50 protein-coding genes (1 of these 50 only partly in view) are annotated in these 56,781 nt (G+C 71.3%); 23 read left to right on the forward strand and 27 right to left on the reverse strand.

What is annotated here, in order from left to right:
• Positions 1-69: 69 nt before the first annotated feature.
• Positions 70-1,422 (reverse strand): GH1 family beta-glucosidase, encoded by a 1,353-nt coding sequence (locus NBY69_RS32800; RefSeq protein WP_250305604.1) that lies wholly within the window; start codon positions 1,420-1,422, stop codon positions 70-72.
• 102 nt (positions 1,423-1,524) lie between these two features.
• On the opposite strand from NBY69_RS32800, the gene treZ reads away from it, so the two are divergent.
• Complete coding sequence (gene treZ / locus NBY69_RS32805; RefSeq protein ID WP_250305605.1) at positions 1,525-3,270, forward strand: malto-oligosyltrehalose trehalohydrolase; 1,746 nt, start codon at positions 1,525-1,527, stop codon at positions 3,268-3,270.
• 24 nt (positions 3,271-3,294) lie between these two features.
• Here treZ and NBY69_RS32810 read toward each other — a convergent pair whose 3' ends face one another.
• Positions 3,295-4,419 carry an aminopeptidase P family protein gene (locus tag NBY69_RS32810; protein WP_250305606.1) on the reverse strand — a complete coding sequence of 375 codons (1,125 nt, stop codon included), beginning with the start codon at positions 4,417-4,419 and terminating at the stop codon, positions 3,295-3,297.
• Between the two features lie 23 nt (positions 4,420-4,442).
• Entirely contained in the window at positions 4,443-5,054 is a 612-nt protein-coding gene (locus NBY69_RS32815) for a nucleoside/nucleotide kinase family protein (RefSeq protein WP_250305607.1), read from the reverse strand.
• Between the two features lie 151 nt (positions 5,055-5,205).
• Between NBY69_RS32815 and NBY69_RS32820 the strand changes: the two genes are divergently transcribed.
• A complete protein-coding gene (locus NBY69_RS32820) occupies positions 5,206-6,681 on the forward strand; it encodes a hypothetical protein (RefSeq protein ID WP_250305608.1) in 1,476 nt (491 codons plus the stop codon).
• A 165-nt stretch (positions 6,682-6,846) separates the two neighbouring features.
• Here the strand turns inward: NBY69_RS32820 and NBY69_RS32825 are convergent, their stop codons facing one another.
• Positions 6,847-7,506 carry a response regulator transcription factor gene (locus NBY69_RS32825; RefSeq protein ID WP_250305609.1) on the reverse strand — a complete coding sequence of 220 codons (660 nt, stop codon included), beginning with the start codon at positions 7,504-7,506 and terminating at the stop codon, positions 6,847-6,849.
• Positions 7,494-8,735, reverse strand: a complete 1,242-nt coding sequence (locus NBY69_RS32830) for a sensor histidine kinase (RefSeq protein ID WP_250305610.1) — start codon at positions 8,733-8,735, stop codon at positions 7,494-7,496. The genes NBY69_RS32825 and NBY69_RS32830 overlap by 13 nt, the downstream gene beginning before the upstream one ends.
• 167 nt (positions 8,736-8,902) lie before the next feature.
• Here NBY69_RS32830 and NBY69_RS32835 point away from each other — a divergent pair, with 167 nt between their 5' ends.
• Both NBY69_RS32835 and NBY69_RS32840 read left to right on the forward strand, forming a co-directional pair.
• On the forward strand, positions 8,903-9,580 hold the full coding sequence (locus NBY69_RS32835) for an ABC transporter ATP-binding protein (RefSeq protein ID WP_250305611.1): 678 nt from the start codon (positions 8,903-8,905) through the stop codon (positions 9,578-9,580).
• Positions 9,577-12,171, forward strand: a complete 2,595-nt coding sequence (locus NBY69_RS32840) for an ABC transporter permease (RefSeq protein WP_250305612.1) — start codon at positions 9,577-9,579, stop codon at positions 12,169-12,171. The genes NBY69_RS32835 and NBY69_RS32840 overlap by 4 nt, the downstream gene beginning before the upstream one ends.
• A gap of 88 nt (positions 12,172-12,259) precedes the next feature.
• Here NBY69_RS32840 and NBY69_RS32845 read toward each other — a convergent pair whose 3' ends face one another.
• Together NBY69_RS32845 and NBY69_RS32850 are read right to left on the reverse strand one after the other, a co-directional pair.
• A complete protein-coding gene (locus tag NBY69_RS32845; protein ID WP_250305613.1) occupies positions 12,260-13,123 on the reverse strand; it encodes a class II fructose-bisphosphate aldolase in 864 nt (287 codons plus the stop codon).
• Positions 13,124-13,126: 3 nt separating this feature from the next.
• Entirely contained in the window at positions 13,127-14,011 is an 885-nt protein-coding gene (locus tag NBY69_RS32850) for an SIS domain-containing protein (protein ID WP_250305614.1), read from the reverse strand.
• Positions 14,012-14,137: 126 nt separating this feature from the next.
• Between NBY69_RS32850 and NBY69_RS32855 the strand changes: the two genes are divergently transcribed.
• Entirely contained in the window at positions 14,138-14,923 is a 786-nt protein-coding gene (locus tag NBY69_RS32855) for a DeoR/GlpR family DNA-binding transcription regulator (RefSeq protein WP_250305615.1), read from the forward strand.
• A 53-nt stretch (positions 14,924-14,976) separates the two neighbouring features.
• On the opposite strand, the gene NBY69_RS32860 is transcribed toward NBY69_RS32855, so the two are convergent.
• From NBY69_RS32860 to NBY69_RS32875, 4 genes are read right to left on the reverse strand one after another with little or no spacing between them, the layout of a single operon-like run.
• Entirely contained in the window at positions 14,977-16,152 is a 1,176-nt protein-coding gene (locus NBY69_RS32860; protein ID WP_250305616.1) for a Gfo/Idh/MocA family protein, read from the reverse strand.
• Positions 16,153-16,193: 41 nt separating this feature from the next.
• Positions 16,194-17,843, reverse strand: a complete 1,650-nt coding sequence (locus tag NBY69_RS32865; protein ID WP_250305617.1) for an extracellular solute-binding protein — start codon at positions 17,841-17,843, stop codon at positions 16,194-16,196.
• A gap of 60 nt (positions 17,844-17,903) precedes the next feature.
• Positions 17,904-18,854 (reverse strand): carbohydrate ABC transporter permease, encoded by a 951-nt coding sequence (locus NBY69_RS32870; protein WP_250305618.1) that lies wholly within the window; start codon positions 18,852-18,854, stop codon positions 17,904-17,906.
• The gene (locus NBY69_RS32875) at positions 18,851-19,720 is read right to left on the reverse strand and encodes an ABC transporter permease (RefSeq protein ID WP_374211366.1); all 870 of its coding nucleotides are present in this window, start codon (positions 19,718-19,720) and stop codon (positions 18,851-18,853) included. The genes NBY69_RS32870 and NBY69_RS32875 overlap by 4 nt, the downstream gene beginning before the upstream one ends.
• Before the next feature lie 502 nt (positions 19,721-20,222).
• On the opposite strand from NBY69_RS32875, the gene NBY69_RS32880 reads away from it, so the two are divergent.
• The 9 genes from NBY69_RS32880 to NBY69_RS32915 all read left to right on the forward strand — a co-directional run bounded on the left by NBY69_RS32880 (position 20,223) and on the right by NBY69_RS32915 (position 31,572).
• Positions 20,223-20,684: a hypothetical protein gene (locus NBY69_RS32880; protein WP_250305620.1), complete on the forward strand. Its 462-nt coding sequence runs from the start codon at positions 20,223-20,225 to the stop codon at positions 20,682-20,684.
• Between the two features lie 126 nt (positions 20,685-20,810).
• Positions 20,811-23,030, forward strand: a complete 2,220-nt coding sequence (locus tag NBY69_RS32885; RefSeq protein WP_250305621.1) for a hypothetical protein — start codon at positions 20,811-20,813, stop codon at positions 23,028-23,030.
• A gap of 1 nt (position 23,031) precedes the next feature.
• Positions 23,032-24,297 (forward strand): TRAFAC clade GTPase domain-containing protein, encoded by a 1,266-nt coding sequence (locus NBY69_RS32890; RefSeq protein WP_250305622.1) that lies wholly within the window; start codon positions 23,032-23,034, stop codon positions 24,295-24,297.
• Entirely contained in the window at positions 24,294-26,801 is a 2,508-nt protein-coding gene (locus tag NBY69_RS32895) for a GTPase-associated protein 1-related protein (RefSeq protein ID WP_250305623.1), read from the forward strand. Before NBY69_RS32890 ends, NBY69_RS32895 begins: the two co-directional genes overlap by 4 nt.
• Positions 26,795-28,444, forward strand: a complete 1,650-nt coding sequence (locus NBY69_RS32900) for a TRAFAC clade GTPase domain-containing protein (RefSeq protein WP_250305624.1) — start codon at positions 26,795-26,797, stop codon at positions 28,442-28,444. The genes NBY69_RS32895 and NBY69_RS32900 overlap by 7 nt, the downstream gene beginning before the upstream one ends.
• A 20-nt stretch (positions 28,445-28,464) precedes the next feature.
• Positions 28,465-28,587, forward strand: a complete 123-nt coding sequence (locus tag NBY69_RS37465; RefSeq protein ID WP_284349978.1) for a hypothetical protein — start codon at positions 28,465-28,467, stop codon at positions 28,585-28,587.
• Positions 28,588-28,665: 78 nt separating this feature from the next.
• Positions 28,666-29,328: a tellurium resistance protein gene (locus NBY69_RS32905; protein WP_250305739.1), complete on the forward strand. Its 663-nt coding sequence runs from the start codon at positions 28,666-28,668 to the stop codon at positions 29,326-29,328.
• 11 nt (positions 29,329-29,339) lie between these two features.
• Positions 29,340-30,218 carry a protein phosphatase 2C domain-containing protein gene (locus NBY69_RS32910; protein WP_250305625.1) on the forward strand — a complete coding sequence of 293 codons (879 nt, stop codon included), beginning with the start codon at positions 29,340-29,342 and terminating at the stop codon, positions 30,216-30,218.
• A gap of 10 nt (positions 30,219-30,228) precedes the next feature.
• Positions 30,229-31,572 carry a protein kinase domain-containing protein gene (locus NBY69_RS32915; protein WP_250305626.1) on the forward strand — a complete coding sequence of 448 codons (1,344 nt, stop codon included), beginning with the start codon at positions 30,229-30,231 and terminating at the stop codon, positions 31,570-31,572.
• A gap of 45 nt (positions 31,573-31,617) precedes the next feature.
• Here NBY69_RS32915 and NBY69_RS32920 read toward each other — a convergent pair whose 3' ends face one another.
• The 3 genes from NBY69_RS32920 to NBY69_RS32930 form a co-directional block, all read right to left on the reverse strand.
• Entirely contained in the window at positions 31,618-31,947 is a 330-nt protein-coding gene (locus NBY69_RS32920) for a hypothetical protein (protein ID WP_250305627.1), read from the reverse strand.
• Between the two features lie 62 nt (positions 31,948-32,009).
• Positions 32,010-33,500, reverse strand: a complete 1,491-nt coding sequence (locus NBY69_RS32925) for a hypothetical protein (RefSeq protein ID WP_250305628.1) — start codon at positions 33,498-33,500, stop codon at positions 32,010-32,012.
• Positions 33,501-33,644: 144 nt separating this feature from the next.
• On the reverse strand, positions 33,645-34,583 hold the full coding sequence (locus NBY69_RS32930; protein ID WP_250305629.1) for an SDR family oxidoreductase: 939 nt from the start codon (positions 34,581-34,583) through the stop codon (positions 33,645-33,647).
• 123 nt (positions 34,584-34,706) lie between these two features.
• On the opposite strand from NBY69_RS32930, the gene NBY69_RS32935 reads away from it, so the two are divergent.
• Positions 34,707-35,273 (forward strand): TetR family transcriptional regulator, encoded by a 567-nt coding sequence (locus NBY69_RS32935; protein WP_250305630.1) that lies wholly within the window; start codon positions 34,707-34,709, stop codon positions 35,271-35,273.
• 55 nt (positions 35,274-35,328) lie between these two features.
• On the opposite strand, the gene NBY69_RS32940 is transcribed toward NBY69_RS32935, so the two are convergent.
• Positions 35,329-35,847 (reverse strand): DUF1203 domain-containing protein, encoded by a 519-nt coding sequence (locus NBY69_RS32940; RefSeq protein ID WP_250305631.1) that lies wholly within the window; start codon positions 35,845-35,847, stop codon positions 35,329-35,331.
• Between the two features lie 393 nt (positions 35,848-36,240).
• On the opposite strand from NBY69_RS32940, the gene NBY69_RS32945 reads away from it, so the two are divergent.
• Complete coding sequence (locus NBY69_RS32945) at positions 36,241-38,502, forward strand: GTPase-associated protein 1-related protein (RefSeq protein ID WP_250305632.1); 2,262 nt, start codon at positions 36,241-36,243, stop codon at positions 38,500-38,502.
• A 147-nt stretch (positions 38,503-38,649) separates the two neighbouring features.
• Here NBY69_RS32945 and NBY69_RS32950 read toward each other — a convergent pair whose 3' ends face one another.
• Positions 38,650-39,537: a LysR family transcriptional regulator gene (locus NBY69_RS32950; protein WP_250305633.1), complete on the reverse strand. Its 888-nt coding sequence runs from the start codon at positions 39,535-39,537 to the stop codon at positions 38,650-38,652.
• A gap of 126 nt (positions 39,538-39,663) precedes the next feature.
• Between NBY69_RS32950 and NBY69_RS32955 the strand changes: the two genes are divergently transcribed.
• Positions 39,664-40,560 (forward strand): NAD(P)H-binding protein, encoded by an 897-nt coding sequence (locus NBY69_RS32955; RefSeq protein WP_250305740.1) that lies wholly within the window; start codon positions 39,664-39,666, stop codon positions 40,558-40,560.
• 236 nt (positions 40,561-40,796) lie between these two features.
• Here NBY69_RS32955 and msrB read toward each other — a convergent pair whose 3' ends face one another.
• From msrB to NBY69_RS32975, 4 genes are all read right to left on the reverse strand, one after another.
• On the reverse strand, positions 40,797-41,204 hold the full coding sequence (gene msrB, locus NBY69_RS32960) for a peptide-methionine (R)-S-oxide reductase MsrB (RefSeq protein WP_250305634.1): 408 nt from the start codon (positions 41,202-41,204) through the stop codon (positions 40,797-40,799).
• 10 nt (positions 41,205-41,214) lie between these two features.
• A complete protein-coding gene (murC, locus tag NBY69_RS32965) occupies positions 41,215-42,609 on the reverse strand; it encodes a UDP-N-acetylmuramate--L-alanine ligase (RefSeq protein ID WP_250305635.1) in 1,395 nt (464 codons plus the stop codon).
• A 40-nt stretch (positions 42,610-42,649) separates the two neighbouring features.
• Complete coding sequence (locus tag NBY69_RS32970; RefSeq protein WP_250305636.1) at positions 42,650-43,120, reverse strand: indole-3-glycerol phosphate synthase; 471 nt, start codon at positions 43,118-43,120, stop codon at positions 42,650-42,652.
• Positions 43,121-43,225: 105 nt separating this feature from the next.
• Entirely contained in the window at positions 43,226-44,032 is an 807-nt protein-coding gene (locus NBY69_RS32975; RefSeq protein ID WP_250305637.1) for a pyrimidine reductase family protein, read from the reverse strand.
• Positions 44,033-44,099: 67 nt separating this feature from the next.
• Here NBY69_RS32975 and zapE point away from each other — a divergent pair, with 67 nt between their 5' ends.
• On the forward strand, positions 44,100-45,170 hold the full coding sequence (zapE, locus tag NBY69_RS32980) for a cell division protein ZapE (RefSeq protein ID WP_250305638.1): 1,071 nt from the start codon (positions 44,100-44,102) through the stop codon (positions 45,168-45,170).
• Positions 45,171-45,201: 31 nt separating this feature from the next.
• Positions 45,202-45,627, forward strand: a complete 426-nt coding sequence (locus NBY69_RS32985; protein WP_250305639.1) for an OsmC family protein — start codon at positions 45,202-45,204, stop codon at positions 45,625-45,627.
• Positions 45,628-45,801: 174 nt separating this feature from the next.
• On the opposite strand, the gene NBY69_RS32990 is transcribed toward NBY69_RS32985, so the two are convergent.
• Entirely contained in the window at positions 45,802-45,978 is a 177-nt protein-coding gene (locus NBY69_RS32990) for a hypothetical protein (protein ID WP_250305640.1), read from the reverse strand.
• 285 nt (positions 45,979-46,263) lie between these two features.
• Between NBY69_RS32990 and NBY69_RS32995 the strand changes: the two genes are divergently transcribed.
• Positions 46,264-47,271, forward strand: a complete 1,008-nt coding sequence (locus NBY69_RS32995; protein WP_250305641.1) for a chitinase — start codon at positions 46,264-46,266, stop codon at positions 47,269-47,271.
• A 136-nt stretch (positions 47,272-47,407) separates the two neighbouring features.
• On the opposite strand, the gene NBY69_RS33000 is transcribed toward NBY69_RS32995, so the two are convergent.
• The 4 genes from NBY69_RS33000 to NBY69_RS33015 form a co-directional block, all read right to left on the reverse strand.
• Positions 47,408-47,884 carry a hypothetical protein gene (locus tag NBY69_RS33000; RefSeq protein ID WP_250305642.1) on the reverse strand — a complete coding sequence of 159 codons (477 nt, stop codon included), beginning with the start codon at positions 47,882-47,884 and terminating at the stop codon, positions 47,408-47,410.
• Positions 47,885-48,192: 308 nt separating this feature from the next.
• Entirely contained in the window at positions 48,193-48,861 is a 669-nt protein-coding gene (locus NBY69_RS33005; RefSeq protein WP_250305643.1) for an ABC transporter, read from the reverse strand.
• A complete protein-coding gene (locus tag NBY69_RS33010; RefSeq protein ID WP_374211367.1) occupies positions 48,858-49,805 on the reverse strand; it encodes an ATP-binding cassette domain-containing protein in 948 nt (315 codons plus the stop codon). The genes NBY69_RS33005 and NBY69_RS33010 overlap by 4 nt, the downstream gene beginning before the upstream one ends.
• Positions 49,802-50,479 (reverse strand): AIM24 family protein, encoded by a 678-nt coding sequence (locus NBY69_RS33015; RefSeq protein WP_250305644.1) that lies wholly within the window; start codon positions 50,477-50,479, stop codon positions 49,802-49,804. Before NBY69_RS33015 ends, NBY69_RS33010 begins: the two co-directional genes overlap by 4 nt.
• 72 nt (positions 50,480-50,551) lie before the next feature.
• On the opposite strand from NBY69_RS33015, the gene NBY69_RS33020 reads away from it, so the two are divergent.
• Both NBY69_RS33020 and NBY69_RS33025 read left to right on the forward strand, forming a co-directional pair.
• Positions 50,552-51,277 carry a peptidyl-tRNA hydrolase gene (locus tag NBY69_RS33020; RefSeq protein ID WP_250305645.1) on the forward strand — a complete coding sequence of 242 codons (726 nt, stop codon included), beginning with the start codon at positions 50,552-50,554 and terminating at the stop codon, positions 51,275-51,277.
• 331 nt (positions 51,278-51,608) lie between these two features.
• Positions 51,609-52,940 carry a carboxylesterase/lipase family protein gene (locus NBY69_RS33025; RefSeq protein WP_250305646.1) on the forward strand — a complete coding sequence of 444 codons (1,332 nt, stop codon included), beginning with the start codon at positions 51,609-51,611 and terminating at the stop codon, positions 52,938-52,940.
• A 93-nt stretch (positions 52,941-53,033) separates the two neighbouring features.
• Here the strand turns inward: NBY69_RS33025 and NBY69_RS33030 are convergent, their stop codons facing one another.
• Entirely contained in the window at positions 53,034-55,430 is a 2,397-nt protein-coding gene (locus NBY69_RS33030; protein WP_250305647.1) for a GH92 family glycosyl hydrolase, read from the reverse strand.
• A 350-nt stretch (positions 55,431-55,780) separates the two neighbouring features.
• Positions 55,781-56,200 (reverse strand): ArsI/CadI family heavy metal resistance metalloenzyme, encoded by a 420-nt coding sequence (locus tag NBY69_RS33035; protein WP_250305648.1) that lies wholly within the window; start codon positions 56,198-56,200, stop codon positions 55,781-55,783.
• Positions 56,201-56,405: 205 nt separating this feature from the next.
• On the opposite strand from NBY69_RS33035, the gene NBY69_RS33040 reads away from it, so the two are divergent.
• Positions 56,406-56,781: the 5' portion of a helix-turn-helix transcriptional regulator gene (locus tag NBY69_RS33040; protein WP_250305649.1), read on the forward strand. It continues 26 nt past the right edge of the window; 376 of the gene's 402 nt are visible here — the first part of the coding sequence; its start codon is at positions 56,406-56,408; its stop codon lies beyond the right edge, outside the window.

Below are 56,781 nucleotides of genomic sequence, written 5' to 3' on the forward strand. Positions count from 1 at the left end.
GCGCTTAGGACCTGTCCTGGACCGGCCGGCACATGGGGGGGCGGCTTCGTCCACCCCCCCATGTGGGTCTCAGGACTTCGAACCGCGGATCACCTCGCGGTACCAGTGGTAGGAGTCCTTGGGGGTGCGCCGCATCGTCTCGTAGTCGACGTGGACCAGGCCGAAGCGCTGGGCGTTCCCCTCGATCCACTCGAAGTTGTCGGTGAGCGACCAGGTGAAGTAGCCGCGGACGTCGACGCCTTCGGACATGGCGGTGTGCAGGGAGCGCAGATGGCCGTCGAGGAAGGCGATCCTGCGGGGGTCCTCGATGCCGTCGTAGCTGCAGCCGTTCTCGGTGATGTAGAGCGGCGGCAGCCGGTCGCCGTAGCGGCTCTCCAGCTGGATGAGCATCTCGCGCAGCCCGTCGGGGACCACCGGCCAGCCGAAGTCGGTCCGGTCGTAGCCCTCGATCTCCCTTATGCCGAAGGGGAGTTCGGACGGTATGTCGAATCCGGCGAAGGAGTCGAGTGCCTGCGGGGCGGGCGCGCCGACCAGGGTGGGGTTGTAGTAGTTGACCCCGTACCAGTCGAGCGGTGTCGAGATGATCTCCAGGTCCTCCGCGACCGGGCCCGGCATCAGTGCGGCGAAGTTCTCGTCGGGGTAGGCGCCGGTGAGGAGCGGGTCGGCGAACAGCCAGTTGGAGACCGTGTCGTACAGCTCGGCACCGAACCGGTCCTCCTCGCTGTCGCCCGCCGTCCAGACGGGGGTGTGCGAGACGGCGATGCCGATGTCCGACGCGCCTGCCGCACGCAGCGCGCGGACGGCGAGCCCGTGGGCGAGCAGCTGGTGGTGGGCCGCGGGCAGCGCGTCGAAGAGCATCTTCTTGCCGGGGGCGTGCTCGCCCAGCGCATAGCCGAGGAGTGTCACCTCGGCCGGTTCGTTGATGGTGATCCACATCGGGACCCGGTCGCCGAGGCGTTCGGCGACGATGCCCGCGTAGTCGGCGAAACGGTACGCCGTGTCCCGGTCGAGCCAGCCGCCCCGCTCCTCCAGGGCCAGCGGGGTGTCCCAGTGGTAGAGGGTCGGCGCGGGCGTGATGCCGTGCGCGCACAGGTCGTCGACGAGCCGGTCGTAGAAGTCGAGCCCGGCGGCGTTGACGGCGCCCGTGCCGTCGGGGACGACGCGCGGCCAGCTCACGGAGAAGCGGAAGGCCCCGGCGCCGAGTCCGGCGAGCAGGGCCACGTCCTCGCGGTACCGCTCGTAGAAGCCGGTGCCGCGCGTTCCGTCCCCGCCGTCCTTGATCCGGCCCGGCTGTGCGGCGAAGGCGTCCCAGCCGGATGGACCCTTCCCGTCTGCTCTGGCCGCGCCTTCGGTCTGGAAGGCGGAGGCGGACGCGCCCCAGAGGAAGCCGGGCGGGAAGGTGGGCAACGACGGAATCTTCATGGATCGCGACCCTAATGGCCCGAGTGCGCTCGCTCCAGCCCCTGATCTTGCCAAGATGAGAGTCAGCCGACCGGTCGCGGTTCCGACGACGAGGGGGACTCTGTGCTGTTCGAGGTGTGGGCACCGGAGAAGGAGCAGGTCACGCTCCAGTTGGCCGGTCAGGATGCGGCGATGGAGCGCGATCCGCTGCGGGACGGCTGGTGGACCGTCACGGCGGACGCCGCGGACGGCGACCACTACGGCTTCTCGCTGGACGGCGGTCCGGTGCTGCCCGACCCGCGCTCGCGCCGTCAGCCAGCAGGACCGGACGGCCTCAGCGCGGTCGTCGACCACGACACGTACCGGTGGCGGGAGGAGTGGACCGGCAGGCGGCTGCCGGGGGCCGTGCTGTACGAGCTGCACATCGGCACGTACACCCCCGAAGGGACCTTCGACGCCGCCGCGCAGCGGCTGGCTCACCTCGCCCGGCTGGGGATCACCCACATCGAGCTGATGCCCGTCTGCCCCTTCCCCGGACGGCACGGCTGGGGGTACGAGGGGGTCTCGCTGTGGGCGGTGCACGAGCCGTACGGCGGCCCGCAGGGGCTGAAGCGCTTCGTCGACGCGGCCCACGCGCACGGGCTGGGAGTCGTCCTCGACGTGGTCCACAACCACCTGGGCCCCTCCGGCAACTACCTGCCCGCCTTCGGTCCCTACTTCACGGAGGCCCATCACACCCCGTGGGGCGCGGCGGTCAATCTCGACGCACCCGGTTCCGACGAGGTCCGCGCCTATCTGCTGGGGAGCGCGCTGGCCTGGCTGCGGGACTACCGGCTGGACGGGCTGCGGCTGGACGCGGTCCACGCGCTCGCCGACACCCGGGCGCTGACCTTCCTGGAGGAACTGTCAGCGGCCACCGACGTCCTCGCGGCCGAGCAGGACCGGCCGCTCTTCCTGATCGCCGAGTCCGATCTGTGCGATCCGCGGACGACGACACCGCGCGCGGCGGGCGGTCTCGGGGTGCACGCCCAGTGGAACGACGACTTCCACCACGCCCTGCACACCGCGCTGACCGGTGAATCCCACGGCTACTACGCCGACTTCGCGCAAGCGCCGCTGGCCGCCCTCGCCAAGACGCTGACCCGCGTCTTCTTCCACGACGGTACGTACTCGACCTTCCGCGGCCGGACGCACGGCCGCCCGGTGCCCCGCGCGACGACTCCGGCGCACCGCTTCCTCGGCTACGCCCAGACCCATGACCAGATCGGCAACCGCGCGCTCGGCGACCGGCTCTCGGCCACCCTGTCACCCGGCCTGCTGGCGTGCGCGGCGACACTGGTGCTCACCGGGCCCTTCACCCCGATGCTGTTCATGGGCGAGGAGTGGGGGGCGGACACCCCCTGGCAGTTCTTCACCGACCACTCGGATCCGGAACTCGCCGAGGCCGTACGGGGCGGCCGGCGCCGGGAGTTCGCCGCACACGGGTGGGCTGCGGACGACATCCCCGACCCGCAGTCCCCGGCCACCCGGGAACGCTCCTGCCTGGACTGGTCGGAGCCGGCGGGCGGGCACCACGCACGGCTGCTCGACTGGTACCGCGAACTGGTCGCGCTGCGCCGTACCCAGCCCGATCTGGTCGACGCGGACCTGGCGTCCGTCAGGGTCGCCCACGACGAGGACGCGCGCTGGCTGGCGCTGCGCAGGGGCGATCTCCGGATCGCCGTCAACCTCGGCAAGGAGCCCGCGCACATCCCGCTGAACGGGCGCGATGGCCGGATCCTGGCGTCCTGGGAGCCGGTCCGGCCGCCGGGCGCCGACGGGGTGCTGCTGTTGCCGCCCGAGTCCTGTGTGGTGATCGCCGATTCATGAGGACGGCGGGCGGGGGCTGCTCGCCTACTCGACGATCGCCATCTCGCGGCGGGTGGTGTTCAGCCGCCGCCCGCCGTCCTCGGTGACCGTGACGATGTCCTCGATCCGTACGCCGAAGCGGCCGGGGAGATAGATGCCCGGCTCGACGGAGAAGCACATGCCGGGGACCAGCGGCTGCTCCTCGCCCTCGATCATGTACGGCGGCTCGTGCGTGGTGACACCGATGCCGTGACCGGTGCGGTGGATGAACTGCTCGCCGTAACCGGCATCGGTGATGACCGCGCGGGCCGCCCGGTCGATGTCCTGGCAGGCGGCGCCCGGCCGTACGGCGTCGCAGCCGGCCTGCTGCGCCTCGCGTACGACGTCGTGCACCCGCTGCTCGGCGACGCTCGGCTCGCCGACGTGCACCGTACGGGAGGTGTCGGAGCCGTAGCCGTGCTTGAGGCCACCGAAGTCGAGTACGACCATGTCGCCGGCCTCGATGACCCGCTCGCCCGCCTCGTGGTGCGGGTTGGCGCCGTTGGGGCCGGACCCGACGACCGTGAAGTCCACCTGGGAGTGGCCGAACTCCCGGAGCAGCGCGGCCAGTTCGGCGGCGATGTCCGTCTCCCGGCGTCCGGAGAAGCGGACCTCGAGGATCTCCCCGTACGTCGCGTCGGCCGCCGCTCCCGCCGCTTCGAGGCGCTCCAGTTCCGGCGCGTCCTTCACGGCGCGCAGCATCGGCAGGGCCTCGGTCAGCGACACGTAGGAACTGTCGGGCAGGGTCCGCTGGAGCCCCAGCAGGTGCATCGCCCAGCCGTTGTCGCTGACCGCGAACCGGCCGTCCGCGCCGAGCAGCGACGCGGTGAGCGCGTAGGGGTCCTTGCCGTCGGTCCAGTCCAGCAGGGTGAGGGCGGGCGCGCCGACGGCGTGCTCGGCGTCCGCGGCCTCCAGCGTCGGTACGACGAGGACCGGGTCCTGGCCCGCTGCGAGGACCAGCATGGTCAGCCGCTCGGTGGCCGCGGTCGGCCGGTAGCCGGTGAGGTGGACGAGGTCGGGGCCGGGGGCGACGAGCACTCCGGCGAGTCCGGCGTCCGCGGCGCTCCGTGCGGCACGGGCCATCCGGGCGCGGTAGTCGTCGGCGGTGAACGGTACGGGTTCGGTGGGCATGGCCCCATCCTGCCGGGCGCCGTTCAGAGATGCGACACGATCAGGTCGGCCCGGTCCCTGGTGCGCTCGACGGTCCGGGTGTTGGCCTCGTCCGAGCGGTGCACCCAGGCCTCGGCCGCCTCGCGGCTCCTGCCGTGCGCGATGTGCCGTGCGACGAGCCGGCGGACGCGCTCGTCGCTGTCGGGGGCCAGGAACCACGCCTCGTCGAGCAGGGCACGCGCGCGCGGCCAGTGCAGCAGGTAGTTCCCCTCGGTGACGACGAGCGGCACGTCGGGCGGCACCGCGACCGATCCGGCGACCGGCTCCTCCAGCGCCCGGTCGAAGGCGGGGGCGTACACGGTGTCGCCGTCGGGCGTCCGCAGCCGGGTGAGCAGGGCCACGTACCCGGCCTCGTCGAAGGTGTCCGGGGCACCCTTGCGGTCGGCGCGGCCGAGGCGGCGCAGTTCGGTTCCGGCGAGGTGGAACCCGTCCATCGGGACGAGCACGGCGCGGCCTTCGAGCGCCTCGACGAGCCGGGCGGCGAGGGTGGACTTCCCGGCGCCGGGCGGGCCCGCGATGCCGAGGATCCGCCGTTCTCCGGTACCGGCGAGCCGCCGGGCACGGTCCAGGAGGTGCTGCGGAGTCGGCGGAGTCATGGAGGCATTGTCCCTCCCGGGGGCACTCCTGCGGATGCCTCTCCCGCCTCGGGCGTCGCGTGCTCGACCGAATACCGCCGGTACGGGAACCGGTGGGACCTGTTGCAACCGGCGTGAGGGTCATGTCCGACATGGCTGTTACGTTTCCCCTATGACGGTTTACGGACGTGCCATCGACCTCCTGAGGGCCCAGCCCGCGCTGGCCGACGTGGCTGCCTACCCGTTCGAATTCGACCTGTCCAGGGCCGAGCACGTCGAGGCGGTCCGGCTGGCGTCGGGGGCCTCGCTGGAGCCGGTGGCCGGTGACGGCACCGGGGGTACGTACTTCGTGTGCGGCGGCGGACCTGTGCTCTACGCCTCGTCCGAGGGTGAGGCCGGGCTGATCGGCGACAGTCTGGACGAGGCGCTGGAGGTGCTGGTCGGGCTGCCCGGCTGGCACGGTCTGCTGCATCTCTCCCCCACCGCGGACGCGGATCAGCTGCTGGCGGCGGTGGCCGGTGCGGAGGCGGAGATCCGTGCGTACATACCGGACCTGGATACCCGGCGGGCCGAACTGCGCGCCGCGCTCGGCTTTCCCGCCCGCTCCCCCGTCGAACTGATCACCCGGCTGCACACGGCCCTGCTCCGTACCGAACCGGACCATCTGCTGCTCAACTCCGCGGAGGGGCCTGCCTACGCCCGGCTCGATCCGCATCCGCGCCCGCCACTGCGGGAGACGGTCCTGGCGGCGGGTCGGGCGGACCTGGCCCTGCTGCGGGAGTCGACCGCGGGCTGGGCCGATGCGGAGCAGGACGGCGGGCGGCGGGCCGCGGTGCTGCGCGCCGCGCAGTTCGACCGGCAGGACCGCGATCTGCCGCTGCTGCGGCGGCTGCTGGCGGCCGAGGCCGCCGACCCGGAGCGCAGCGAGGAGCTGCGGCTCGCGGCGGTCCTGGTCGCTCTGCACGGCCGCGCGGAGGACCTGCCGCTGCTGGGCGAGGTCCGGACGGCGAAGCCCGCGTTCCGGTGGGGTCCGGACGGATTCCCGGAGCGGCCGGAGGCGCTGGCCGAGTGGGCGCGCGGGGTGGACGGCGCGCTGTACGGCGAGGACCCCGCGCGCGAGCCGGAGCTGACCTGGATCCGGCTCGCCGCGCGGCAGGGCCGGACCGAGGCGGCCCGGGTGGCGCTGCTGCGCATCCTGGACGACACCGGGCCGCAGGCCGATCTGCTGCGCGCACTGAGCGTCGAACTCGAAGCGCTCGGCGACCACTTCCAGGCGGCACGCGCCCAGTCCGGATACGCCTCGCTCCAGGACCGGCCCTGGGACCGGGCTTCGGCGTACCGCAGGCTCGCCGGGCTCCAGCGGCGTTCGGGCGATCCGGCCGGCGCCTGGGAGACGCTGCGGCGGGTCCCGGAGATTCTTGACGCGGAGGGGTCCGACCGGCCGTGGCGGCGCCTCGGGCTGGGGACGCTGGTCACCGCCGAGTCCTTCGAGATCGCGCTCGCGGCGGCCGGGGCGGGGCTCGCGACCGTGGCCACGGAAGCGCTGGCCGTCGCCGGCGAGCTGCACGCCGGGATGAGCAAGTCCGCCCACCGCAACCTCGGCATGCTGGCCCAGGAGGCGAAGTGGGCCGTGGCCCGGCTGAAGTAGCGGCCGGACCGGGGCACGGGCGCCGGGGCCGGGGTGACGGGCATCGGGGCCGGGGGACGGGCATCGGGGCCGGGGTGACGGGCGTCGGGCGTCGGGCGTCGGGCGTCGGGCGTCGGGCGTCGGGCGTCGGGCGTCGGGCGTCGGGCGTCGGGGCCGGATCAGGACCTACTGCGGGGCGTTCCCTTCCAGATAGGCCAGTACCGCCAGTACCCGCCGGTGCACCGAGCCGTCGTCCGGCGGCAGTCCGAGCTTGGCGAAGATCGAGCCGATGTGTTTGCTCACCGCCCGCTCGGTGACCGTCAGTTCAGCGGCGATGGTGCCGTTCGCCTTGCCCTGGGCCATGTGTTCCAGCACCTCCCGTTCGCGCGGGGTGAGGCTCTGCAGCGGACGCGCGGCCGACTTCCTGGTCAGCAGTTGCGTCACCACCTCCGGGTCGAGCGCGGTCCCTCCCGCGGCGACCCGTTCGAGGGCCTGGAGGAACTGGTCGACCCGGCCCACCCGGTCCTTCAGCAGATAGCCGATGCCCTGCGCGCCCTGGGCCAGCAGCTCCGCCGCGTAGGTCTCCTCGACGTACTGCGAGAGCACCAGGATCGGCAGCCGGGGCAGTTCCACGCGTGCGGCGAGCGCCGCCCGCAGCCCCTCGTCGCGGAACGACGGCGGCAGCCGTACGTCCAGGACCGCCGCGTCGGGGCGGTGTTCCAGCAGGGCGGGCAGGATCTCGGGCCCGGTGGCCGCGTCCGCGACGACCTCGTGCCCCGAGGACGTCAGCAGCAGCGTCAGCCCCTCCCGCAACAGCGCATTGTCCTCAGCGATCACGACGCGCACGGCAGCTCCACCTCGATCTCCGTCGGCCCCCCGGTGGGGCTGACGATACGGGTGGTGCCGTCCAGCGCGGCGACCCGCCGTCTGATCCCCACCAGTCCGCTGCCGGCGCCCTCGTCGGCGCCGCCGCACCCGTCGTCGCCGATGTGGACCCGGAGCACGCCCGGTCCGCGGGCGATCCGTACCGTCGCGGTGGTCGCCCCGCTGTGCTTGCTGATGTTGGTGAGCGCCTCGGCGACGACGAAGTAGGCGGCTGCCTCGATCGCGGCGGGCAGCCTGCGGCCGTCGTCGACCCCGTCGAGGTCCGCCTCGACGGGGACGGTCACCCCGGCCGCCAGGGCCCGTACCGCGCCTGCCAGTCCGCGGTCGGTGAGCACCGGCGGGTGGATGCCGCGTACGACGTGGCGCAGCTCGGCGAGTGCCTCCTCGGCGCCGTCCTGTGCTTCGTCGAGTCGTTGCCGCGCCACTTCCGGGTCGCGGTCGAGCAGTTGCTTGGCGAGTCCGATCCGCATCGAGAGTGCGACGATCCTGGCCTGCGCCCCGTCGTGCAGGTCCCGTTCGATACGGCGCAGTTCGGCGCCGTGCGCCTCGACGGCCCCGGCCCGGCTCTCCGTCAGCTGGGTGATCCGCTCGGCCATCCCGGTGGGCGGCGGCCCCGGCCTGAGCAGATCGCGGGTCCACGCGGCTGCCAGGTCGGCGAGTTCGGGCAGCCACCGCAGCACCAGGCCCCTGCGTGCCGGGGGTTCGGTGCCGTACTCGTCGGTGCGGCGCCGGTCGACGAGGTGCATGACGCTCAGATGGATCCCGTCCACGAGCAGGGCCACCGGCCAGACGATCAGGGTGGCGTATCCGAAGATCATCCCGAGGACCGTCTGGACGGCCAGCCAGCGCACGATCCGCCAGGTCGCCGGGTCGGTGAGGGCCAGCCGTACCCGCACCGCGGTCTCGCCCTCCAACGGCAGGTACCGCGCGGGTTCCGGCACCGCAGTCCCCAACCGCCGTGCCGCGCGCCGCCGTTCGGCCTGCGCCAGCTTCCTCAGCAGCTTCACCACCTCGGGCCAGGCGGGCAGCCCGATGGCGATCAGGGCGAAGAGCAGCGCGGCGGCGACCCCGAAGAGGCTCACGTAACAGACCAGCGCGACCGCGAGCCCGACGAGCAGGTAGCGCGAGGCGTCCCCGGCACGCAGGATCGCCGCCGTCAGCGGGGTGCGGTCGGCCGGTGCGGTGCTCATGATCCGCCACGGTACGGGCCCGGCGGCCCACGCGCGCTACGGTCCGCACCCGCCTCCGTGGTGGAGCTGGCTGAACCCCCGTCCGGGAGCGCGCTCCCTGGCGCGCACGCACCCGCCGTACCTACCGTTTTCGCAGGACATGTACGTAGGGCGAAGGAGCGGTGCACATGCTGACGCTGGAATCGGTGAGCCGGGTCTACGGCCGGGGGGCCGGTCGGGAGACAGCGGCCCTCGACGGGGTCAGCTGTACGGTCCCGGCGGGGAGTTTCACCGCGGTGGTGGGGCCGTCGGGTTCGGGCAAGTCCACCTTCCTGCAGTGCGCCGCCGGCCTGGACCGGCCGACTTCGGGGACGGTACGCATCGGTGGTACGGATCTGGGGGCGCTGAGCGAGACCGCCCTGACACGGCTGCGAAGGGACAGGGTCGGGTTCGTCTTCCAGTCGCACGCGCTGAATCTGGTGGACTCGCTGAGTGTCGGCGAGAACGTGGTGCTTCCGCTGGTGCTGGCCGGGGCGGATCCCTCCGCGCCCGGCATCCGGGAGCGCGGCAGGCGGCTGCTGGCGCGGGTCGGTCTCGCCGACCGGGACACCGACGCGCCCCACCGGCTCTCGGGCGGCCAGCAGCAACGGGTCGCGGTGGCACGGGCGTTGGTCACCGGCCCGGACGTGATCTTCGCGGACGAGCCGACGGCCTCGCTCGATCCGGAGTCGGCGGTCCTGGTGCTCGGTCTGCTGCGCGACGCGGTGCGGGCCGACGGCCGTACGGTCGTCATGGTCACGCACGACCCCACGGCCGCGAACTGGGCGGACACCGTCCTGACGATGGACGGCGGCAAGCTGCTGTGACCAGCACAGCGGAGAACGGAGCGCCGCGGACGAGAACGCCGAAGGAGACGCGCCGGGGGATCCGGCGGGCCTCGGTCTTCCTCGCCGCGCGCTCGCTCAAGGTCCACCGCCGGGCGTGGGCCGCGGTGTTCGCCGCGGTGGCGCTCGCGGGCACCCTGCTGGGGGCCTTCGCCTTCGTGATCGGATCGCTGCTGGTGGCGCAGCCTCCGGTGGAGCGGTACGGGGCGGCGGACGCGGTGGTGGCGGCGAACCAGCGGATCTCGTACACGGCGAAACCGTGGGGCAGCAAGCCGAAGACGGCGACCGCGTATCTGCCCGAGCGGGCCGGGCTCAGCCGTGCGGTACTCGCCGAGGTGCGGGGCGCCCACGGGGTGGCCCGCGCGGTGGCGGACGACTCGGTCCCGCTGACCCTGCCGGGCGGGCGTCCCGCGGTGGGCCGCTCCTGGCCCTCGGCGGCGCTCACTCCGTACGGACTGACGGCGGGCCGTGCTCCCACCGGTCCGGACGAGGTGGTGCTGGACACGGCGCTGGCGCACGGTGTCCGGGTCGGCGGCACCGTCCGGCTCCAGATCGACGGACCGGCGCGGCCCTACACCGTCTCCGGTCTGGCCTCCGCGCACCGTTCCGGCTCCCCCGCCGTCTTCTTCACGGAGCACCGGCTGAGCGCGCTGGCCGGGCACCCCGGCACGGTGGACGCCGTCGGCGTGATCGCCGAGCCCGGTGTGTCCACCGGGGCGCTGCACGACTCGCTGCGCGCGGCGCTGCCCGACGGTTCGCTCCGGGTCCTGACCGGTGCGGGCCGGGGCGTGGCCGAGCAGTTGGGCGCGCTCGGGGACCGGGACGACCTGCTGGCCCTGCTGGCGTCGATCGCCTCCACCGTGGTGATGGTCGCGCTGCTGGTCATCGCCGCCACGATCTCGCAGGCCGTGTACCAGCGGCTGCCCGGACTGGCCCTGTTGCGGGCCGTCGGTGCGACACCCCGGCAGCTCAGGGCCGCCGTCGGGCACGAGGTGATGCGGGTGGCGCCGGCCGCGGCCGGCGCGGGGGCGGTCGGGTCCGTGCCGCTGGGGCTGCTGCTGCGGCACCAACTCACCTCTGCGTCACTGCCGTTGCCCGCGCCGCCGTGGCTGTTCCTCGCCGCGCCGCTCGCCGCCGCCGTGCTCGTGGTGGCCGCCGCGCGCCCGGTCGCGGCGCTCGCGGCGCGTGCCGTGACGGCCGTGCGGCCCGCGGAGGCGATGAGTTCGGCGGCGTCGGCGGAGCCCGGCGAGCCGGGCCGGTTCCGGCTGGGCGCCGGGCTGGTGATGGCCGTGGTGGGGTTCGGCGCGGCCGGTACGGCCACGCTGCAGAGCGGCCAGCTCGCCGCTGCCGCCGCGTCCACCTCCGTGCTCGGGCTGGTCGTCGCGGTCGCGCTGCTCAGCCCGGCCATCGCCCGCACGGTCACCCGGGTCCTGGGCGCGCCGCTGCGCCGCTCGGGCGGGCCCGCCGGGTTCCTCGCGGCCTCGGCGCTGACCGCGCACGCCCGCAGGCTGGGGGCGGCGCTGACTCCGATCGTGCTGGTGGTCGCCTTCGTCTGCGTACAGCTGTCGGCGGGCACCACGCTGGAGCGGGCCACCGATGCCGGTGCGGCGGCTGCGGTGCGGGCCGGTCTGACCGTCGACGGGCCGCCCGCCGGGCTGCCGGTGGGCGCGGCGACGGCCGTGCGGCACGCACCGGGTGTGCGGGCGGCCACCGGTGTGCTGCACAGCACGGTCGTCCTGGCACACCGTTCGGCGGGCGACCCGGTGCTGGACCGCGTACCGGTCCAGGGGGTGACGGCCGAGGGGCTGACCTCGCTGCTCGATCCGGGGGTGACCGCCGGTGATCCGGCGCGGTTGACGGGCCGGGACACCGTGGCCGTCGGCAAGGACCGCGCGGACGAACTCGGCGTCCGTCCCGGCTCGACCGTGGGGCTGCGGTACGGCGACGGAACCGAGGCCCGGCTGCGGGTGGTGGCGGTCTACGAACGCGCCCTGGGCGTGGGCGACTTCTTGCTCCCGCACGACCAGCTCGCCGCGCACATGTCGGCGCCGCGCGACCATCACATCCTGGTGGCGCTCGACGTCACGTCGGACGCGGACGCGGTGCGGGCCGCGCTCGCCCCGTACACCGGGTTCCGGCTCCGTGCGACGGCCGCGGCCGATGTGCGGCCGGTCCCCGCGCCCGACCGGCAGGGGCTGCTGGTGGTCGGTGTGGGGGTGATCGGCGGGTTCACGGTGCTCTCCGTGATCAGCACACTGGTGCTGATCACCGTGGGGCGCCGCCCGGAACTCGCCCTGCTGCGTCTGATCGGCGCCCGGCGGTCGCAGCTCGTCCGGATGCTGATGGCGGAGACGGCGCTGATCGCGGTCGCGGGCCTGCTGATCGGCACGGTGGTGGCGGCGGTCCCGCTGGTGGCGTTCGGGCTGTCGGTGGCGGGCACCCTTCCGTACCTGCCGCCGGCCCAGTACGCGGTGATCGCGCTGACGGTGACGGTCGCGGCGGCGGCCGGCACCCTGGTCCCTGCGCTGTGGACCGCGGCCGGACGTGCTGCCCTCAAGCACCGCACGGACTGAAGAAGGGCCGGACGGGCTGCGGAATCAGCCCGTCCGGCGCTTCAGGGCACGGTCCACGGAACCCCTTGAACGGTTCGCGGCCCCGGCACTACGCCGCGGTCGCGGCTCCGAGCAGCGTGATCAGCCCGGTGACCGTCTCGGCCATCGCCTGCCGCCCGGCCTTGAGGTACGTCCGCGAGTCGACCGCCTCGGGGCGGGCGGTGAGGACCTCCCGGATCGCGGTGGTCATCGCGATGTTCAGGGCCGTACCTATGTTGACCTTGGCTATGCCGCCGGTGACGGCCGCGGAGAGTTCGGCGTCCGGCACACCGGAGGAGCCGTGCAGCACCAGCGGTACGTCGAGGGCCTTCCGCAGCCGGCCGAGCAGGTCGTGGTCGAGCACGGCGGTACGCGAGGTCATCGCGTGCGAGCTGCCGATCGCCACGGCCAGCGCGTCCACCCCGGAGTCGGCCACGAACGCGCGGGCCTCCTCCGGCTCGGTACGCGCGCCCGGTGCGTGCGCGTCCAGCGGTGCGGCGCCGTCCTTGCCACCGACCTCGCCCAACTCGGCTTCGATCCACAGCCCGTGGGAGTGCGCCCACTCGGCGGCGTTCCGGGTCGCGGCCAGGTTCTCCGCGTACGGGAGGTGCGCGGCGTCGTACATCACCGAGCTGAACCCGGCGTCGGCCGCCTGCCGCAGCAGGGCGTCGCTCTTCACGTGGTCGAGGTGCAGCGCGACGGGCACGGCCGCGAGCCGCGCCGCCTCGGCCGCGGCGCGCGCCAGCGGAAGCAGCTGCCCCTGCCGGTACTTCACCGCGTTCTCGCTGATCTGGAGGATGACCGGGGCGCCGGCGGCCTCGGCCCCGGCGATCACCGCCTCCGCGTGCTCCAGCGTGATGATGTTGAACGCGGCCACCGCGCCGCGCCGGGCGGCGGCGTCGGCGACCAGCGTCCCGCTCTCGGCGAGGGGCATCGCTCAGCCCTCGTCGAGGATGACGGAACGGGTGAGGTGACGCGGGGAGTCCGGGTCGAGACCGCGGGCCGCCGCGATGGCGACGGCCAGGCGCTGCGCCCGGACGAGCTCGGCGAGCGGGTCGAGACCGCCGGCCACCCACATGCCGCCGGTGGAGCGGACCTGCTCCTCCAGGCCCTCGGGGGTCTCGCCGAACATCCAGGTCGCGGTGCCCTCGGTGGTGATGCTGATCGGGCCGTGGCGGTACTCCATGGCGGGGTACGCCTCGGTCCAGGACAGCGAGGCCTCGCGCATCTTCAGCGCGGCCTCCTGCGCGAGGCCGTTGCTCCAGCCGCGGCCGAGGAAGGTGAACTGCGAGCAGTCGACCAGCCCTTCGGGCAGCGGCTCGGCGAGCGCGGTCCGCACGTCGGCCACGACGGCGTCGGTGTGCAGGCCGAGGTGGGCGCGGAGCAGCGTGAGCGCGGTGGTGGCGAACCGGGTCTGGACGACGGACTGCTCGTCGGCGAATTCGAGGACGACGACGTCGTCGGCGGCGTCGATCGCGGGGGTCTTGGGGTCACCGATGATCGCGGTCGTACGGGACGTGCCGCGCACCTTGGCGAGGAGTTCGAGCACCTCGGTCGTGGTACCCGAGCGGCTGAGCGCTATGACGCGGTCGTAGCTGCGGTTGAAGGGGAATTCGGACGCCGCGAAGGCGTCGGTCTCGCCCTGGCCCGACCCCTCGCGCAGCGCGGCCACGGCCTGCCCCATGAACCACGAGGTTCCGCAGCCGACGATCGCGACGCGCTCACCGGCGGACGGCAGAGCCGCCGCCTGGCTTCCGGCCAGCGCCGCAGCGCGCTCCCAGCACTCGGGCTGACTGGACAGCTCGTTCTGGACATGGCTCATGTCTGGATTCCACCCCTCAGGTCAATGTTTATTTCTGCAAGATACTGCGTTGTTTCAAGCACAATCAAGCACTATGCGATTCTGGGTTAGGGTCGCATCGTTCCACCGAAGAGGAGAGTGCGAGAGATGTCCCAGTCCCGCGACGCGCGTTGGAAGGCACTCCTTGAGCTGCTCGTCGAACAGGGCCGTCTCGATGTCGAGGCTGCCGCCCTCGCGCTCGACGTGTCGGCCGCCACCATCCGGCGTGATTTCGACCAACTCGCCCAGCAGCAGATGCTGGTGCGCACCCGTGGTGGCGCCGTCGTGCACGGCGTCAGTTACGAACTCCCGCTGCGCTACAAGACGGCACGCCGCGCATCGGAGAAGCAGCGTATCGCGCAGGCAGTCGCCGAACTGATCACCGCGGGCGAGGCAGTTGGCCTCACCGGCGGCACCACGACGACGGAAGTCGCCCGCGCGCTCGCCGTCCGCCCCGACCTGTCGACGGGAACTCCGGCGCTCACCGTCGTGACCAACGCGCTGAACATCGCCAACGAGCTCGCCATCCGGCCCCAGTTCAAGATCGTGGTGACCGGCGGAGTGGCCCGCCCGCAGTCGTACGAACTCACCGGGCCGCTCGCCAACGGCGTCCTCGGCCAGATCACCATGGACACCGCCGTCCTCGGGGTGAACGGCTTCGACGTGGTGCACGGAGCGGCGGCGCACCACGAGGACGAGGCGGGCATCAACCGGCTGTTGTGCGAGCGTGCCGAGCGCGTGGTGGTCGCGGCGGACTCCACGAAGCTCGGCATGCGCGCCTTCGCCAGGATCTGCACCACCGATCAGGTGGACATCCTGGTCACGGACAGCTTCATCAGCCAGTCGATGACGGATCTCTTCACCGACGCGGGCGTCGAGGTCATCGCCGTGTGAACGGCGGGCGGGGCCCCTGCGGCCCCGCCCGCCACGTGTCATCGCCGAGACCGTCAGTCCCGCTGCTGGCCCGCGGCGAAGTAGGCGATCAGCTCCGGGTCGAGCGGCGGCACGTCGTAGGGCGTACCGCCCTCACGCAGCGACTGGGTGGCCATCACACCGGCGGCCACGCTCATCCGGGCGGCGACCGGCGACGTGTCGGTCGCCCCGCCCTCCCGGGCGAACCGGCAGAACTCCGTGATGATCCGCTCGTCGGCCCCGCCGTGCGAGCCCTTCGACTCCGGCACCTTGTAGACCGCGTCGGCGTCGGCCCGGTAGCCGGTCGGCCCGGTGTTCCAGACCTTGACCTCGTCGCCCGGCCGGTCACCGAAGTTCTCCAGCCGGCCTTCGGTGCCGATGACCGTGTAGTTGCGGAAGTAGTCCGGGCTGAAGTGACACTGCTGGTAGGCGGCGATCACACCGTTGTCCAGCCGCATGTTCATGACGGACACGTCCTCGACGTCCACCACGTGGTTGAGGTCCTTGCGGGTGGCCGGCGGCCAGTCGAACTCCCGCAGCCAGCCGTCGGGACGGGGTGTGCCCGGCTCCCGGCGCGGCAGGTCGCCGTACATCATCAGGTCGCCCATGGCGTTGACGCGCTGCGTGTAGCCGTCGGCCAGCCAGTGCACCACGTCGATGTCGTGCGCGGCCTTCTGGAGCAGCAGCCCGGTGGTGCGGGTGCGGTCGGCGTGCCAGTCCTTGAAGTAGTAGTCGCCGCCGTACGACACGAAGTGCCGTACCCACACGGTCTTGGGCTCACCGATGTCCCCGCGCGCGATGATGTCGCGCATCAGCCGCACCACGCCCATGTGCCGCATGTTGTGGCCGACGTACAGCCGGGTGCCCGTCTCGTACGCGGTGCGCAGGATCGTGTCGCACTGCTCGACGGTGATGCCGAGCGGCTTCTCGACGTACACGGCCTTGCCCGAACGCAACGCGTCGCAGGCGACGGCCTCGTGGGTGTCGTCGGGGGTGGCCACGATGATCGCGTCGATGGTGGCGTCGTCGAGCAGCGTGCGGTAGTCCTCGACCGCGACCGCTCCGGTGAACCGGTCGGCCACCTTGGCCCGCACCGCGGGATCGGTGTCGGCGACGGCCGCGACGACGGACCCGGCACCCGGGCGGTGGGCCGCGTCGGCCAGGTTGGCGCGCAGGCCGAGGCCGATCACGCCGATACGGAGGTCTTGCATGGTGCTCCTCGGCCGCCCGGGGGCGGCGGTTGTACGGGTACTCACTTGCCGGTCATCTCGATGGACTTCTCGAACTCGCGGCGGATCTTGTCGCCGCCGCCGGAACGCCAGGTGCGCACCAGTCCGTCGTACGCGGAGATCGGCTTGCGGCCCGCGACGATGTCCTTGATCCCGTCGTTCACGCCCTGCGTCAGGGACGCGCCCTTGCTGGCGTAGGTGTCGGAGTAGTGACCGACGGTCGGGTTGATCACGGCCATCGCGATCAGCTTCTTCTGCCAGTCGTGGATACGGCGCGTCAGATCGGCCTGGCCCGGCAGGTAGAGGTACTCCGGCGCGTTGGCCAGGAAGGACACCGGCATGCCCGTGGTGACGGCTTCCGCGTTGCCCTTGTCGGTGAGCGTGACGTCGCCCTTCGCGGTGCGCTTGAAGTGCGTGCCCTCGATGCCGTTGTCGAGGAACAGCCGCTCCTCCGTGCCGAAGGGCGCGGCGAGGTAGTCCAGGACCTTCAGCAGCATGTCCAGCCGCTTCTTGTCGGCCTTCTTGTTGATCGCGGTGTAACCGACCGAGCCGAGCCCGTAGTAGAAGTGCGGGGTCACACCCGCCTTGGCGGCGAACGGCATGATGATCCCGAACGGGAAGCTGTACGTCTTCACGTCCACCAGGAACGACGGGAAGGACTGGACGTACGCGCCGAGGGTGCCCTGCGCCATCTTCTCGCGGGTGGTGGTGAGGTTCGGGTCCGGCCAGAACAGCCCGGCCTTGCTCACCTTCACACCGAATTCGAGGGCCTCACGGAATTCGTCGGTCTCGAACTGGTGGACCAGCTTGCCGTCCTTCTCGGACCACCCGGACGGAGCGCCGAACCACTGGGCGTACATGCCGACATGGTTCGTGTAGGCGGGCTCCAGCACGTACTTCTTGCGCTTGACGTCGAGCAGTTCCTTGCCCTTGTCGAGGAAGTCCTGCGCGCTGGAGAAGGTGGCTCCGCCGACCGGCTTCCAGAAGTCCTCGTTGGTGACGTACACCTGGCCCATACGGCCGTACGCCACGGGAACGCCGAAGATCTTGCCGTTGATGACGGCGGTCTTCCAGGCGAATTCCGGGAGGTTGGCGAGGTTCGGGTACTTCTTGACCGCGTCACCGGAGAGGTGCGGGGTGAGGTCCTGGAACTTCGCTTCGAGCAGCTCGGGAATGCGACGCAGACCCTGGTTCGGCGGAATCCACACCATGTCGGGGATTTCGCCGCCGGCTATCGCCGCGTTGAACTTGGACGAGTAGCTGTCGTCGGTGGTCTCCACGACGATGTTCATCTTGAACTCGGAGCCCAGCCGCTTGTTGAGCTCCTTCCAGTACGCGTTCTTGCCCATGGCGGGGGCCGGCGTGGTGAAGGTCTCCGTCAGCGCGGTGATCGGGGAGCCGTCACCGGGGGGCGTGGCAACCGACTTGACCAGGTTCTTCGGGTAGCGGAGGTACGCGGCGTCCAGGCCCTCGGCGCTGCCCGCCAGGTCCGGCGCGGCGACCTTCGCAGGGACGAAGGTCGGCAGCTTGACCTTGGTGAACGCCTCGGCGCCCTTGCCCGCGGCGGCTGTTCCGGTGGAACAGCCGGTGAGGGTGGTCATTCCGGTGACGGCGATTCCGGCGACGCCCGCGGCACCGAGGAACGTACGCCTGTTGACGTGCTGAGAAGACATGATTCTCCTGGAAGGACAGGAAAGGCAGAACGGACAGGAAAGGCGAGATCTGCGGGCGGGTCAGCCCTTGACGGCGCCGGTGAGAACACCCTTGGCGAAGTGCTTCTGCAGGAAGGGATAGACGCACAGGATCGGTACGAGCGCGATGATCAGCACGGCCATCTGGAGCGAGATCGAAGGCGGCAGCACATTCACACCGAGTGCGTGGGCGTTGATCGTCTCGCCCTGGACCACGTACGAGCGCAGGATGACCTGGAGCGGGTACTTGCCCGAATCGTTCATGAACAGCAGGGCGTTGAAGAAGCTGTTCCAGTAGCTGACCGCGTAGAAGAGGCCCGCCACCGCGATCACGGCCTTGGAGAGCGGCAGCACGATACGCCAGAGAATGGCCAGTTCGCCCGCACCGTCGAGACGCGCGGCCTCGTACAGTTCGGTGGGAATTCCCTGGAAGAACGCTCTCACGACAATGACGTTGAATACGTTGAGCAGTACGGGAAGGATCAACGACGCGTAGCTGTCGAGCAGGCCCAGCTGCTGGACGACGAGGTACGTGGGGATGATGCCCGGCGCGAAGAGGAACGTACCGAGCACGATCAGCAGGATGGGCCGGCCCATCAGCATCCCGGGCCGCGACAGACCGTAGGCGAGGGTGACCGTGCAGAGCAGGCTGAGCGCGGTACCGACCAGGGTGATGCCGATGCTCACGAGCGTCGCCCGTGTCACCACCCCGCCCTGCAGCAGGACGTTGTACGCCTGGAAGGTCGGGTGGTGCGGGATGAGCACGTAGCCGCCGCGCTCCTCCAGCTCCTTCTGCCCGGCCAGGCTGGTGCCCAGGGCGAGCAGGAACGGGTACGTCACCATGACCACGATCAGGGCGAGCGCCAGCGCCTTCGCGCCCTGGCCGAACCAGCTGGGGCGTTCCATCCACGGCGGACGGTCGCCGCCGGACCGCAGCTTGGCGAGGAAGTTCTCCCGCTTCGGAGCGAATTTCGGGGTGCTGGACGTGGTCATCGGTAGACCCCCTGCTCACCGAAGCGGTGGGCCAGTTTGTTCGCGGCGATGATCAGCCCGAGGCCGATCACCCCCTTCATCAGACCTGCGGCCGTACTCATGCCCCAGTCACCGTCGATGACGCCGTGGTAATACACGTACGTATCGAGCACTTCCGACGCATCAGGTCCGACCGCGTCCCGCTGGAGCAGCATCTGCTCGAAGCCGACGGAGAGGATGTCGCCGAGGCGCAGGATGAGCATCATGATGATCACCGGCCGGATGCCGGGCAGGGTGACGTGCCACATGCGCCGCCAGGTGCCCGCGCCGTCCATCGCCGCAGACTCGTACTGCGACATGTCGATGGATGCCATCGCCGCGAGGAAGATGATCGCGCCGTAGCCGCAGTCCTTCCAGATCATCTCCGAGGTCACGAGCACCTTGAAGGTGTCCGGGTTGCTCATGATGTTGCCGACCGCGAGCCCGTGGTTCTGCAGCAGGCTGGTGACCGTGCCGGTACCGCCGAAGACCTGCTGGAACATCGCCACGACCACGACCCACGAGAGGAAGTGGGGCAGGTAGACCACGGTCTGGACGAGCCGCCTGACCTTCTCGCCGACGAGCGAGTTGAGGAGGAGCGCCAGTGCGATGGGGGCGGGGAAGTAGAGGATCAGCTGGAGGACGGTGATCTCCAGCGTGTTGCGCACGGCGGACCAGAACTCGGGCTGCGAGAGCAGGTCCGTGAAGTTCTGGAGGCCGACGAACGGACTTCCCTTGAAGCCGAGGAACGGCTGGTAGTCCTGGAAGGCGACCACGTTGCCGGCCAGCGGCAGGTAGAAGAACAACGCGAAGTACAGCAGGCCCGGCACACACAGCAGCAGAAGCATGCGGTCCTGCCGGAACCGCTGACGCAGCGACTTCCGCCCCGAAGGGCGTCCGGCCTTGGGACCGGCCGAAGAGGACGGCTTGTCGTCAGGGGCTTCCGACTGGGGTGTGGCCGGACGGGGCGAGGTGGGCGCAGCGGCCGACACAGTCACCTCCGCATAGAGGGCGATCAGGGGGTGCGCAGACCGGCTGAACGCCTCAGATAAGTGGAATCTGGCGTTCTGGTCTGCAAGATGACCTGATCCTGCACTGTCCTGCACGCAAATGACAAGAGCTGATCGAAAAAAGCTCTCTCGGTGCAGTAACGAGCACGCTTCGCGCACTCTTCAATCACGAAGAGGTCTCGAACCTCCATGGAAGGGTCGTCTTCGACACCATTCACTCCAACTCCCCGCGACGGGCGGGGATTACCTGCGGTCCTGGACCGTGCGGGAAGCCAGGTACCGTGGTACGGACCGATCTCATGAGCCTCTACGGGCTGCGTGACCCCCCGAAGAGGAACACATGACCACGAACCGCGGACGCAAGGATGTCATCCGGACCCGGATGGCCCGTACCGGCGAGTCGTACAACGTCGCCGCCGCCAACTTCAAAGCGATGAAGGACATGGGCGCCACCCGGGAGGCCGTCCTCACGCAGCGCTGGCAGCCCGCGGACTCGTTCGACCTGCCGTGCCCCTGCGGCGGGACGTGCGAGCCCGGCGAGACCTGCGACCGCTGCCACGCCCGCCACCGGCACACGGCCCGCACCCCCGGCAGCCTCACGGACGTCGAGACCTGGGCGGACCGGTACCGCTGCACCGGCTGCGCGGCCACCTACACGCTCACCGTGGTCCTGCCGGGCCGCCCGTGGGGCATCGCGGAGACGGTGATCCAGGGCGGATCCGCGGAGCCGGTCGTCCGGGTGCGGGTGTTTCCCGGTGTGGTGCATCCCCAGCTGCGTCCGACGGTTCCGGAAGAGGACTGACAGCGGGGAGCCGGTCACAGGGCTCTCCGGCCGGCGGCCACCTCAAGATCCCGAAACCCCCACGCCCGCGGCAATCATCTGCTGGGATGGACGGGCGGAGCCGGGAACCATTCATGGGGGCACATCGTGGGGCTGGAATTCGGGCACCACCTCGGGCTGCCCCGGGCGCTGCCCTGGCTGCCGCTCTCCCCACTGGTCCCCCGCTACGGACAGCTCCTCGCACAGCAGCGTGCCCTCGGGCTGCGGCACATCGGCGAGGCGCTCGTGGCACGCGGGGAGACGGTGCGGGTGCTCGATGGGGTGTACGTTCCGCGCACACCCCATGACCGACAGCACCTGGACGCTGACGAGCTGCGCAGGCTACAGGCGCAGAGACCTGAAGCGGCTGCCCTGCTGGGGCAGCTGACGGAGATCCACGAAGCGGACCTGACGGCCGTGCGGCGGGTCCTCCTCTATCAGCTGACCGAGCTGCTGCAGAGCCATCCGCAGGGCGGGCAACCGGCCACCGCGGTCTCGCTCGGTGTCGATCCGGCCGAAGCCGGAGCGCTCGTCCACGCCGTGCGCGCACGGAAGCCGCTCAGCGCCGAGCAGCGTTCCGCGGCCGAGGGGTTGCAGGACGAATGGGAGCGCGGCCGACTGCGCCGGGCCGCCCGGATGGCGGCGCTGCTGCTGCCGGGCAGCGAACAGGACCCGTTCCTCACGGTCCGGCTGGCCGCGGTCACCGCCCGGGTACGCGAGACGGACCAGACACTCGACAGGGCCCGCGGTTCCGAGAGCGAAGGGGACCCGGAAGCAGCGGGCGGGTACTACCTGCGGGCGGCCCGGCTGGCAGGAGACTGCCCCGTCGCCGTCCGCGGCCTCGTCCGCACCCATCGGCCCGCCACCGGTTCACCTGGCCCACTGCGGCTCGAACTCGCCCCGGACGCCGTGAAGTTGGCCTGGTCCGAGGAGGGCGAGCCCGCTGCCAGGACCTGGCGGGTCATCAGACTCACCCGGGTCAGGAACGGCCGGGCGTCCCTCGCCGAAGTCCAGCCGCACGCGACGGGCGGAGCCTCGCTCGACCCGAGTCCCCCGCTGGGCAGTGAGGTCCGTTACGCTGCGCTGCCGCTGCTCGCCGGAGTCGTCGACGGACCGCCGCTCGTGTCCGGGTCGCTGCGCGCCACCCCGGAAGTGACCCGCATCAGGCCGGCTCCCGGCAGGTCTCGCATCGAAGCCACCTGGGAGCAGCCGGGCGGGGCCCGCGGCGTTCGCGTGCTGCTGACGGGCCCCGACGGGCGGGCGCAGGAGATCCCCTGCGCCGGCGGCAGGTTCACCGCGCACGGACTGCCGACCGGCGCGTACCGGATCCGGATCAGCTGCCGCTACCGCACAGCCGACGGCACGGACGTCGAATCGTCCGGCGCCGAGGCGCGCACCACCGTCCTCCCCTGGCCGTCCCCGGTGCGGGAGCTGAGCGCCACGGCCCGGGACGGGGCCGTGCGGTTCACCTGGACCGGTGGCGACGACGCGAAGGTCGAACTCGTCGACTGGCCGGGCGGACCACCGCCACCCGGCACCGAACTGCAAGAATCCGCAGGCCCGTTGCCGGTGCCGCTCGCCTGGGACCGGAGAGCCGGGGGCCTGGTGGCCCCGCCGGGCAGCCTCACCCGGGTCACCTCCCTCGCGGTCCTCGGCCCGTGCGCCGTCGTCGGCCCCGGTGTCCTGATCGAGGCACCGGCCCCGGTCACTTCGCTCGCCGCGGCCCGCGCCACGGACGGGCTCGCCCGGGTCACCTTCGACTGGCCCGGGGACACCGGACTGGTGACCGTGAGCGCGGAGCAGGACGGGAGGCACGTCCAGCACCGGATCGCCCGCAGCGTGTTCCTCCGCGAAGGGCTGTACATCCCGGTGGGCCCGACCGCCGCCCGTCTGACCGCGACCGCCGAACCGCGCAGGGCGGACACCGTTGTCGTGCAGCCGGTCCGCGCCGGGGCCGTACTCCCCGCCGAGCTCACCATCAGCTACCGGATCATCCCCGGGAGCCGCCGCCCGCTGCTCGGCAGGCCCACCACCGTACGGGTCACGCTCGTCTCGCCCGGTGGTCAACTCCCCACAGACGTACCCGAGTTCGTATTGGTCGCCCGGGGCGGCGGCGGACGGGCCCCGCTCCGGCCGGGCAACCCCGCCGACGGAACCACCGTTCTCCGGCTGACGGGTGAGGAGTTGTACCGTACCGGCACGGTCGAACGTGAGATAGCCGTCGGCACCCTCCCGCCGCCCTATGCTCTGCGCGGCTTCCTCCTCGGCGGCGGAGCCACCGACGTACGCCTCGAAGAACTCTCCCCCGCGACCCTGGTGATGCGCTGACATGACAACCGTCATTTGCCCCTACTGCTTCGAACGCACCACAGCCGCACGGCTGCCGTTCCGCTGTCTGATGACAGCCACCCGGGTGCGCGGCGGTACCCCCTGCGACGCGGAACGCGACGACGTCTGGGCCGAGTTCATGGGCCCGAGCATTCCACCGGCACTGCGGATGCGCGGCCCGGTGTTCCCGCCTCCGCGCACCCTGGGCGGACTCCGCGGCGGCGGTGCGCGGGCCGCCTGCCCCGGCTGCGGGGTGTCCACGCACGTACGGGTCTGCCGCCGCTGCCACAGCGACTTCCCCAGTGACTACTGCGACCAGGACAGCCGCATCATCGCCCTGGTCGGTGCGAAGGCGTCGGGCAAGAGCACCTACGTGTCGGTACTCGTCAATGAGCTGCGCAACCGGGTGGGACGCGCCTACGAAGCGTCGATCGCCGCGATGGGCAGCGACACCCAGCGCCGCGACCGGGAGATGTCGGAGGATCTGTACGACCAGTTGCGGCTGCCCGATGCCACCCGGCCCGCCGCCATGGGCTTCAACGACCCACTGCTCTACCGGCTCAGCCTGCCCCGCCGCAAACGTCTGGGCGACGGCAGCAGGCACACCGCGCTCGTCTTCTTCGACGCCGCCGGTGAGGACCTGAAGAGCGCTGAGGCGATGGACCGCTACACCCACTACCTGGCCGCGGCCGACGGCGTCATTCTGCTCGTCGACCCCCTGCAGCTCGGTTCCGTACGTGACCAGCTGCCACCGGGTGAAGGGCCGCCCCTGCCCTCCGTGGAGACGTCCCCGCAGCAGATCGCCGCCGATCTGGCGGCCCAGCTGCGCGCGCACGGCCGCGGGGGCTCCCGCGGCCGGGTCACCACCCCGATCGCGGTCGCCGTCACCAAGACCGACATGCTTCGGCCGTTGCTCGACCCGCACTCCCCGCTGCTGCGCAACGCCCCGCACAGCGGCGGAATGGTGAGTGAGCAGGAGCGGCTGGCCGTGCATGAGGAGATGCGCTCACTGATGGAGAGCTGGGACTCCGGCGCGCTGACCCGTCAACTGGAGCGTGATTTCGCCGAGTTGTCGCTCTTCGGGCTCTCGGCGCTCGGCGCCCCACCGCCCGCGCACGCCCCGGCCGACGCTCCCAAGTCCGGGCCGCAGCCGCTGCGTATCGAGGACCCGCTGCTGTGGCTGCTCGCCCGGCGCGGTCTGCTTCCCGTTCACAAGCCCGGCAGGGACCACGACTCCGGCAAGTCCGCACGGAAGGCCGACGTATGAGCCTGGCCCAGCTCCACTACACCTCCGCGCCACCGGGGCCCGACGGTTCGGGCTTCCGCTTCACGGCGGTGACACCTGGCCTGCCCCGGTCGGTGCTCAGGGAAGCCGAACAGCTCATCGGCTACGAACCGCCCCGCGACGCCCCGCCGCGGCCCGATGGCACCGAACTCGCGGCGTTTCCGGAGGCGTTCAGCCACAGTTCACTCGCCGACGGAAGCCGGCTGCTGACCCGCACGGTGTACACCGGGTCCGACTACAGCGGGCGGTGGGGCAATTTCCACGCCCACGGCGTGCATCTGCCCGTGGGCGCGGAACTGCCGGGCGGGATTCTGCCCATCGCGGCCTGGCGCTCACCGCAGTGGGCCACCACCACCCCGGTCGGTGCGGTGGCGGAACCACTGGAGGTACGGCCGGTGCCCGGCGGGTTCAGCCGCGACGCGCTGGCCGGATTCGCCGCGTCGCGCGTGCCGTGGCTCGCATCGTTCTTCGCCGGTCTGCGGAGACTGGTCGAGGACGCAGCCGCGCCGCAGATCGTGCTGATCGAGCGGGACAGCGCCGACGTGGCACTGTGGATCGCGCTGTCCGGGGCCGCGCTGCCGCGGGCGAGCGCACACCGGCTGACCTTCACCACGTACACGAGGCGACCGCAGCAGGCCCGGCAGCAGATCATCGGGGTACTGCCGGACGACGGGCAGGGCCTGGCCGGGTACGACCAGCGCTACCGGGTGCTCGACTGCACGGGTCCGGGCCCCGGGGAGCCGACGGGGCGGCAGCCCGCGGTCTCCGAGGACGACGGCTGGGCAGGAATCGCCGCGCAGGTCTGGCTGGGCGGGGCTCCGGGACTGTTCCGGGAGGCGTCGGCGCTGCCCGGCGGGGACTTCGACGCGGGCCGCCTCGCCGTCGTCGCGCTCTGCGCCGGAATCGGCCTCGGCACGGGCGGCCGTACCGCAGCCGCCGACTGGGCGGGCACCCACCCGGACGCGCTGGACGACACGGAGCTTGCCCGGCTCACCGGAGCACTGAGCATGTCCGGGACGGCCCGGCCGCCCGCCGAATCGGCCGCTCTGGCAAGGCTGTTCGCGACGCTCGCGGGCCGCGCCCCGATCACGGTCGCCGCGCCGCTCGGGGGCGTCGTACTGACCGACGCGGTCCGTACGCCCACACCGGGGCTCGTACTTCCGGCGAGTTCGGCGCTCACCGACGACGTCAGGCAGCGCCTCGCCACCGAACTCGGTCCCGAACTGCGGGCGGGGATCACCGACCCGGCGCAGGACGTACCGCGCGCGGTCGAACTGCTGCACATCGCCGGGCTCCTCGGCGTGGACTGCGCGGACCTGCTGGACGGGACGGCGGGGCGGCTATCACACGCGCTCGTCGCCGATCCGGACGGGGCGTACACCGCTGTCGTACGTACCGTGCTGGCGGACCGGTTCGAGTTCCGTGCTGTGCTGCTCGGCAGACTCGAAGCTCTCGCCACGGACGACCCGCCCGCGGCTGCCCGGCTGCTCGCCCGGGTTCCGCTGCCTCTCACCGGGGTGCGGGCCCTCCCCCATCTGCGCATGTGTGCCGAGGCCCACGCGTCCGGAGCGGCCGGGGGCGACCGGGTCGGCGTGCTGCACGCAGTGATCCGGGCCAGTGGGGTCTCCCTGTTCACCGATCCCCTGGTCCTGCGCACCGCCGTCCAACTGGTCTGGGGGGACGGCGCGATGACGCCGGGCGAAGCGCGCCTGCTGCTCGGGGAGACGGGATCCGATCCGTTCCGCACCCCTGGATCCGGCTCGGGCTCCGGGACCTGGTCCGACCTCGTCAGGGCCGCCCTCGAAGCCCCCGGCGACGACCCGGACGCCCCGGACCTCGCACACGACATCCTGCGCTGCTTCCCCGAAGAGCTCGGACCACGGGTGCGGGCAGCCCTCCTGCTCCTCGAATTCGCCCGGGACCTCGAGCGGGGGGACGCGGGCGGCAGATGGGCCGACCGCGCGGTGTCGCTGCGGGCCGTCGCCGAACCGGTCGAACCGGCGGTGCTGGAGCAGGCCTTCGGAGCGGTAGCCAGGCGCCTGCTGTCTCCGGGGCGGCCGGACGGCGAGCTGTACGCGCTGATCGGCGCCGGTGACACCGACCTGATCGCGGCGTACGGGCGGGCTGCGCGGGAAGAGACCGTGCGCGACCGGCTCCGGGTGTCCCCCGCCTATGTGGCCGACTGTTACAGCGCCTGGTCCTCGCGGCCACAGGCGGGCCGGGCCTGGGAAGAGATTTGCAAGTCGCTGCTCGAAAAGGTGCTCCGCCCGGTGGTACGGGCGCTGCCGGAGGCGGACGTGGAATCCGTGGAGAAACATCTGGAGCGGGCAGGGGGCCGCTGGGTGCGGGAGTTCGGCGAGTGGAACCGGCCGGGGGCCTTCGGCCGCATCGGCCGGAAGCTGTCCGGGCGGGGCCGCCGCCCCTCGGCGGAAGGCCCGCGCCCGGGTGACGTGGAACCGCCCCGCAAGGACGGCCGGTCGTGGTGATCCTGGTGAAGCTGGCCCTGGGCTGCACCGCCGGGGTGGCCGTGTTCCTCTGCCTGGGCTACACGTTCTGGATGTTCCTCGGACTCTCCCTGGTGACCGCGGGAAACATGTTCGGCCCCCGGTCGGCGGGAACACCCGATCCTCGCGTCCGGCCCGTCGGCACGGGCGAACCGGCACACCGCGCCTACTGGTCGGACCAGATGTGGCGGGATGCCCGGGACTCGGTGCGTGGTGGGCTGCTCTCGATCCGGTACCGGCTGACCACCGAGTGGCTGCGACGGTCGGTCCCGCGGCTTTTCCGGGGACGGCGGCCCACCACCGGAATCCGCGGGGTGAACAAGTTCACGCGCACGGTGCTGCGGGCCGTCGCACCGGGAACGGCCGCCGGGGCGATCCTTGGCGCGCTGCTCGCGACGCTGGTCACCACCCTGGTCCTGCTGGTGTTCGGGGTGCTGCTCGCCCTGGTGTGGCTGTCCGCGGTGACTGCCGTGGGACTTCTGCGCGCGGTGGAACGGCTCTGGCGGCTCGTCCGGCACATCCGTATGAAGTGCCCGCATCCCGGCTGCTATCTGCCGTTCGGGCTGGCCGTCCACCGCTGTCCGGACTGCGGCGCGGCCCACGGCGAGCTGAGGCCCGGCCGGTACGGGGTGCTGTGGCACGTCTGCGGTTGCGGACGGCGCCTCGCCACCACCTCGCTCGGCGGCCGGGGCAGCTTCGCGGCCCGCTGTCCGTCGTGCGAACAGGAACTTCCGGAGGCGGTGGGCCGTACCCGGGTCGTGCATCTGCCGCTGATCGGCGGGACGTCGTCGGGGAAGACGATGCTGATGGCCGCGATGGTCGCCGGACTGCAGGCCTGGTCGCGGCGCACCCGGCTCACGGTGGAATACGCCTCACCGAGTGACCGCAAGGAGGCCACGGCGCTCAAGCGGCAGGTGGACAGCGCCGGTTGGGCGCTCAAGACGCAGGGCGGTCCGCCCCGCGCCCTCATGCTGTACGTCGGGCACGGCAGGCAGCGGCGTCTGTTGTACCTGTACGACCCGATGGGCGAGTCCCTGCGGGACGCCGGTGTGGTCCGGGAGCAGCAGTACCTGGCGCACGCGGACGGTGTGGTCCTGGTCGCCGACGTCCTCGCGGAACCTCAGGTCCGGCGTGCGCTGCACGGTGACGACGCGAATCTGGCGGCGGGCGCACGCCCAGCCGACCAGGGCCCCATGGACACCTATCAGCGGCTCACCGGGGAACTCTCGGCGCTCACCGGCCGACGCGGACGGCTCCCGGTGGCCACGGTGGTCACCAAACGGGACGTGCTGGACGGCATCGCCGCCCTGCCGGTGCCCGGAACCAGGATCGACGGCTGGCTGGAGGGCATCGGCCTCGGCGCACTGGTCCGGGCGGTGCGCCACGACTTCGGGACCGCCCGCTACTGGGCGGTGAGCGCCCGTGCGGCCACCGGCGCGGGCGCACTCGACCGGGAGCAGCGCCGGGCAGCGGAGCCGGTGTTGTGGGTGCTGGCGCTGTCGGGTCTGCGGGTCGGATCGCTCGTCGCCGAGGACCACTCGGCGGGCCTTCCCGGGCCGCGAGCCGGCACAGCGACCGGGACCGGGACTGGAACTGCGGCCGAAACCGATCAAGTGAAAGGCTGACGGCACACCGTATGGAAGTCGTGACACCACATGTGGCCAGGGGACGGCGGCTCGCACTGGCCCTGTTCGTCACCGCGATCGTCGCCTCCGGAGTCCTGGTCGCGGTGCTCCTCACGTACATGGACCGGGGGCCCGGCAACTGACACGTTTCGGCAGTGCCCCGGAAGAAACAACGAAGACGAAAGGGAGGACATGGAGTGAGTGACATCCCCGGCGGACCGATGGCGAACCGGCCGGTCCACTTCATCTGGCTGCTGGACTGCTCGTATTCCATGATGGGCGAGAAGATCGGCCAGCTCAACTACGCGATCCGGGAGGCCGTCCCGGAGATGCGGTCGGTCGCGAACGACAATCCGGCGGCTCAGCTACTGCTGCGCACGCTCACCTTCTCCACCACCGCCCAGTGGCAGCACAAGGACCCCGTACCGGTCGACGACTTCGTCTGGCAGGACGTGCAGGTGGACGGGATGACCAATCTGGGTGAGGCGCTGCACACGGTGGCGGCCGAGCTCCGGACGCCCCCGATGCCTCAGCGTGCGCTCAAGCCGGTGCTGGCGCTGGTCTCGGACGGGGTGCCCACCGACGACTGGAAGGCAGGGCTGAAGGCCATCGACGAGACACCGTGGGGCCGGAAGGCCGTACGGGTGGCCATCGCCATCGGCACGGACGCCGACCGGAGCGTGCTGCAGGAATTCCTCGGCAACCCGGAGCTCCAGCCGCTGGACGCCAACAGTCCCAAGCAGCTGGCCGCGGCGATCCGCTGGGCCTCGACGGCCGCCGTCAAGGCCGCGTCCCAACCTGTCGTGGGCTCCGCGGAGAACAAGGTCACGCAGCCGCCCTACGCCCCGCCGGTGCTGGACGACGACGATGACGACGTGTGGTGAGCGGGTCACCCGTGGAGGATCCACGCCTCCGAACGCCTCAGCTGCCGCCCTGGACCACGCTCACCGGCACGGTCCAGGGCGTCAACAAGCCGCGCAACCAGGACTTCCACCACGCCGCGGGGTGCGGCACGGCGGACGAGCCGCTGATCCTCGCGGTCGCGGACGGGCACGGCTCGGCAGCGCACGCACGGAGCAACCTGGGTGCGCGGTACGCGGTGGACATGTTCGCCGACCAGGCACGGCAGTTCGGCGAGCTGGCGGGCGCCGGGGGCGCGGACGGGCCGCCGAGCCTGGCCTGGTTGATGAACTACGCCCAGCACACCCTCCCCCGGCGGCTCATCAGTGCCTGGCGGGAGAAGGCGCTCGGCAACTGGACACGCCTCCAGGAGACGGCGGAGCGGACCGACCCGGCAGCCACCCCCGAGCAGAAGCTGGTGCTGTACGGCACCACGCTCATCGGCGCCGTGCTGACTCCGCAGTTGTTCGCCGCCTGGCAGCTCGGTGACGGCGAACTGACCCTGGTGGAGGACGACGGCCGGGCGGAATCACCGCTGGCCCCTGCCGAGGCCGAACTCGGCGACGAGACGGAGTCGTTGTGCAGCCGCGACGCCTGGCGTCTGGTGCGGATGTACTGGGCGCCGGTCACCGAACCGTCGCGGATGCCCCGGCTCATCGCGCTGTCCACCGACGGCCTGTCCAAGAGCTTCGCGTCGGACCGGGGCTTCGCCCAGTTCATCGAGGGTCTGGACCAGCGGCTGATCGACGAGGGCACCGACGGCGTACGGAGTGTGCTGCCCGAATGGCTCGCGAAGGCGGCACAGTTCTCCGGGGACGACACCACCCTGGCCGCCGCGTGGCGGCCCGCACAGCCCCCCGCAGCAGACGGATAACGGAGAGATCATGACGGGCATGCTCGACAACGACACCCTCCTCGCCTCGGACAGCGGAGAGGAGGTGCGAGTCACCGGCATGCTCGGAGCCGGTGGCCAGGGCGAGGTCTACCGGGTGCAGACCCCCGGCGGTGACAAGGCACTCAAGTGGTACTACCCGGCGTGCGCGACACCCGAGCAACGGGCCATCGTGCAGCAACTGGTGGCCCGCGATTTCAACGACGACCGCTTCCTGTGGCCCACGGCGTACGTAGAGGGCGCGAACAGCGCGTTCGGCTACCTCATGGACGTCCGCCCTGACCGGTTCAAGGGCCTGCCCGCCCTGTTCAAGCGGCAGTTGCGCACCACGCCCCGCGCACTGCTGACCGCCTGCCTCTACACGGTCGAGGCCTATCAGGCGCTGCACTCCCGGGGCATCGCCTACCGGGACATCTCGTGGGGCAACATCTTCTTCGACCCGGACACCGGTGACGTCCGGGTGTGCGACAACGACAACGCGGTGGTGGAGGGGGACAGCAGCGGCATCTCCGGGACCATGGAGTTCATGGCGCCGGAACTGGTACGGGGGGACTCCGGCGCGACACCCGGCACCCAGAGCGACCTGCACTCGCTCTCCGTGCTGCTGTTCATGCTCCTGATGAACCATCATCCGCTGAAGGGCCGGAAGGAGCTGGCCATCCACTGCCTCGACGAGGCGGCCGAGCAGAGGCTGTACGGCAAGGAGCCGCTGTTCGTCTTCGACCCGGACGACGTCACGAACGCACCCGACCCCGTCGAGCAGAGCACCGTCCTGGCCACCTGGGCCGTGGCCCCGGCGTCACTGCAGGGTCTGTTCACGAAGAACTTCACGACCGGGCTGCGTGATCCGGCGGCCCGGGTAAGGGAATCGGAGTGGCGCGACGCCCTGCGGGCCGCACTCGACTCGGTGGTCGACTGTGCCCACTGCGGCCGTCAGAACATGACCGAGCCCGCACAGAGCACTGCTGGTGCGTGCTGGTCCTGCGGCAGCGCGCTGATCCTGCCGCCCCGGCTGGTGCTCACCACTCCCCCGCCGCGCGCGGAGCGGCACATCCTGCTGCACCGCACGTCCCGGGTGCACGCCCACCATCTGGTGCCGGAGCCCACCCGGCACGACTACAGCGACACCACTCTGGTGGCCGAGCTGACCGAACACCCGAAGAAGCCGGGCAGGTTCGGGCTGGCGAACCGTTCGGACACGGTGTGGACCGGCACCCGCTCCGACGGCACGGCCCAGGAGATCGCCCCTGGCCAGACGGTGCCGCTCCGCTCGGGCCTTGAACTGGTCCTCGGCGAAGGAACGAGCGGAGCCAGGGGCGTCGTACGGGCGAAATGAGCCGGGCGGGCGACTCCGAGCCGGTTCGGGGCGGTTCGGGGCAGCTCACATTCCGACGAACCGCCCCAGCTCCCGCACGAGTTCGAGTCCCCCGCTACCCGTCGCAAGCCCGAGCGAGATGGTCTCCAGCGCCTGCCGGATCCGCCCATGGTCTGCGACGGGGCTCCCCTGCCCGGCCCGCGCCAGCTCACCGCGTACTACTTCCGCCTCCGCGGCCAGGGCGGGACGGCCCTCGGCCCGCAACTGCTGTACGAGCTGGGTCGCGAGCCGCATCGCTTCGGCCGGGCTCATCCCGTGCTGGTGGATCTCGATCTTCCCGCCGTCACCGAAGTTACTGGGCCCGGAGATGTCACCCTTGAAATTGAACGTACTCATCGGTCCTCCTGATCGTCGCATGCATGAGTGGCTCCGGCAGTTCGGGTCTGCCCACCGTCAGTTCAGGGCTGTCCACCGGCGGGCCCGGAGGCTCCGGGCTGCTGAGCCCCCGGTCCGTACGCCGCGATCTGGCCGTTGTTTCCGAAGTTGCTCGGGCCGGTCACGTCCCCGGAGAAGTTGTAGGTCTGCGTGCTGATGACCTGCTGAGCCCGGTCGAACGAACTCGTATCGACATGATGATCCTTCAGGAAGCGCTCCGTCGCGGTCAGTACGCCCTGCTGGAGCCGGTACAGGAAGTCCTGCGAGTCGGTGCGGTCCGAGTGGCCCAACTCCGCGGCGGACGAGACACGTTCGCGCAGACTGTCGACCGCGCCGTAGTCGTAGGCCGCGTGCCGTTTACTGATCTCCTTCCGCCACTTCTCCAGTTCGCGCACCCGGCGGTTCTGCTCCGAGCCCCGGCGGTGGTTACGGCCCAGCGCGCCACGCAGAGCGGGCCAGGTCTGTCCGGTCGCGAATCGCGTCAGGCTCCACCACCGCTCGAAGCCGTCGATCGGCAGCCGGTCCACCCGGTGGAATCTGCTGCTGACGGGCGGGATCGCGTACGCCGCGACCTCCCAGGACAGGCTGGGGTGGTGCAACCGGGCCCGCAGATGCATCGACACGATCACCCGTCCGCCCTCGCCGACCCGCTCCAGGCTGAGATAGGTGCGCATCCCGGCGCCGGGGTTAACAAGACCGGCCTGCACCAGCTGCTTGGGAATCTGCGCGCAGGGGCGGCCCAGCGGATCGGGCAGCAACTCCTTGCCGACGAGGGGGACATGGGTGCCGTGCACATAGAGCCTGTTCTGTGCCCGCAGCCCTTCGAGCCCGGCGATGTTCGCCATCTCCTTGGCCACATAGGTGTGCAGGTCGACGGCGTCGAAGGGCTTGACGGCCGGACTGCCAACACCGGAGGCGGCGGCAGGGCGGCTGATGTCCATGGGCTGCCAGACCACCTCTTTGATCTTCGCCCCGCTGCCGACGAACGGATTGGTCCGCTCGGCACTCGCCGTGTACGGCACCACGTTGGCCCGCTTCATCTCCAGCAGTCGGCGCTCCACCTCCGGTGGTGCGGGCGGTACCAGATCCTCGGACCTGGTACCGGTCCGGTAGACCGCGAGCGCGACAGCGCGCGCCTCGCTCTCCGCCTGGTGAACGAGCCACCACGCGGCGGCGAACACGGCGAGCATCCCGCCGCCGCCGATCGCCACGGCCCCGGACGGTCCGGCAACGAGCCCGTACAGCAGGAGAATCACTGCCGCGCACAACCCGGCGAAGAGCCAGGCCAGTCGGCGGTCCCGCACATCGCCGCGCCTGGCCGCAACGGTGGCGTGCCGCACCAGCGCCACCAGGTTGATACCGAGCGGCAACCCGGCGGCTGTCATCCCGTCCGCGGTGAATTCGTCATGCACCTGCCGGGCGAACTGCTCGTCCAGATGCGCCGCCGCACATAGCCGGCGCGTCACCGCGTCCGTCCGGTACTTCGGCAACACAGGCAGCTGCCGACTCCCCATACGTCCTCCCCCGACGTCAGGGGCCGCGTCCGGTTCGCGCGCCCCACTCGCTCCACGGTCAGGGTACTTTCCGACGTCCCCGGACCGCACGGCAACCACGGCGACGGCCGCAGGGCGTGCGTGCCGGTCGGTCCTCCCTCCTGGTCAGACCGTTCCGTCGGACGGGGCACGGAAGTAGTGCCCCTTGTCGAGGTCCTCAAGGAGCCCCGGTCCGGTCGGCTGCCAGCCGAGCAACTCGCGGGTCAGCACGCTCGATGCCGGGCCGTCCAGGCCCAGGAAGCCGCCCAGCCAGGTGAAGTGCTCGCCGGCGTCCTCGGCCGGGACGGACGCCACGGGGAGATCGAGACGGCGCCCGATGACTTCGGCGACAGCGCGGATCGGAACCCCCTCCTCGGCGACCGCGTGCAGCGTCGATCCCGCGGGGGCCTTCTCCAGGGCCAGCCGGACGAGGTGGGCGGCGTCCAACCGGTGCACGGCGGGCCAGCGGTTGGCGCCGTCGCCGACGTACCCCGAGACACCCTTGCCACGGGCGGTGCCGACCAGGGCCGCCATGAAGCCGTGGTCCCCGTCACCGTGCACCGTCGGGGGAAACCGCACCACCGATGAGCGGACGTTCCGGGAAGCGAGGGCGACCGTCGTCAGCGCGTTGGCCAGCCGGACCCGCGCACCCTCGAACGGCACCGGCCAGTCGGAGCGCTGCCCGTCCCGCTCGGTCGCGACCTGGCCCGGCGCGAGGCCGAGCGTCCCCGAGGCGATGACGAACGGCCGGTCGGTACCCGCGAGCGCCTCGCCGAAGGTATCGATGGCGCGGCGATCAGCATCGGCGGCGCCCTGGAAGTCCCCCGTGAAAGCGATGTCGTGTTTGAACGCGAGGTGGATCACGCCGTCCGACGCGGCAGCCGCACTCCGCAGGCCGTCGAGATCGTCCAGAGAGCCGCGCACCACCTCCACCCCGGCCGCGTTGAGGGCAGCGGCCGAGGCGTCCGAGCGGGCGAGACCGACCACTTGATGACCTGCACCGATGAGCTCCGGCACGACAGCGGACCCGATCCAGCCGGACGCACCGGTCATGAATACGCGCATGGGGAACCTCCCGGGTGAGTCGGTGGCCCGCGCCACGGCAAGCGCGGCGGGTGCCACCGATGTCAGCAACTGTCATCAACCTACATCTGATGCCAGTCACTGTCATCACATAGGATGAACGACATGAGTCGATGGGAGCCGAACGCACGCGGCCGACTGGAACAGGCCGCGCTGGAGCTGTACAGCGAGCGCGGCTTCGAACAGGCCACCGTGACCGAGATCGCCAAGCGGGCCGGGCTCACGGAGCGCACGTTCTTCCGGCACTTCGCCGACAAGCGCGAGGTCCTGTTCGGAGGCTCGTCGTCCCTCCAGGAGCTCTTCGTGACCACCCTCACCGACGCGCCCGCTTCCGCGGCGCCGATCGACGCGGTGGCCACGGCCCTGCACGCCGCCGCGGCCGTCTTCGAGGAGCGCCGCGAACACTCCCGGCAGCGCCAGAAGATCATCACCGCCAACGCGGAACTACGGGAACGCGAACTGATCAAGCTCGCCTCGCTGGCCGGGGCGCTGGCCGGCACATTGCGCCGGCGCGGCGTCGCGGAACCGGCCGCGAGTCTGGCTGCCGAGGCGGGGATAGCCGTCTTCAAGGTCGCGTTCGAGCAGTGGATCAGCGACACCGAACAGCGGACCATGTCCCAGCTCATCGGCGAGTCGCTCGACGAGCTGAAGGCCGTGACCGCAGGAGGGTAGCCGTCAACTCCGGCCCGGGGAATGCCCGTTCAGGAGCGGGGATCGCCGGAACGGATCACGGCCGCCGCACCTCGAACTGGAAGCAGCCGTACTCCAGGGCCCGCACATGCACCAGCGCCACCTCCGGCTCCGCGAACGCCTCCCCGAAGGCCCGGTCGAACCCGGCCTCCATCTGCTCGGGTATCTCGAAGAAGCGGCCTCCGACGATGTGCCCCGCGGCGTTGTAACGGCGAATGGTGCGCAGCGCCCCCACCCGCGCGAAGGGATAGCCCCCGGCCCCTCGCGGCCCTCCGCACGCCTCGGCGTGGATGAAGACCGGCCCCACCTCGTCGTACGCTCCGGGCCCGGCCCCGGTCGCTGCCGCCCAGCGGCGCAACGGTGCGTACGAGACGAGCGCGACCCGCTCGCCGGGCTCGACGGCCCGCAGACAACAGCGCAGTGGACTCCCCACGCAGTCGGGGGAATCACCGCCCGCACCTGCGGTGTACGGCCGCATCGGCCGCCCGGAGTCATCGGTGTCGCGGAGTTCCTCAAGCGTGGCGGACGGGATGGGAAGTGCCGGGTACGTGGTCATGCGCCCAGTCTCGGCGGGCCTCCCCCGGTCCGCTGGCGGACTTCGGACACGGCGGTCGGCAGTCGCGGCGTGGCAACGGGTCCTCTCCGGGCACCGCCGGGCGGATCCGCCCAGGGCACTTTCGTCCTCCACCGGCCGGGAGTTGTACCGTAACCGGCACCGTCGAACGCGACATCGCGACCGCTGCCCGTCCACCATCTCCCCCTGAGAGGCGTCCTCTCCGGCAGCCGGACCATCGGCGTACCCCCTCGAAGAACCCGCCCCGCGACCCTGGTGATGCGCTGACATGACAACCGCTGTGTGCCGCTCCTGCCCCGAACGCGCCCCGGCCGCCCCCGAGTCCGGCAATCCCGTACGGCCCGGGTCCGGCAAGCCCGCCCGGAAGGCCGACGCATGAACCTGGCACAGTTCCACTGCACCCCGGCGCCCCCAGGAGCCGACGGACCGGGGCTCCGCTTCACGGCGATATCGCCCGGCGTGCCCCGGACGGTCCTCGATGAGGCCGAGCAGCTCATCGGATACGAACCGCCTCGCAGCGCCCCGCCCCGGCCCTCCGCATCCGAACTCGCCGCGTTTCCCGCAGTGTTCAGTCACAGTTCACTCGCGGACGGCGGCCGGTTGCTGGCCCGGACGGTCTGTACGGGAGCCGACCCCAGCGGGCGGAGCGACTTCCACGCGCACTGCGTGCATCTGCCCCTGGACACAGAACTGCCCGGCGGTGTACTGCCCATCGCCACCTGGCGCTCGCCCCAGTGGGCGGCGGTCACTCCGGACGGCGGGGTGCCCCGGCCGCTGGAGACGCTGTCGGCGCCGTGGCAGTTCGACCGGGACGAGCTGGCGGATTTCGCCGCCGTGCGCGCCCCGTGGCTCGCCGTGTTCTTCGACGCTCTGCGGAGAACGGACGAGGAAGAGGCCGCCGCACGGATCGTGCTCGTCGAGCGGGACAGCTCCAATGTGGCCCGCTGGATCGCACTGGCCTGCGCCGTTCTGCCGGATGCGAGCGCGCACCGGCTGACCTTCACCACCTATACGAGGCAACCTCGGCAGGCCGGGCAGCAGATCATCGGGGTGCTGCCGGACGACGTGCAGGCCCTCGCCGGGCACGAGGAGCGCTACCGGGTGATCGACTGCACCGTTCCGGGCCCCGGCGAGCCGGCGGGGCAGCGGCCACCGGACTCTGTCGCCACGGAGTCCGGTCGTCCGGACCGCTGGGCCGAGCTGGCTGCCGAGATCTGGCTGAGCCGGGCCCCGGAGCTGTTCGCGGCGGCTCCGTCCCTGCCCGGCGGGCACTTCGACGCGGGCCGCCTCGCCGTCGCCGCGCTCCGCTCCGGGACCGCTCTCGGCCCCAGCGGCCGTACGGCAGCCGCCGACTGGGTCGTCGACCACCCGGACGCACTCACCGAGAGCCTTCGGCAACGACTCGCCACCGAGCTCGCTCCCGAACTGCGCGCCGGGATCGCCGACTCCGCGCAGGACGTACCACGCGCGGTCGAACTGCTGCGTATCGCCGACGTCCTGGGCGTGGACTGCACGGATCTGCTGGCCGAGGTGGCGGGCCGGCAGGCCCGTGCGCTGATCGCCGATCCGGACGGGGCGTACACCCCCGGCGTGCGTACCGTGCTGGAGGACCGGTTCGAGTTCCGTGCCGCGCTGCTCGGCGAGCTGGACGCTCTCGCGGCGGCGGATCCGCCCGCGGCCGTCCGGCTGCTCGCCCGGATTCCGTTGCTGTTCACGGGGGTTCAGGCGCTGCCGCATCTGCGCATGTGCGCCGCAGCGCCCTCCTCCGAAGCGGTCGGGAGCGACCGCGTCGCCGCGCTGCACACGGTGGTCCGGGCCGGTGGGGTCTCCCTGTTCGCCGATCCCCCGGTCCTGCGCACCGCCGTACGGCTGGTGTGGGGAAGCGCCGCGATGACGGCGGGCGAAGCGCGCCTGCTGCTCGGGCAGAACGGATCGGACCCCTTCCGCGCTTCCGGGGCCTGGGCCGATGTCGTGCGGGCCGCGCTCGAAGCCCCCGGCGAGGATCCGGCCGCGCCGGACCTCGCGCACGACGTGCTGCGCTCCTTCCCCGAAGACCTCGAACCGCGGGTCCGCGCGGCCCTGTTGCTCCTCGAATTCGCCGGGGGCCTCCGGGACGGGACGGTCGGCAGCGGATGGGCCGGCCGCGCGGTGTCCCTGCGGTCCGCCGCGGAACCCGTCGAACCGACCGTGCTGGACCATGCCTTCGGCGCGGTCGCCAGGAGACTGCTGTCCCCGGACCGGCCGGACGGCGAGCTGTACGCGTTGATCGACAGCGGCGATCCGGACCTCGTCGCGGCATACGGCCGGGCCGCGCGGCAGGAGGCCGTACGCGACCGGCTCCGGGCGGTCCCCGCGTACGTGGCCGACTGTTTCAGCGCCTGGTCCGCACGGCCGAAGGCAAGCCCGGCCTGGGACGAGACGCGTACGTCGCTGCTCGACAAGGTGCTCCGCCCGGTCGTACGAGCGCTGCCCGACGCGGACATCACCTCCGTGGAAGGACACCTGGAGCGCGAAGGAGGCCGCTGGACCCGGGAGTTCCGCGAGTGGAACCGGCCGGGGGCGCTCAGCCGCATCGGCCGGCGCCTGTCCGGCCGGGGCCGCCGCCCCTCCCCGGACGACCCCGGCCGGTCTTCCTGACGGCGTACGGACCGACGCCTCGACGCGGCAGGTCGAGCTCGGCCCGGACGCCCGGACGGTCTTTCCCGGTACGCGGTCGAGCGCTTCCCACCGGTCGGCGGGCGCCCCGACCGGTACCGGAGTGGCGCAGGGGCGCAGTGGCGCTCGTCAGCCGACGGTCGAGCCGTCCGTGGCCCGCGAAACGGGGACCTGGCCCGCTTGCCGGTCCCCCGCGGTGTCGGCCACGGACGCGGCAGCGCGGACGAGTGCCGCCGTGGCCGTCGAACGGGACTGCTGCGGCCAGGCGATGACGAGGACTGCGGGCGGTGCGTCCGGGACCGGCCGGTAGACGACACCCGGGCGCGGGTAGCGGGCGGCGACGGAGGCGGGCAGCAAGGGCGTGGGACCGCCCAGCCCGACGAGGGTGAGCAGTTGGGCGAGGTCGCGACCCACGACGCGGGTCTCTTCGAGGACCGGGTGCAGACCGTCGGGGCGCAGGCCGAGGTCGGCGAGGGTCAGGCTGTCCCGGGCGACGAGCGGGTGGGCGGCGGCGAGGGCGGCGACGCGCGGTTCGGTGGCCAGCGCTTCACTGTCCAGGCCTGTCCGGTCGAACGGCTCGTGGACAAGGGCCGCATCGGCCTCGCCCCGGCGCAGCAGTTGCGGCTGTTCGTGCTGGCCGCACAGCCGGACGGTAACCGGTACGGCCGCCGGCTCGGACGCGTAGCGCGCCAGGATCGGCCCCAGCAGCCCCGCGTCCCCGTCGGCCTTGACGGCCAGGACCAGCTTCGGTTCCGGGGCAGCCGCCCGCTGGACCCGCCGCCCGGCGGCCTGCAGGGCATCCAGGGCGATCCCCGCCTCCGCGAGGAGCACCGTTCCCGCCGGGGTCAGCGCCACTCTGTGGGTGGTCCGCTCGAAGAGCGTGACACCCAGCTCCTTCTCCAGCTGGCGGATCGCGCGGGACAGGGGCGGCGAGGAGATGCCGAGGCGCTCGGCGGCGCGGGTGAAGTTGAGCTCCTCGGCGACGGCGACGAAGTAGCGCAGCGGGCGGGATTCCACGCTCTCTCCCTGTTCGGTATTGCCCTGAGGGTAACAAGTGGGAGCGGATCGGTCCTTCAGTTCGGTCGCACCAGGCGACAGGCTCGACGACATCCAGTCGAAGCATCTCCCTTGGAGTCGTTCATGATGATCGTCGTCACCACCCCGACCGGCCAGATCGGCGCGCAGGTCCTCGACCGGCTTCTCGACGTACAGGGCCCGGACGGCACGACGGAGATCCGGGTGATCGCCCGCGACCCTGCCCGCCTCTCCGTGCGGGCGCGCGAGTGCGTCGAGGTCGTGCGGGGGTCGCACGCGGACCCCGCCGTTCTGCAGGAGGCATGCGCGGGCGCCGACCGGCTGTTCTGGCTGGTGCCCCCGGCGCCCCGGGCCGACAGCGTCGAGGGCCACTTCCACGGCTTCACCGAGCCGCTGTGCGAGGTGATCGGGCGCCAGGGTGTCGAGCGGGTCGTCGGCGTCTCGACCCTGGGCCGCGGAGTGGCGAAGCACGCCGGGCAGGTATCGGCGTCGCTCGCCATGGACGAGGCGATCACGGCCACGGGTGTGCACTACCGGGCGCTGTGTCCGCCGTTCCTGATGGAGAATCTGCTGCGTCAGGCCGCGTCGATCCGTGACGCCGGTGTGTTCTCCCTGGCGGGGAAGGGTGACCGCGTTCTGCGCACCTGCGCCACCCGCGACATCGCCGCCACGGCGGTCCGGCTGCTGCTCGACGGCTCCTGGACCGGGCAGGGAGACGTCCCGCTGGTCGGACCCGACGACCTGTCGCCCGAGGGCATGGCACGGGTCGTCTCCGAGGTGCTGGACCGTCCGGTGCGCTTCCAGGAGATCAGCAGCGCGGACCAGAGGGCGGCGGCCCTGCGTTTCGGGGCGAGCGAGGCCTGGGCGCAGGGAATGGCCGACATGGTGGAAGCCCTGAGCGACCAGGGCTTCTACGGCGCCGTCGAGCCGAGCACCCCCGCCTCCGCACCCACCGGCCTCCGCCAGTGGTGCGTGGACGTCCTCAGGCCGGCCCTCCTGGCCTGAGGAGTGCCACGAAGCGCGATCAGTCCGCGTCGCGGCATGCACCGGACAGGCCGACACGTCCGTACCGGCCCGCTCCGCATGCTCTTTGATCCGCTCGGCCTGCCCCTGTCCAAGGCTGATACTGATCCGCGTCTTCGCCATGCCCACAAGCGTATGACCGGTATCACGGCTCGCCGGGCGAGGCCTGCCGTCCCCGTGAAGGGGCCGGCAGGGTCACCGTTCCGAATCGGGCGGCGTCAGCCCGCGTCCGGCGTCAGCCGCAGGGAGATCGAGTTGATGCAGTACCGCTGGTCGGTCGGTGTCGCGTACCCCTCGCCCTCGAAGACGTGACCGAGGTGCGAGCCGCACCTGGCGCAGCGGACCTCGACCCGTCGCATGCCGAGCGAGTGGTCCTCGATCAGTTCGACCGCGTCCGAGTCCTTCGGGTCGTAGAAGGACGGCCAGCCGCAGTGCGACTCGAACTTGGTGTCCGAGCGGAACAGTTCGGCGTTGCACGCCCGGCAGGAGTAGACGCCGGTCGTCTTCGTGTCCGTGTACTCACCGACGAAGGCGGGCTCCGTACCGGCCTTGCGCAGCACCGCGTACTCCGCGTCGGTCAGCTCCGCCCGCCACTGCTCGTCCGGCTTCTCGACGTCGTACGACATGGGGGCTCCCTCAGCTCGACAGGTGGTCAAGGATCTGCGGGCCGAGGTCCGTGACGTCGCCCGCTCCCATGGTGAGAACGAGATCGCCCGGCTTGGCCATTCCCGCGACGATCTCGGGGATCTGCGTCTTGTCGTGGGCGGCGGCGACATCGGCACCGGCCACCCGCGCCGCGTCGATGATCAGCGTGCTGGTGATGCCCGGAATCGGCTCTTCGCGGGCCGGGTAGATGTCGAGGACCACCGAGGCGTCGGCCAGGGCCAGGGCCTGGCCCATCTCCTTGCCCAGTTCCTGGGTGCGGGAGAACAGGTGGGGCTGGAAGACGACGAGGATCCGGGCGTCGCCGACCGCGCCGCGCATCGCTTCGAGGTCGGCGGTCATCTCGGTCGGGTGGTGCGCGTACGAGTCGACGACCTGGACGCCCGCGGCTTCGCCCTTGAGCTGGAGGCGGCGCTTGACCCCGGTGTACTTGCCGAGGGCGGAGGCCAGGTTGTGCGCCGGGATGCCGAGGGCGACACCGGCCGCCAGGGCGGCGACCGCGTTGAGGGCGTAGTGACGGCCGGGGACGGAGACGGTGAAGGTGAGGTACTTGCCGTTGAGGACGACCGTGACCTCGCTGGTCAGGCCGCGCGGGGTGATCTTGTGGACGCGTACGTCGGCCGACGCGGACTCGCCGTAGGTGACGACCTTCAGCGTGGACAGGTCACGGACCCGGGAGGTCAGCTCGACCGCGCCGGGCTGGTCGGCGCAGATCACCAGGGTGCCGCCGGGGACGATCTTGCCGACGAAGGTCTCGAAGGAGTCGTAGATCTCCTCCATCGAGGCGTAGTTGGCGTGGTGGTCCAGCTCGACGTTGAGGACGACGGCGACCTCGGGGGCGTACTTCTGGAAACTGCGGTCGCTCTCGTCGGCCTCGGCGACGAAGATCTCGCCCGTGCCGTGCCGCGCGTTGGTGCCGGGTCCGGCCAGGTCGCCGCCGATCGCGTACGCGGGGTCGAGGGCCAGCTCGGTCAGGGCGACGGCGAGCATCGAGGTCGTGGTGGTCTTGCCGTGCGTACCCGCGACGGCGATGGAGCGCAGCCCCCGCATCAGCGAGGCGAGCGCGTCGGAGCGGTGAACGACGGGGATGGACAGCTCGGCCGCCCGGACCAGCTCCGGGTTGTCCTCGCGGATGGCGCTGGAGACGACGACGCAGGTGGCGTCGTCCGCCAGATGCGTGGCCGCGTGGCCGATGTGCACCGTCACGCCCAGCGCGCGCAGCGCCTCGGCGGTCGGGGACTCCCGGGAGTCGCTGCCCGCGACCTCGGATCCACGCTGGGCGAGGATCTTCGCGATGCCCGACATCCCGGCGCCGCCGATGCCGATGAAGTGCGGTCGGTCCATGGCGGCAGGGCTGTCGGGTGCCATACGGGTGTCTCCCAAGCTGTACGTGATAGGGGGTACCAGCCTATTCGCTGTGCGCGAAGAGTTTGAGCACCGGTACGCCGACCTTGTGACGGGCCCGTGAGGCCCAGTCCCGGTGGAAGAACTCCTCCACGTAGTGCGGCTCCGTGAGCACGATCACCTCGTCGGCCGACTTCTCCTCGACCACGGAGGTCAGCAGGTCCAGCGGGTGGCTCTCGACGACCTGCCCGTCCGCCTCGCAGCCCTTGTCCCGCAGGCCTGCCAGGGACTGCTTGAGTGCTGCCTCCGCCAGGACCTTCGCGTCCACGCCCTCGGGCACCTCTCCCTCGCGCCCCGCCTCGTCCAGCTCGCCCATCGCCACGTCGTCGAGGGCGCGGAGCAGGACATCGGCCTGGTCACCGCGGGGCTGCATCAGTACGAAGAAGGCGACGGTCTCGTCCCCGTGCAGCGTGGTGACGAACTCCATGTCTTCGGACGACAGCGGCTTCTCGATCATCAATACGCTCGTGAACACCAAAGGAGCCCTTCTGCTGAAACCATCCTTCCCCGCGTTCGCACGGGGTCTGCGATCTAAGTCTGCCCAAAGAAGAGAAAGCGGAACGGCAGATTCCGCAGATTGTCAGATCCGAAGGTAACGGGCAAAAAGGAAACCGGCCTCTTCCAGGAGCGAAGCCAGTGCGAACCGTTCCGGCACCGCGAGCCCCGGACCGCCCGCGATCCGCTGGGCATCACCCGAGGTGAGCATCGGGGAGAGCGTCAGACACAGCTCGTCCAGCACTCCGGCCGCCACGAACTGGCCGAGCATCCGTGGCCCGCCCTCGGTCAGCAGCCGCCGGAAGCCCAGCGCGGCCAGTTCCCGCACCGCCCTGGCCGGGTCCACCGCGCTCGCGTCCCCGGCGATCACGACCTCCGCCCCGGCCCGCCGCGCCGCCCCGACGCGGTCCGCGGGAGCCCCCGCGCCGGTGATCACCAGGGTCGGTACCAGCGGAGCGGTGAACAGCGGGAGCGAGAAGTCCAGGTCCAGGCTCGCGCTCACCACGGCGATCGCGGGCGCGGGGCCCTGCCCGGCCGCCGCCCGCCGCTCGGCGAAGGCCTCCCGTGCGCGGGCCGGGCGGTAGCCCTCCAGACGTACCGTTTCCGCACCCACCACGACCACGTCGGCCAGCGCCCGCAGGGTGCCGAAGATCCGCATGTCCGTCTGGTTGGAGATCGCCTGGGAACGTCCCTCGTGCTGGGCCGCCCCGTCGAGCGAGGAGACCATGTTGGCGCGCAGCCAAGGCGCGTCCCCGGCGGCCGGCGGGGGGTACGCATAGGCCTCGGCCAGTTCGTCCAGGCTCCACTCGTGCGCGGCGGCCGTGCCGGACTGCGGGCCGGGGACGGGAGCGGGGACGGGTGTCGGGTCGGTCACAGGGAGCAGACGTCGCATGTCAGGAGTGTGGCACGGCGCTGACGACCTCCCCCCGGGGTAGGGAGAGGTCGTTAGAGTGGGGAACGTGTCGTCGCCCATAGCCGAAGTGGTCCCCCAGTCCCTGTGCGCCCGCGAGCCGCGCGTCCCGGCCGACCGTCTGGTCGCCGAGATGGTGCCGCCGCCGCGCTTCGATTCGGTCCGCTTCGATACGTACGTACCGGACCCGAACCAGCCCAGCCAGACCGAGGCGGTGACCGTGCTCAGCGGCTTCGCCGCCGGGCTCGGCGGGGCGACGGCGAGCGGCGCCGCCCGCAAGCGGTGGTTCGGCGGCCGGAAGCACCCCGCGCCCACCGGACCGCGCGGGGTCTACCTGGACGGCGGATACGGCGTCGGCAAGACCCACCTGCTGGCGTCCCTCTGGCACGCCACCCCCGCCCCACCCGAGCACAAGGCCTTCGGCACGTTCGTCGAGCTGACGAACCTGGTCGGCGCCCTCGGCTTCCAGCAGACCGTACAGACGCTGAGCGGCCACCGGCTGCTGTGCATCGACGAGTTCGAGCTGGACGACCCCGGTGACACCGTGCTGGTCTCGTCTCTGCTGAGCCGGCTGGTCGAGGCGGGGGTCGCGCTGGCCGCCACCTCCAACACGCTGCCCGGCAAGCTGGGCGAGGGCCGGTTCGCCGCCGCCGATTTCCTCCGGGAGATCCAGGGGCTCTCGGCGCACTTCAGGCCGCTGCGGATCGACGGCGAGGACTACCGCCACCGGGGTCTGCCCGAGGCTCCGGCCCCGTACGACGACGAGCAGGTCACCAAGGCCGCGTACGCCACCGAGGGCGCTTCGCTCGACGCGTTCCCCGCGCTGCTCGACCATGTCGCCCGGATCCACCCGAGCCGCTACGGCGCGCTCACCGAAGGCATCACCGCGGTCTGTCTCACCGATGTCCGGCCGGTGGCCGACCAGTCGACCGCCCTGCGGCTGGTGGTGCTCGCGGACCGGCTCTACGACCGGGAGGTACCGGTGCTCGCCTCCGGGCTCCCCTTCGACCAGCTCTTCAGTGACGAGATGCTGAACGGCGGATACCGGAAGAAGTACTTCCGGGCGATCTCCCGGCTGACGGCGCTGGCGCGCGACGCCAAGCCGCTGGTGGCCCAGTAGGTTGAGCTCACGCCACCAGAAGGGAATCAACATGGCCACCACGCGTGTCGCTCACACGGTCTGGGAAGGCGAGCTCATCAAGGGCTCGGGCACCGTCACGTTCGACACCTCAGGCATCGGCGACTACCCGGTCACCTGGGCTTCCCGCGCCGAGCAGGCGAACGGCAGGACCAGCCCGGAGGAGCTCATCGCGGCTGCCCACTCCAGCTGCTTCTCGATGGCCCTCTCGAACGGTCTGACCGGTGCGGGCAACCCGCCCGCCAAGCTGACCACCCAGGCGGAGGTCACCTTCCAGCCCGGCGAGGGCATCACCGGCATCCACCTCACGGTGCGGGGCGAGGTCCCGGGTCTCGACGCGGACGGCTTCACCGCTGCCGCCGAGGATGCCAAGGTCAACTGCCCGGTCAGCCAGGCGCTCACGGGTACGAAGATCACCCTCACCGCCACGCTGGGCTGACCGCCCGCGTACGCCCGGCGACGCTCCCCGTCGCGGCGCCGTACACCTCGGGGCAGGCAGGACTTTCACGTCCTGGCGCCGCCCGCAGAACCGATCCCGGTGACCCGCACGCAGCGGTCACCGGGATCGGTGCGTCCGGTGGCCCCGGTCAGTCGGAACCGTCAGCCGGACCAGTCAGCCGGAGCAGGCGGTGCGGCCCGCTTCCTGCCACTCACAGACCGGGCAGAGCGTCGCACCGCGGGTGGACTCCGGGTACTCGGTCGGCTCGCGGCACAGCACGCACTCGGCGTACGGAGGGCCGCCCGGCGCGGGGGCGGGAGGCTCGGGCGTCTCGCAGTAGGACTCGTCCATGCATACGAGCGTACTCAGCCCGGCGGTACGGCGGACCGGGGACCGGGCGGTACCCGGCGAAGCACCCGAACTCCCTCCGGACCGGCGCCACTTCAGATGTGAATCCTTGAATCGCAAGCCTTGACAGTGGACTTGGTCTAGTCCAATCTCATGTCTGCACACCGTCAAGGTGTCGCCCGGCCGACTCCCGTTCCCCGGTCCACCGCGCCTTGACGACGCCCCCCACCGCCCCACTGTCATCACTGTCATCACTGCCATCACTGCCATCGAAAGGACCGGATGATGATGCGTCGACGTCCCCCCACCTCGTCACGTCGCACGATCGCCCATTCCCGGATCGCGGCGAGCCTGGCCACGGCCGCACTCGCTGTCGCGGGATCCGCGCTCGCGGCCGTTCCCGCGTCGGCCGCACCGGCGGCGCCGCAGGCCGGTGCCGAGTTCGCGCCGTACACCGACATGTCCAACTCCCAGGAAGGGCTGCTGGACACCGCGATCACCCAGCACGGCGTCAAGACCTTCACCGCGGCGTTCGTCCTCGGCTCGGGATGCAACCAGATCTGGGGCGACACCCTGCCGGTCGGCAACGACTCCTACACCGACCCGCTGATCAGCAAGGCCAAGTCCGAGGGCGCGTCGGTCATCGTGTCCTCCGGTGGCGCCGCCGGCCTGCCGCTGGCCTGGAGCTGTTCGGACCAGAGCGCGATCAACGCCGGGTACCAGAAGATCATCGACTCCTACGGCCCCAGCTCGCTGGACTTCGACATCGAGGGCGCCGCCATCGCGGACACCGCTGCCGCGGCGCGGAACATGAGCGCGATGAAGACCCTCCAGGCGGCCGACCCCGGCCTGAAGTTCTCGGTCACGCTCCCCGTCCTGCCCGACGGGCTGACCGCCGACGGCGTCAACATCGTCAAGGCCGCCAAGGACGCGGGCGTCAAGATCGACGTCGTCAACATCATGACGATGGACTACTACCAGGGCTCCCAGGACATGGGACAGGCCGCCATCAGCGCGGCCAAGAACACCCTGGCCCAGATGCAGTCCGTCGACCCGGGCTACAGCTACGCCAACGTCGGCATCACTCCCATGATCGGGGTGAACGACGACGGTTCGGTCTTCACGACGGCCGACGCGTCGACCGTGAAGAGCTGGGCCGCCGGAAACGGCATCGGCAGGCTGTCGTACTGGTCGATCAACCGCGACCAGTCCTGCGGGGGTGCCGCTCTCACCGCATCGTCGACCTGTAGCGGTGTGTCGCAGAGCCCGCTGGCCTTCGCCGACATCTTCGGCTGATCCCGGAACCTTCGGCTGATCCCGGAACCGGAACTGCCCCGGTACTGCCAGACGCGCCTGGCAGTACCGGGGCAGCACCGGCTTCATCGGAACCGGTTCCCGTCGGAGCCGGTCCTTGCAGGTACCGATCCCCCCGTCAGAAGACGAACGGGCCAGGAGCCTGCGTCGAAGTGGCACTGCAGTTCGCGGTGACACCCAGGACGACGACCTTGAGTGATGTCGCGTTCAGGCTGTAACCGGAGGCGACCGTCCCGCTCAGCGGCCCGGTGGACACCGCGCTGCCCGCCGAGATGGCCGGGCTGCTGCTCCCGCTGAACGTGACATTGCCGGAGCTGCCGTTGGCCATGGTGAGCGACGAACTGACCGAGCCCGCCGCGAGATCGATGGGACTGGTGATCGCCGACGTGGAGAGGTTGATGGTCGCCGCTGTCCCGTTCTGGGTTGCCGTGAGGGTCGCCGAACCCGAACCCCAGATTCCGCAGTTGAAGTTGAGCGTGGCCGTGGTCGGGGTCACCGCGCCCGCGAGGGGTGCCGTGACGAGTGCCCCGGCGACGATGGCGCCGAATCCGAGAGCCGCAGCGGCTCCATAGGTGCCGCGCTTGCCGAATTTCATGTGGGGGGTCCCTTCTGCTCTGAAGGACAAGGAAGAACCGTCATGTCCGGCAGCGACGACCGGTGAGCACACGTCGTCACATGCCGCCCGCCCCAGTACCCGTTCGGGACGCAGGCCGGTAACAACGCAGGCCACCGCGTTTCTGACGGACAGTCACTAGCTCGGTTCGCCCACCATTGATGCACGCACCCCTGAAGAGAACAAGAAAAGGTCCATGATTTCTTGACATGTCTGCGTCGAGATTCGGTGAAGACCCACAACGCGGGCCGGGAACTGGTACACGGCGCCCGGCACCCGCGCGGGCCCGCTCAGCCGCGCCGCGAGGCGAGCGCGCCCACCCCCGCCGCGACGCCGGCCGCGACCACCACCGCGAGGACCAGGGGGAGAACCGGTACGTGCACGGTCCCGGTCCGGGACCCCGAGACCAGGCCGTACACGGCGGAGCGGGCGGGCGAGCCACGGGTGACCAGCAGGAGGAGAGCGGCGAGCGCGGTGACGGCGATCGACCAGCCCCGGCCGTGCAGCACCGGCCGGGTGAACAGCGCACCGGCGACCGCTCCGGTCAGCGCGCAGACCAGCACCGCGAGCAGCCCCGCGACGGCCGCGGGGAACAACGGGACCGTCACTCGGTGATCGTCGCTCGTCGGCGAACTGACCAAGGTGATCACCAGCGTTCCCGCACACCCGAGCAGGGCCGCGCACCCCGTCGCGACGCCCAGCGAGGCGAGGTGGACCCGCAGCGGACTCGTCGCGGCGGCGGCGCAGTCGCGGGCCGCGGCGGGTTCCTGGTTCAGACAGATCCGTACCAGCCAGGCCGTCGCAGGAAGCAGCGCGGCAGCGGCGTAACCGAGCGAATCCAGCACCGGGTCACCGCCCTGCGCACCGACCGCGAGGAAGATCCCGTACAGCAGGACGGGCGGGAGCCAGCGCTGGGAGCGCAGCAGCAGCGCGGCCTGGTAGCGGAGCAGTGCGGTCATCGTTCCTCGGCGGTGCGGGATGCGGGGGTACCGGCGGTGCGGGACGGGGGAATTCCGGCGGTGCGGGATGCGGGGGTTCCGGAATCAGGGGTACGGGATCCGGCGCCGTGGACAGCGCGGATGTGCCAGGGCGGCCGGGCCGTGAGCAGGGCGCGCAGCAGGGCGTCGGAGTGTGCGGCGGGGACCGTGAGCACGCTGGAGTCCGTGCCGGTCTCGCACACCGGGGAACCGGGCAGCCGGGCCGGGAGCGCGGAGCCCGGCGGACCTGCGGCCTCGATCCGGACCGTCGGCCCGGACGTCTCCGGCGGCGCTCCGACCCGTACGAGCGCGCCGTCCGTCACCCGCAGCCCCAGGTCGACCGCCTCCGCGAGCCGCTGCGGATCGTGATCGACGAAGACCACCGTCGCGCCCGCACCGATCCGCTCGGCGACCGCGCGGTCGAGTTCCGCCCTGGCCCCCGTGTCAAGACCGGTCCAGGCCTCGTCGAGGATCAGCAACTCCGGCTCCGCCAGCAGCGCCTGGGCGACCGCGACCTTCTGGCTGGTGCCCTTGGAGAGTTCGGCGAGAGGGGTACGGGCATGGCCCGCGGCGCCGAAGCGCTCCAGCCACTCCGCGGCGCGGGCCGCGGCGGTGGCCCGCCGCAGACCGTGGATCCGGCCGAGGTGGACGAGGTAGCCCAGGGCGGTGAAGGGCAGCGCGGCCGGGAAACGCTCGGGTACGTAGGCGGTGCGCGGGCGCCCGGTGATCCGGCCCGTCGTCGGGGCGTCGATCCCGGCGAGCAGCCGGAGCAGGGTGGACTTTCCGCTGCCGTTGCGCCCCTCGATCCGGACCAGGGACCGCGCGGGCAGATCGAGATCCACCGCACGCAGCACCCAGGGCCCGCCGAGGCCGTAGCGGCGGCCGACCTGTCGCAGCGTCAGTGCCGCCGCAGCGTCGCCGGTCAATGCTGCTGCATCTTCTCCGGCTTGGCCTCGCTGGGCCTGACGATCACGAACCCCTCGCCCTGGAGCATCAGTTGGACGGCCTCGCCGGAGCCGCCGCGGATCATGGAACCTATCGACTGCGAACGGTGCAGCGAGGTCTGGAGATGCGCGGACCAGCCGACGACCGCGTCGGTGTCGACGTACACCGGCTGCTGCGGGGTGACGGGGATGACTATGGGGTTGCCCTCGCAGATCAGGCCGAGTTTGCCGTATCCGCTGAAGAGGCTGTTGAAGAGCCCGCCGCCGGCGATACCGGAGCCCTTCACCGTCTTGATCTCGTACGAGAGCGTGGAGTCGAAGCACAGGACGTTGCGGCCGTTGATGGTCAACTGGTCGCCCTGCTCGACGTCGACGATGAAGCAGTTCGCCGCCTCGTGCGCGAACCACGCCTCGCCCTGGCCGGTGACGGACATCAGGGGCAGCCCCTCGCCGGTGACGGCGCGCTTGAGGAGCCCGCCGATGCCCTGGCCCTTGCGTTCGAACTGCAGGTTCCCGCGGAAGGCGATCATCGCGCCCTGCCGCGCGAGCATGTCACCGTTGACGGCGTACTTGATCGATTTGGCGTTCTGCAGGGTCATCCCGGGGGCGGTCGCCTGCTGCGCCATGTTCTCGGTCTGGAAAAGATCGCTCTTCATGTCGGGCATCCTCACCCGGAAGGTTCCCCTCCGCCAAGAAGCGGCTGCGCGCAGGCTGGCAAACTGGGGCAGGTGAGCAGCAATGACAGTCCCTTCCGCGCGGAGCCGACGGCACGCGACGAGGCCCCGCAGTTCGTCCTCCCGCTGGTGGTGCACATCGAGAAGACCGATCCCCCGGCCCGTACCGACGCCCTGGAGACGGCGGCGCGTGCGGTGCTGGTGATGCTGTCGGACGAACGCTCGCTGGGCGACGGCGAGTGGGCGCAGGTGATGCGCGACTGGCAGGACGCCCGGATCCGCAAGGTGGTGCGGCGGGCGCGCGGCGCGGAGTGGCGCAAGGCGTCGGCCCTGCCCGGCAACACGGTCACCGGGACCACCGCCGAAGTACGGGTGTTCCCGCCGGTCCCCCTGGACGGCTGGCCGAAGGAGCTGGCGAAGCTCCAGGTAAGCGGCACGGACCTGGACGACCCGGAGGCGCCGCCCGCCCCGGATCCCACGGCGCCGGTGCTCTGGCTCAACCCCGACCTGGACATGTCGGCGGGCAAGACGATGGCCCAGACCGGCCACGGGGCGCAGCTCGCCTGGTGGGAACTGCCGGACGCGGAGCGCGAGGCGTGGCGGTCGGCCGGCTTCCCGCTCTCGGTACGTACGGCGGAGGCCGCCCGCTGGAAGGAACTCACCGCGAGCGGGCTGCCGGTGGTGTTCGATGCGGGATTCACCGAGATCGCGCCCGGGGAAACCGTTGCAGTCGAAGGGGGCAGCCGCTACTGTCCGCTCCCCGGCAAGCGCCGACCGTAACCGGCCGCTCCGTCGAACTCGCCCTACTCGGTGGTTCGCCGCGAAGAGTAGGGTGCAAGAGCGCTCTGACCTCGTGTTCATCGGCACCGGCTCAGACCCGAACCTCTTCGCGGGCGTCGGCGGAGAACGGCCCGGCGATCCCTGGGCGGAGACAGTGAAGGACGCCGACGCGTCGGCGTCCTGGGGCGGCAGTCGGATCGCCGTAACGACGGTCCTGGCCGACCGGATCCACGGCGTGCGGGAGCCGCACCCCGGAGCACTGCGGAAGATCCGGTATCACGTCGGACACCACACAGTTGGCGACCGACCTCGACGACAGGAGCTATTTTTCATGACCGGCACCATAGTCCTCACGGGTCACGGCCCGGTGCGAGGAGAGCACCGCACCGACGGCACCTTCCGCTTCCTCGGCATTCCCTACGCCCAGCCTCCGGTGGGTGAACTGAGGTTCGCAGCTCCGGTTCCGCCGGTCTCGTGGACGGAGCCGTTGGATGCCACGGCGTACGGACCGACGGCGCAGCGCCGCGCCTTCGCGGAGGTCACCACGATTCCGGAACCCTCGATCCCGGGTGAGGGAGTGCTGAACCTCAATGTGTTCACCCCGGCCGCAGACCCGGAATCGGCTCTGCCGGTCCTCGTCTGGATCCACGGGGGTGGTTACGTGGCCGGATCGGCGGCCAGCCCGTGGTACGACGGAGCGGCGTTCAACCGGGACGACGTGGTACTGGTGACCATCGGCTACCGGCTGGGAATCGAGGGCTTCCTGCCGCTGGAGGACGCCCCCGCCAACAGGGGAGTCCGGGACTGGATCGCAGCACTGGAGTGGGTACGGGACAACATCACGGCGTTCGGGGGCGATCCGGCCAAGGTGACCATCGCCGGACAGTCCGCAGGCGGTGGCGCCGTCCAGACGCTGCTCGCGGTTCCGTCCGCCCAAGGCCTCTTCCGGGCCGCTCTCTCGGTCTCCGGAGCAGTCGTACAGCCCCAGGGCAGGGACGTGGCCGAGAAACTGTCTGCGCACTTCACCTCCCGTACCGGCGTCCCGGCCACCGCCGCCGCCCTGCGTGATCTGAGCGACGACGACCTCCTCGATCTCCAGGACCAGTTCTGCAAGCCGGGTCCCGGTAGCGAAGCGCTGCCGATGCTGCTCCTCACCCCCTACGTGGACGGCGAGCTCGTCCCCGAGCCGGTGTACGAGGCACTCGTCGACGGCGAGGCCGGTGCGGACATTCCGTTGGTGCTGGGCTTCACCGCCCACGAGTTCCACCTGGCCCAGCCCCCGGAGCTGGGTGCGGCTCTCACGGACACGTTGTTCCGTACTCCCGGCCTCGCGATTGCCGAGGCACGCGCCCACGCAGGCCGCCCGACCTGGCTGTACCAGTTCGAATGGCAGGCCACCGCGCCTGGTTTCGAGGGTCTGGCACACCACTGCATCGACCTCCCCTTCGCCTTCGACGTCCTGAACGCTCCGGGTGTCTCCGAGGCCCTTGGCAACCACCCGCCTCAGACACTCGCCGATGCCCTCCACGAGTCCTGGGTGCGGTTCGTCCGCGACCTCGACCCGTCCTGGCCGAGCTACACCACCGACACCCGCGCGACCCGGATCTGGTCCGCCGAACCCCGTGTCGCGCACGACCTCCTGCGCGAACTCCGGGAGAGCTGACATCCGCCTGACGGAGCCGGCCCTTCAGGGCCTGTCCGTTACCGGCCACGGACAGGCCGACTCCGTCCTCCCCGGCTGTCTTCCCTGGCCGGCTCAGCGTCCATGGGCGGAGGCGCTCGCGGGCGGCACCGGGCGGGTGCTCGCCGGAGGCGCCTGACGCGGGTCGCTGCCCCAGCTCTTGTCGGGTCGGGGGCCCATCGTCAGGCTCAGTCGGCCGCCGTCCACGATTTCCTGGTGAGTGAGCCATGCCCGGTTCAGCGGACGGCCGTTGAGCCGCGCGGACCTGATGTACAGGTTCTCCGCCGAGTTGTCCCGCGCCTCCACCGTGAACCGGGTCCCGCGGCTCGTGGTGATCACGGCCTCGTCGAAGAGAGGGCTCCCCAGCGCGTACACGCCGCCGGCCGGGGCGACGGGGTAGAAACCGGCCGCGGCCAGCACGTACCACGCGGACATCTGGCCGCAGTCGTCGTTGCCCGCGAGACCAGCCGGCCCCGTGCCGTACGCGTACTCGCACACGTACCGTGACCATTTCTGGGTCAGCCACGGAGCGCCCGCGTAGACGAACATGAACGCCATCTGGTGCACCGGCTCGTTGGAGTGGTTGTACGCGTCGTTCCACTTCATCATCAGCTCGGGCGGCGTGCGTTCGAACATGCCGTTGAGCCGCTCGACGAAGGCGTCCCGGCCGCCGAGCAGGCCGATCAGCCCCGGCACGTCGTGCGGCACGAACCAGCCCTGCTGGTCCGGGTTGGACTCGATGCAGCCGTCCTGGTCGCCCATCCACGAGCCGTCCGCGTTCCTGCCGCGGAACCAGCCGGCCTCCGGGCTGAAGAGGTTGCGGTAGTTCTTCGCGGTGCCGTCCAGCCTGCGCGCGTCGCCGTGCCGGCCCAGCGCCTCGGCGAACCGTGCGAGGGCATAGTCGGAGTAGCTGTTCTCAAGCGTCTTGGACAGGCTGGTGTCCACGCACCAGCCGAGCGTGGTCCAGTTCTGGAAGTCGTTGCGGTTGGACTTCTCGGCCGGCCCGAGCGCCACGTCGCGGCAGTAGGCGTAGGCCTTCTCCGCGTCGAAGCCGCGGATGCCCTTGGTGTACGCCTCGGCGATGATGTTCACCGCCGGGTCGCCGACCATCGTGTCGGTGTCCGTGCCCAGCAGTTCCCAGCGGGCCAGGCCCTTCACCCTGCCGGAGTCGGTCAGCGCCAGCAGGGTGTTGATCTGGTCGGCGACCGTCTGCTCGTCGATGAGCGTCAGCAACGGGAATTCGCCGCGGAAGACGTCCCAGCCACTGAAGACGGTTCGCTGGGCGAACCCGTCGTGCCGGACCGGGCCGTCGCCGAAGCGGGAGGCGCCGTCGGCGTCGCTGGAGATCCGCGGGTCGATCATGGTGTGGTACAGCGCGGAGTAGAAGATCTCCCGCTGGGTGGCGGTCCCGCCCCTGACCGAGATCCGGCCGAGCGCCTCCGACCAGGCGTCCCGCGCCCGCCGCTCGGCCCGGTCGAAGTCCCAGTCCGGCAGGGAGGATTCGAGGTTCCCGCGGGCTCCGGCCACGCTGACGAACGAGACTCCGGCCTTGAGGCGCACCTGCTGACCGGCCCGCACGGGGAACTCCGCGAAGAACCCGGCGCTGTCGCTCGCACTGGACTGCTCGGTCGCCGAGCGGGAGACCGTGTCCCCGTCCCAGGTGCCGAAGGCGGTCAGCGGGTCCTGGAAGCGGAGGCAGAAGTACACGGTGTACGTGGGCCCGTTGCCACAGATCCAGCCACCGCCCGAGCGGTCGGCCCGCATCGAGCCCTCGACGGTGTGCGCGTCCACCATCCGCAGATCCTGTGCCACGCTGTGTGAACCGTCGAAGCCGATCCGCCGGGACAGATCGACCTTGATCCGGCCGAGGCCCGCCTCGGCGAAGGTGAAGCGGATCATGCCCGCCCGGCGCGCCGCGGTGAGTTCGGCCCGCACCCCGTAGCGGTCGAGGTCCACCGCGTAGTAGCCGGCCCGCGCGGTCTCGGTCTCCTTGCGGTACGGGCTCTTCGCCGCGTCCCGCCCGGTGACCAACTCCCCGGTCTGCGGCATGACTTGGAGGTTGCCCAGATCGCCGTAACAGCCGACTCCGCCGAGGTGGAGGAAGCTGAAGCCCTCGATGGTCGTCATGTCGGCCGAGTAGCCGCTGCCGTTGTCACCGCCACTGACCGTGTCCGGGCTCAACTGCACCATGCCGAACGGAGTGTCGGCGCCGGGAAACGTCTTGCCGCAGGCGGTGTCGGGCGAGGTGGTCAGGGCGCCGATCAGCGGGTCGACGAGGTCCACCGGCGCGATGGCCCGACGGACGGCGCCGGCCGCCTGCGCCACGGTGCGGGCCGCGGCGCCGCCCGGTGTCGCGGCCGGTACGGCAGCGGCTGCCGGCACCGCGCCGGCGGCGCCGGCGACACCGAGGGCAGCGACACCCGTACCGGCCAGGAAGGTGCGTCGGGTGAGCGGACGTCTGGGCTCGGTCATGACGGTCTCCCGGAGGCAGGGGCGAAGAGGGGCGGCGGTGCCGGAGCGCTCACTATCTGACAACGTTGTCAAGAGTGGGTTCATTTTGGGCCGCGAACGCGGGAGCGTCAAGGGGCAGGCGGGCGCAACCCCCTGCGGGACGCTGCGGAGTACGGGGCTCGTCCAGCCCCGTACTCCTGCGCTACCAGGTCCGACCGACGCCCGCCGCGATCAGCAGCAGCACCACGGCGAACGCGGCCGGCGCGTCGCGCTCAGGATCGCGACGGCGCTCGGCGCCCACGTCATGGCATGACGTGGCATGGCGTGGCGTGGCACGTCATGGCGTGGCACGTCATGGCAGGGCAGTCGAATCAGCTGCTGCAGCATGCGTCGCCGTCAAGGGCGTCACTCTTGCCCATCCGGTCGGCGTCGGCCTTGACCACGTAGACCTCCCACGGCTCCTTCCCGGGGCCGTGCACCCATACCTTGTCCTGCACGGCGTAGCAGCACGAGGTGTCGTTCTCCTCGAACGTGGCGAGGCCCGCCTCCTCGAGGCGGCCGGTTGCGGCTGCGACCTGGTCCGTGGAGTCGACCTCTACGCCGAGGTGGTCGAGGCGGGTTTCCTGTCCGGGCTCGCCCTCGATCAACACGAGTTTGAGCGGCGGCTCGGCAATGGCGAAGTTGGCGTACCCCTCGCGTCGTTTGGCCGGTTCGGTGCCGAACAGCTTCGAGTAGAAGGTGACCGACGCTTCGAGGTCGCTGACGCGCAGGGCGAGCTGTGCACGGGACATGGTGGTGACTCCGATCGGTTGTAGTGACGTCTGACCGCATCGACATCTGCCCGCGGGCATCCGTCTGCATCGCCATCCGCCCGCACGGGCATCCGTCCGCATGGGCATCCACCGGCACGGGCATCCGTCCGCAAGAACGTCTGCCTGCATTGATGCTTGTCGATTCAAGGTTGCATCTTGGATCGAAGAACGTCAACATAGAAGTATGTCGAAACAAGAGCGTGCAGTGCTCGGCCAGACCGACGGGACCGGCCCCTGCTGTCCCGGGCTGCTGGCCGCTCCCCTCGGTGAGGGGCAGGCCGTGGAGCTGGCAAAGGTGTTCAAGGCGCTGGGCGACCCGGTGCGCCTGCGCCTTCTCTCGATGATCGCCTCGCGCGCCGGCGGCGAGGTCTGCGTCTGCGACCTGACCCCGGCCTTCGACCTGTCGCAGCCGACGATCTCGCACCACCTCAAACTGCTTCGGCAGGCCGGGCTCATCGACTGCGAGCGGCGCGGCACCTGGGTCTACTACTGGCTGCTGCCCGAGATGACCGACCGCCTCGCCGCCGTCCTGACGCGTCCCGCCGGCGAGACCCTGCCCG

Source organism: Streptomyces sp. A 4/2, from assembly GCF_940670765.1.
GTDB lineage: Bacteria > Actinomycetota > Actinomycetes > Streptomycetales > Streptomycetaceae > Streptomyces.

Coding starts and splice junctions, on each gene's coding strand:
- NBY69_RS32845 (WP_250305613.1), bottom strand. CDS start 13,123: ATGCCCCTCGCCGAGAGCGGGACGCTGGTCGCCGACGCCGCCGCCCGG.
- NBY69_RS33025 (WP_250305646.1), top strand. CDS start 51,609: ATGACCGGCACCATAGTCCTCACGGGTCACGGCCCGGTGCGAGGAGAG.
- NBY69_RS32920 (WP_250305627.1), bottom strand. CDS start 31,947: ATGAGTACGTTCAATTTCAAGGGTGACATCTCCGGGCCCAGTAACTTC.
- NBY69_RS32870 (WP_250305618.1), bottom strand. CDS start 18,854: ATGACCACGTCCAGCACCCCGAAATTCGCTCCGAAGCGGGAGAACTTC.
- NBY69_RS32860 (WP_250305616.1), bottom strand. CDS start 16,152: ATGCAAGACCTCCGTATCGGCGTGATCGGCCTCGGCCTGCGCGCCAAC.
- NBY69_RS32930 (WP_250305629.1), bottom strand. CDS start 34,583: ATGCGCGTATTCATGACCGGTGCGTCCGGCTGGATCGGGTCCGCTGTC.
- NBY69_RS32890 (WP_250305622.1), top strand. CDS start 23,032: ATGACAACCGTCATTTGCCCCTACTGCTTCGAACGCACCACAGCCGCA.
- NBY69_RS32975 (WP_250305637.1), bottom strand. CDS start 44,032: ATGCGACGTCTGCTCCCTGTGACCGACCCGACACCCGTCCCCGCTCCC.
- NBY69_RS32810 (WP_250305606.1), bottom strand. CDS start 4,419: ATGCCCACCGAACCCGTACCGTTCACCGCCGACGACTACCGCGCCCGG.
- NBY69_RS32995 (WP_250305641.1), top strand. CDS start 46,264: ATGCGTCGACGTCCCCCCACCTCGTCACGTCGCACGATCGCCCATTCC.
- NBY69_RS32990 (WP_250305640.1), bottom strand. CDS start 45,978: ATGGACGAGTCCTACTGCGAGACGCCCGAGCCTCCCGCCCCCGCGCCG.
- NBY69_RS32940 (WP_250305631.1), bottom strand. CDS start 35,847: ATGACCACGTACCCGGCACTTCCCATCCCGTCCGCCACGCTTGAGGAA.
- NBY69_RS32945 (WP_250305632.1), top strand. CDS start 36,241: ATGAACCTGGCACAGTTCCACTGCACCCCGGCGCCCCCAGGAGCCGAC.
- murC (WP_250305635.1), bottom strand. CDS start 42,609: ATGGCACCCGACAGCCCTGCCGCCATGGACCGACCGCACTTCATCGGC.
- NBY69_RS33030 (WP_250305647.1), bottom strand. CDS start 55,430: ATGACCGAGCCCAGACGTCCGCTCACCCGACGCACCTTCCTGGCCGGT.
- NBY69_RS32865 (WP_250305617.1), bottom strand. CDS start 17,843: ATGTCTTCTCAGCACGTCAACAGGCGTACGTTCCTCGGTGCCGCGGGC.
- NBY69_RS32850 (WP_250305614.1), bottom strand. CDS start 14,011: ATGAGCCATGTCCAGAACGAGCTGTCCAGTCAGCCCGAGTGCTGGGAG.
- NBY69_RS32905 (WP_250305739.1), top strand. CDS start 28,666: ATGGCGAACCGGCCGGTCCACTTCATCTGGCTGCTGGACTGCTCGTAT.
- NBY69_RS32985 (WP_250305639.1), top strand. CDS start 45,202: ATGGCCACCACGCGTGTCGCTCACACGGTCTGGGAAGGCGAGCTCATC.
- NBY69_RS32830 (WP_250305610.1), bottom strand. CDS start 8,735: ATGAGCACCGCACCGGCCGACCGCACCCCGCTGACGGCGGCGATCCTG.
- NBY69_RS32955 (WP_250305740.1), top strand. CDS start 39,664: ATGATCGTCGTCACCACCCCGACCGGCCAGATCGGCGCGCAGGTCCTC.
- NBY69_RS32915 (WP_250305626.1), top strand. CDS start 30,229: ATGACGGGCATGCTCGACAACGACACCCTCCTCGCCTCGGACAGCGGA.
- NBY69_RS32815 (WP_250305607.1), bottom strand. CDS start 5,054: ATGACTCCGCCGACTCCGCAGCACCTCCTGGACCGTGCCCGGCGGCTC.
- NBY69_RS33035 (WP_250305648.1), bottom strand. CDS start 56,200: ATGTCCCGTGCACAGCTCGCCCTGCGCGTCAGCGACCTCGAAGCGTCG.
- NBY69_RS33015 (WP_250305644.1), bottom strand. CDS start 50,479: ATGAAGAGCGATCTTTTCCAGACCGAGAACATGGCGCAGCAGGCGACC.
- NBY69_RS32835 (WP_250305611.1), top strand. CDS start 8,903: ATGCTGACGCTGGAATCGGTGAGCCGGGTCTACGGCCGGGGGGCCGGT.
- NBY69_RS32820 (WP_250305608.1), top strand. CDS start 5,206: ATGACGGTTTACGGACGTGCCATCGACCTCCTGAGGGCCCAGCCCGCG.
- NBY69_RS32880 (WP_250305620.1), top strand. CDS start 20,223: ATGACCACGAACCGCGGACGCAAGGATGTCATCCGGACCCGGATGGCC.
- NBY69_RS32925 (WP_250305628.1), bottom strand. CDS start 33,500: ATGGGGAGTCGGCAGCTGCCTGTGTTGCCGAAGTACCGGACGGACGCG.
- NBY69_RS32875 (WP_374211366.1), bottom strand. CDS start 19,720: ATGCTTCTGCTGCTGTGTGTGCCGGGCCTGCTGTACTTCGCGTTGTTC.
- NBY69_RS32855 (WP_250305615.1), top strand. CDS start 14,138: ATGTCCCAGTCCCGCGACGCGCGTTGGAAGGCACTCCTTGAGCTGCTC.
- NBY69_RS33005 (WP_250305643.1), bottom strand. CDS start 48,861: ATGACCGCACTGCTCCGCTACCAGGCCGCGCTGCTGCTGCGCTCCCAG.
- msrB (WP_250305634.1), bottom strand. CDS start 41,204: ATGTCGTACGACGTCGAGAAGCCGGACGAGCAGTGGCGGGCGGAGCTG.
- NBY69_RS32895 (WP_250305623.1), top strand. CDS start 24,294: ATGAGCCTGGCCCAGCTCCACTACACCTCCGCGCCACCGGGGCCCGAC.
- NBY69_RS32935 (WP_250305630.1), top strand. CDS start 34,707: ATGAGTCGATGGGAGCCGAACGCACGCGGCCGACTGGAACAGGCCGCG.
- NBY69_RS32800 (WP_250305604.1), bottom strand. CDS start 1,422: ATGAAGATTCCGTCGTTGCCCACCTTCCCGCCCGGCTTCCTCTGGGGC.
- NBY69_RS33000 (WP_250305642.1), bottom strand. CDS start 47,884: ATGAAATTCGGCAAGCGCGGCACCTATGGAGCCGCTGCGGCTCTCGGA.